The sequence below is a fragment of the Rhizobium sp. BR 250 genome, from assembly GCF_047445855.1.
Lineage (GTDB): Bacteria > Pseudomonadota > Alphaproteobacteria > Rhizobiales > Rhizobiaceae > Agrobacterium > Agrobacterium tumefaciens_I.
In genome coordinates, this window is record NZ_JARWKW010000001.1 from 55,004 (window position 1) to 110,949 (window position 55,946).

The 55,946-nt window shown below is 59.3% G+C and carries 56 protein-coding genes and 1 tRNA gene (1 of these 57 cut by a window edge); 29 read left to right on the forward strand and 28 right to left on the reverse strand.

Features of this window, described 5'->3' with window-relative positions; genetic code table 11:
* The first annotated feature begins 194 nt into the window (after positions 1-194).
* Together QD336_RS00315 and QD336_RS00320 are read left to right on the forward strand one after the other, a co-directional pair.
* Positions 195-932, forward strand: coding sequence for a rhomboid family intramembrane serine protease (locus QD336_RS00315; RefSeq protein ID WP_499168780.1), 738 nt, complete (start codon positions 195-197; stop codon positions 930-932).
* Positions 933-1,088: 156 nt separating this feature from the next.
* Positions 1,089-1,523 (forward strand): CBS domain-containing protein, encoded by a 435-nt coding sequence (locus tag QD336_RS00320; RefSeq protein ID WP_269341098.1) that lies wholly within the window; start codon positions 1,089-1,091, stop codon positions 1,521-1,523.
* 52 nt (positions 1,524-1,575) lie between these two features.
* On the opposite strand, the gene QD336_RS00325 is transcribed toward QD336_RS00320, so the two are convergent.
* The 4 genes from QD336_RS00325 to folE form a co-directional block, all read right to left on the reverse strand.
* Positions 1,576-1,905 (reverse strand): hypothetical protein, encoded by a 330-nt coding sequence (locus QD336_RS00325; protein WP_269341100.1) that lies wholly within the window; start codon positions 1,903-1,905, stop codon positions 1,576-1,578.
* A gap of 69 nt (positions 1,906-1,974) precedes the next feature.
* On the reverse strand, positions 1,975-2,916 hold the full coding sequence (locus QD336_RS00330) for a patatin-like phospholipase family protein (protein ID WP_499168781.1): 942 nt from the start codon (positions 2,914-2,916) through the stop codon (positions 1,975-1,977).
* A gap of 95 nt (positions 2,917-3,011) precedes the next feature.
* The gene (hisI, locus tag QD336_RS00335) at positions 3,012-3,464 is read right to left on the reverse strand and encodes a phosphoribosyl-AMP cyclohydrolase (protein ID WP_065655146.1); all 453 of its coding nucleotides are present in this window, start codon (positions 3,462-3,464) and stop codon (positions 3,012-3,014) included.
* Positions 3,465-3,588: 124 nt separating this feature from the next.
* Positions 3,589-4,215 carry a GTP cyclohydrolase I FolE gene (gene folE / locus QD336_RS00340; RefSeq protein ID WP_003495569.1) on the reverse strand — a complete coding sequence of 209 codons (627 nt, stop codon included), beginning with the start codon at positions 4,213-4,215 and terminating at the stop codon, positions 3,589-3,591.
* A gap of 280 nt (positions 4,216-4,495) precedes the next feature.
* Between folE and QD336_RS00345 the strand changes: the two genes are divergently transcribed.
* The 4 genes from QD336_RS00345 (at position 4,496) to thrS (ending at position 7,956) form a co-directional block, all read left to right on the forward strand.
* Positions 4,496-4,942, forward strand: a complete 447-nt coding sequence (locus tag QD336_RS00345; RefSeq protein WP_269341105.1) for an iron-sulfur cluster assembly scaffold protein — start codon at positions 4,496-4,498, stop codon at positions 4,940-4,942.
* A gap of 3 nt (positions 4,943-4,945) precedes the next feature.
* Positions 4,946-5,305 (forward strand): membrane protein insertion efficiency factor YidD, encoded by a 360-nt coding sequence (gene yidD, locus QD336_RS00350; protein ID WP_499168783.1) that lies wholly within the window; start codon positions 4,946-4,948, stop codon positions 5,303-5,305.
* Positions 5,302-5,826, forward strand: coding sequence for a DUF1697 domain-containing protein (locus QD336_RS00355; protein WP_499168784.1), 525 nt, complete (start codon positions 5,302-5,304; stop codon positions 5,824-5,826). Before yidD ends, QD336_RS00355 begins: the two co-directional genes overlap by 4 nt.
* Positions 5,827-5,952: 126 nt before the next feature.
* Positions 5,953-7,956, forward strand: a complete 2,004-nt coding sequence (thrS, locus tag QD336_RS00360) for a threonine--tRNA ligase (protein ID WP_269341109.1) — start codon at positions 5,953-5,955, stop codon at positions 7,954-7,956.
* A 207-nt stretch (positions 7,957-8,163) separates the two neighbouring features.
* On the opposite strand, the gene QD336_RS00365 is transcribed toward thrS, so the two are convergent.
* Positions 8,164-9,144: an RgsD C-terminal domain-containing protein gene (locus QD336_RS00365; RefSeq protein WP_269341110.1), complete on the reverse strand. Its 981-nt coding sequence runs from the start codon at positions 9,142-9,144 to the stop codon at positions 8,164-8,166.
* Between the two features lie 109 nt (positions 9,145-9,253).
* On the opposite strand from QD336_RS00365, the gene QD336_RS00370 reads away from it, so the two are divergent.
* From QD336_RS00370 to QD336_RS00380, 3 genes are all read left to right on the forward strand, one after another.
* Positions 9,254-9,835 carry a nitroreductase family protein gene (locus QD336_RS00370; RefSeq protein WP_269341111.1) on the forward strand — a complete coding sequence of 194 codons (582 nt, stop codon included), beginning with the start codon at positions 9,254-9,256 and terminating at the stop codon, positions 9,833-9,835.
* Positions 9,835-10,446 (forward strand): flavin reductase family protein, encoded by a 612-nt coding sequence (locus tag QD336_RS00375; RefSeq protein WP_269341113.1) that lies wholly within the window; start codon positions 9,835-9,837, stop codon positions 10,444-10,446. Before QD336_RS00370 ends, QD336_RS00375 begins: the two co-directional genes overlap by 1 nt.
* Before the next feature lie 111 nt (positions 10,447-10,557).
* Positions 10,558-11,712, forward strand: a complete 1,155-nt coding sequence (locus QD336_RS00380; RefSeq protein WP_499168787.1) for a DUF2336 domain-containing protein — start codon at positions 10,558-10,560, stop codon at positions 11,710-11,712.
* A 77-nt stretch (positions 11,713-11,789) separates the two neighbouring features.
* Here QD336_RS00380 and QD336_RS00385 read toward each other — a convergent pair whose 3' ends face one another.
* A complete protein-coding gene (locus QD336_RS00385) occupies positions 11,790-12,224 on the reverse strand; it encodes a hypothetical protein (RefSeq protein WP_499168789.1) in 435 nt (144 codons plus the stop codon).
* Between the two features lie 106 nt (positions 12,225-12,330).
* On the opposite strand from QD336_RS00385, the gene QD336_RS00390 reads away from it, so the two are divergent.
* Positions 12,331-12,786 (forward strand): GNAT family N-acetyltransferase, encoded by a 456-nt coding sequence (locus tag QD336_RS00390; RefSeq protein WP_499168791.1) that lies wholly within the window; start codon positions 12,331-12,333, stop codon positions 12,784-12,786.
* Between the two features lie 249 nt (positions 12,787-13,035).
* Here QD336_RS00390 and QD336_RS00395 read toward each other — a convergent pair whose 3' ends face one another.
* Entirely contained in the window at positions 13,036-14,274 is a 1,239-nt protein-coding gene (locus QD336_RS00395) for an AI-2E family transporter (protein ID WP_269341118.1), read from the reverse strand.
* A gap of 230 nt (positions 14,275-14,504) precedes the next feature.
* Here QD336_RS00395 and QD336_RS00400 point away from each other — a divergent pair, with 230 nt between their 5' ends.
* The gene (locus QD336_RS00400; protein ID WP_269341119.1) at positions 14,505-16,238 is read left to right on the forward strand and encodes an ABC transporter ATP-binding protein; all 1,734 of its coding nucleotides are present in this window, start codon (positions 14,505-14,507) and stop codon (positions 16,236-16,238) included.
* A gap of 21 nt (positions 16,239-16,259) precedes the next feature.
* On the opposite strand, the gene QD336_RS00405 is transcribed toward QD336_RS00400, so the two are convergent.
* Positions 16,260-16,487, reverse strand: a complete 228-nt coding sequence (locus tag QD336_RS00405) for a hypothetical protein (RefSeq protein ID WP_499168793.1) — start codon at positions 16,485-16,487, stop codon at positions 16,260-16,262.
* A 139-nt stretch (positions 16,488-16,626) separates the two neighbouring features.
* The gene (locus QD336_RS00410) at positions 16,627-16,992 is read right to left on the reverse strand and encodes a VOC family protein (protein ID WP_499168794.1); all 366 of its coding nucleotides are present in this window, start codon (positions 16,990-16,992) and stop codon (positions 16,627-16,629) included.
* A gap of 329 nt (positions 16,993-17,321) precedes the next feature.
* On the opposite strand from QD336_RS00410, the gene QD336_RS00415 reads away from it, so the two are divergent.
* On the forward strand, positions 17,322-18,647 hold the full coding sequence (locus QD336_RS00415) for an Nramp family divalent metal transporter (protein WP_499168796.1): 1,326 nt from the start codon (positions 17,322-17,324) through the stop codon (positions 18,645-18,647).
* Between the two features lie 6 nt (positions 18,648-18,653).
* Here the strand turns inward: QD336_RS00415 and QD336_RS00420 are convergent, their stop codons facing one another.
* The 6 genes from QD336_RS00420 to QD336_RS00445 all read right to left on the reverse strand — a co-directional run bounded on the left by QD336_RS00420 (position 18,654) and on the right by QD336_RS00445 (position 26,633).
* Positions 18,654-18,815, reverse strand: a complete 162-nt coding sequence (locus QD336_RS00420) for a helix-turn-helix domain-containing protein (RefSeq protein ID WP_499169244.1) — start codon at positions 18,813-18,815, stop codon at positions 18,654-18,656.
* Positions 18,816-18,997: 182 nt separating this feature from the next.
* The gene (locus tag QD336_RS00425; protein WP_499168797.1) at positions 18,998-19,345 is read right to left on the reverse strand and encodes a hypothetical protein; all 348 of its coding nucleotides are present in this window, start codon (positions 19,343-19,345) and stop codon (positions 18,998-19,000) included.
* 152 nt (positions 19,346-19,497) lie between these two features.
* A complete protein-coding gene (locus QD336_RS00430) occupies positions 19,498-23,316 on the reverse strand; it encodes a vitamin B12-dependent ribonucleotide reductase (RefSeq protein WP_499168798.1) in 3,819 nt (1,272 codons plus the stop codon).
* A 677-nt stretch (positions 23,317-23,993) separates the two neighbouring features.
* Positions 23,994-24,491, reverse strand: a complete 498-nt coding sequence (gene gpt, locus QD336_RS00435; RefSeq protein WP_269341131.1) for a xanthine phosphoribosyltransferase — start codon at positions 24,489-24,491, stop codon at positions 23,994-23,996.
* A gap of 299 nt (positions 24,492-24,790) precedes the next feature.
* On the reverse strand, positions 24,791-25,636 hold the full coding sequence (locus QD336_RS00440) for a universal stress protein (protein WP_499168800.1): 846 nt from the start codon (positions 25,634-25,636) through the stop codon (positions 24,791-24,793).
* Positions 25,637-25,841: 205 nt separating this feature from the next.
* On the reverse strand, positions 25,842-26,633 hold the full coding sequence (locus QD336_RS00445; RefSeq protein WP_269341398.1) for a competence/damage-inducible protein A: 792 nt from the start codon (positions 26,631-26,633) through the stop codon (positions 25,842-25,844).
* A gap of 276 nt (positions 26,634-26,909) precedes the next feature.
* Here QD336_RS00445 and wrbA point away from each other — a divergent pair, with 276 nt between their 5' ends.
* Positions 26,910-27,509 (forward strand): NAD(P)H:quinone oxidoreductase type IV, encoded by a 600-nt coding sequence (gene wrbA, locus QD336_RS00450; RefSeq protein ID WP_269341134.1) that lies wholly within the window; start codon positions 26,910-26,912, stop codon positions 27,507-27,509.
* 507 nt (positions 27,510-28,016) lie between these two features.
* Here the strand turns inward: wrbA and QD336_RS00455 are convergent.
* Both QD336_RS00455 and QD336_RS00460 read right to left on the reverse strand, forming a co-directional pair.
* Positions 28,017-28,262 carry a DUF982 domain-containing protein gene (locus QD336_RS00455; protein WP_269341136.1) on the reverse strand — a complete coding sequence of 82 codons (246 nt, stop codon included), beginning with the start codon at positions 28,260-28,262 and terminating at the stop codon, positions 28,017-28,019.
* A gap of 94 nt (positions 28,263-28,356) precedes the next feature.
* Positions 28,357-28,662 carry a hypothetical protein gene (locus tag QD336_RS00460; protein WP_499168802.1) on the reverse strand — a complete coding sequence of 102 codons (306 nt, stop codon included), beginning with the start codon at positions 28,660-28,662 and terminating at the stop codon, positions 28,357-28,359.
* A 756-nt stretch (positions 28,663-29,418) separates the two neighbouring features.
* Here QD336_RS00460 and QD336_RS00465 point away from each other — a divergent pair.
* The 4 genes from QD336_RS00465 to QD336_RS00480 all read left to right on the forward strand — a co-directional run bounded on the left by QD336_RS00465 (position 29,419) and on the right by QD336_RS00480 (position 31,139).
* On the forward strand, positions 29,419-29,571 hold the full coding sequence (locus QD336_RS00465) for a DUF3309 family protein (RefSeq protein WP_269341139.1): 153 nt from the start codon (positions 29,419-29,421) through the stop codon (positions 29,569-29,571).
* Positions 29,572-29,810: 239 nt separating this feature from the next.
* Positions 29,811-29,884, forward strand: a tRNA-Cys gene (locus QD336_RS00470).
* 285 nt (positions 29,885-30,169) lie between these two features.
* Positions 30,170-30,886: a hypothetical protein gene (locus QD336_RS00475; protein WP_499168803.1), complete on the forward strand. Its 717-nt coding sequence runs from the start codon at positions 30,170-30,172 to the stop codon at positions 30,884-30,886.
* Between the two features lie 46 nt (positions 30,887-30,932).
* Complete coding sequence (locus QD336_RS00480) at positions 30,933-31,139, forward strand: hypothetical protein (protein WP_499168805.1); 207 nt, start codon at positions 30,933-30,935, stop codon at positions 31,137-31,139.
* On the opposite strand, the gene QD336_RS00485 is transcribed toward QD336_RS00480, so the two are convergent.
* The 3 genes from QD336_RS00485 to QD336_RS00495 form a co-directional block, all read right to left on the reverse strand.
* Positions 31,104-31,496: a hypothetical protein gene (locus tag QD336_RS00485; protein WP_499168806.1), complete on the reverse strand. Its 393-nt coding sequence runs from the start codon at positions 31,494-31,496 to the stop codon at positions 31,104-31,106. The genes QD336_RS00480 and QD336_RS00485 overlap by 36 nt on opposite strands.
* Positions 31,497-31,981: 485 nt before the next feature.
* Entirely contained in the window at positions 31,982-33,820 is a 1,839-nt protein-coding gene (locus QD336_RS00490) for a prohead protease/major capsid protein fusion protein (protein ID WP_499168808.1), read from the reverse strand.
* Positions 33,813-34,232, reverse strand: coding sequence for a hypothetical protein (locus QD336_RS00495; protein ID WP_499168810.1), 420 nt, complete (start codon positions 34,230-34,232; stop codon positions 33,813-33,815). The genes QD336_RS00490 and QD336_RS00495 overlap by 8 nt, the downstream gene beginning before the upstream one ends.
* A gap of 105 nt (positions 34,233-34,337) precedes the next feature.
* On the opposite strand from QD336_RS00495, the gene QD336_RS00500 reads away from it, so the two are divergent.
* Positions 34,338-37,112, forward strand: a complete 2,775-nt coding sequence (locus QD336_RS00500; protein ID WP_499168811.1) for a phage tail tape measure protein — start codon at positions 34,338-34,340, stop codon at positions 37,110-37,112.
* On the opposite strand, the gene QD336_RS00505 is transcribed toward QD336_RS00500, so the two are convergent.
* The 6 genes from QD336_RS00505 to QD336_RS00530 form a co-directional block, all read right to left on the reverse strand.
* Entirely contained in the window at positions 37,093-37,449 is a 357-nt protein-coding gene (locus QD336_RS00505) for a hypothetical protein (RefSeq protein ID WP_499168813.1), read from the reverse strand. The two genes, QD336_RS00500 and QD336_RS00505, sit on opposite strands and share 20 nt — an antisense overlap.
* Positions 37,450-37,653: 204 nt before the next feature.
* Positions 37,654-37,917 (reverse strand): hypothetical protein, encoded by a 264-nt coding sequence (locus QD336_RS00510; RefSeq protein WP_499168815.1) that lies wholly within the window; start codon positions 37,915-37,917, stop codon positions 37,654-37,656.
* Positions 37,914-38,234, reverse strand: a complete 321-nt coding sequence (locus QD336_RS00515; protein ID WP_499168816.1) for a DUF6074 family protein — start codon at positions 38,232-38,234, stop codon at positions 37,914-37,916. Before QD336_RS00515 ends, QD336_RS00510 begins: the two co-directional genes overlap by 4 nt.
* Complete coding sequence (locus tag QD336_RS00520) at positions 38,227-39,129, reverse strand: hypothetical protein (protein ID WP_499168818.1); 903 nt, start codon at positions 39,127-39,129, stop codon at positions 38,227-38,229. Before QD336_RS00520 ends, QD336_RS00515 begins: the two co-directional genes overlap by 8 nt.
* A 2-nt stretch (positions 39,130-39,131) precedes the next feature.
* Entirely contained in the window at positions 39,132-39,473 is a 342-nt protein-coding gene (locus QD336_RS00525; protein ID WP_499168820.1) for a hypothetical protein, read from the reverse strand.
* 77 nt (positions 39,474-39,550) lie between these two features.
* Positions 39,551-39,751 carry a DNA-binding protein gene (locus QD336_RS00530; protein ID WP_499168821.1) on the reverse strand — a complete coding sequence of 67 codons (201 nt, stop codon included), beginning with the start codon at positions 39,749-39,751 and terminating at the stop codon, positions 39,551-39,553.
* Between the two features lie 109 nt (positions 39,752-39,860).
* Here QD336_RS00530 and QD336_RS00535 point away from each other — a divergent pair, with 109 nt between their 5' ends.
* The 8 genes from QD336_RS00535 (at position 39,861) to exoR (ending at position 50,126) form a co-directional block, all read left to right on the forward strand.
* A complete protein-coding gene (locus QD336_RS00535) occupies positions 39,861-40,184 on the forward strand; it encodes an Arc family DNA-binding protein (RefSeq protein WP_279657243.1) in 324 nt (107 codons plus the stop codon).
* Positions 40,184-41,356, forward strand: a complete 1,173-nt coding sequence (locus tag QD336_RS00540) for a tyrosine-type recombinase/integrase (protein WP_499168823.1) — start codon at positions 40,184-40,186, stop codon at positions 41,354-41,356. Before QD336_RS00535 ends, QD336_RS00540 begins: the two co-directional genes overlap by 1 nt.
* 193 nt (positions 41,357-41,549) lie before the next feature.
* Positions 41,550-41,747 (forward strand): hypothetical protein, encoded by a 198-nt coding sequence (locus QD336_RS00545; RefSeq protein ID WP_442864862.1) that lies wholly within the window; start codon positions 41,550-41,552, stop codon positions 41,745-41,747.
* Between the two features lie 184 nt (positions 41,748-41,931).
* Positions 41,932-42,603, forward strand: a complete 672-nt coding sequence (locus QD336_RS00550) for a protein-L-isoaspartate O-methyltransferase family protein (protein WP_499168825.1) — start codon at positions 41,932-41,934, stop codon at positions 42,601-42,603.
* 388 nt (positions 42,604-42,991) lie between these two features.
* Complete coding sequence (gene popZ / locus QD336_RS00555; RefSeq protein WP_499168827.1) at positions 42,992-43,963, forward strand: cell division protein PopZ; 972 nt, start codon at positions 42,992-42,994, stop codon at positions 43,961-43,963.
* A 218-nt stretch (positions 43,964-44,181) separates the two neighbouring features.
* Complete coding sequence (locus tag QD336_RS00560; RefSeq protein ID WP_269341165.1) at positions 44,182-47,025, forward strand: valine--tRNA ligase; 2,844 nt, start codon at positions 44,182-44,184, stop codon at positions 47,023-47,025.
* A 453-nt stretch (positions 47,026-47,478) separates the two neighbouring features.
* Positions 47,479-48,768 carry an outer membrane protein transport protein gene (locus QD336_RS00565; RefSeq protein WP_269341166.1) on the forward strand — a complete coding sequence of 430 codons (1,290 nt, stop codon included), beginning with the start codon at positions 47,479-47,481 and terminating at the stop codon, positions 48,766-48,768.
* Between the two features lie 563 nt (positions 48,769-49,331).
* Positions 49,332-50,126 (forward strand): exopolysaccharide production regulator ExoR, encoded by a 795-nt coding sequence (exoR, locus tag QD336_RS00570; RefSeq protein WP_003509731.1) that lies wholly within the window; start codon positions 49,332-49,334, stop codon positions 50,124-50,126.
* A gap of 58 nt (positions 50,127-50,184) precedes the next feature.
* Here the strand turns inward: exoR and xth are convergent, their stop codons facing one another.
* Complete coding sequence (gene xth, locus QD336_RS00575; RefSeq protein WP_499168830.1) at positions 50,185-50,982, reverse strand: exodeoxyribonuclease III; 798 nt, start codon at positions 50,980-50,982, stop codon at positions 50,185-50,187.
* 96 nt (positions 50,983-51,078) lie between these two features.
* Positions 51,079-51,411, reverse strand: a complete 333-nt coding sequence (erpA, locus tag QD336_RS00580) for an iron-sulfur cluster insertion protein ErpA (protein WP_269341169.1) — start codon at positions 51,409-51,411, stop codon at positions 51,079-51,081.
* Between the two features lie 214 nt (positions 51,412-51,625).
* On the opposite strand from erpA, the gene QD336_RS00585 reads away from it, so the two are divergent.
* The 3 genes from QD336_RS00585 to QD336_RS00595 all read left to right on the forward strand — a co-directional run.
* Entirely contained in the window at positions 51,626-52,843 is a 1,218-nt protein-coding gene (locus tag QD336_RS00585) for a deoxyguanosinetriphosphate triphosphohydrolase (protein WP_499168831.1), read from the forward strand.
* 74 nt (positions 52,844-52,917) lie between these two features.
* On the forward strand, positions 52,918-54,675 hold the full coding sequence (gene argS / locus QD336_RS00590; protein ID WP_499168833.1) for an arginine--tRNA ligase: 1,758 nt from the start codon (positions 52,918-52,920) through the stop codon (positions 54,673-54,675).
* A 66-nt stretch (positions 54,676-54,741) separates the two neighbouring features.
* Positions 54,742-55,946: the start of an SPOR domain-containing protein gene (locus QD336_RS00595; protein ID WP_499168835.1), read on the forward strand. 1,831 nt of this gene lie beyond the right edge of the window; only the first 1,205 of its 3,036 coding nucleotides appear in the window; it begins with the start codon at positions 54,742-54,744; the stop codon falls past the right edge of the window.

Genomic DNA, 55,946 nt, shown 5'->3' on the forward strand with positions numbered 1-55,946 from the left:
TACTCCGTCAGCACAATTGACTGGCGCTGCCCCATGATCTTGCGGCGCGCCGACGAGCCGGACCGCCCGCTGGCCCGCCGCTTGAACCGGTTGCGGTTTGGCGTCGCGCAGCAAGGGCGGGACGGCTTTTTTTTCGTCCGGGCTTCCTATATTGCTCGGTGAACGCAAATTTCTACCAAGACAGGGATGGGATCATGTCCTACGGGGACGGCGAGCAGCCGCCGGTTTCGGAAACGCCGGAGCCGAAAGACGACACGAACAATCCCGTCTTCAACCTGCCGACGCTGCTGGTCGGCATATTGGCGGCGCTGGTCGCTGCCTATGTGGTTCCCGCCTATCTTCTGTCCGAGGAGGGCAATGGCTGGTTCATTTTCACCTTCGGCTTCATTCCGCTGCGTTACGCGGTGCCTTTCTCCCAGCAGGGGCTGGAATGGCTCTGGACGCCGATGACCTATTCCTTCCTGCATGGCGGCGTCGAGCATATTCTCTTTAACGGCCTGTGGCTGATGGCCTTCGGCGCGCCGGTTCTGCGTCGGATCGGAACAGTGCGCTTCGTGCTGTTATGGTGCATTTCCGCGGCTGTTTCGGCCTTTGGCCATGCGGCGCTGAACTGGGGGGATGTCACTGTCCTGATCGGGGCCTCCGGTGTCGTCTCGGCGCTGATGGGCGCGGCCTGCCGTTTCGCCTTTCCCGCGCGCGGCGGATACAGCGCCTCCTTCGGCCATTCGATGCCGCGGCAGAGCATTTTCGGGGCGCTTGCCAACCGCACCGTGCTGATCTTCACGTTGATGTGGCTGTTCGGCAATGTGCTGATCGCGGTGGGCGTGCCGCTGTTCGGTGATGTCGGCGGGGAAATCGCCTGGGATGCGCATGTCTTCGGCTTCCTGCTGGGTTTCCTGTTCTTCGGTCTGTTCGATCGTCCGTCACGTTAAGCCGATCACGCTCCTTGTCGGCCGTGGCGCAAATTTGCTTTCGCGCGTCCCATCCGGGATTGCATTCATGCGGACCTCAGCGCACCATATCTCATGATTTGCAACCGCCAGGGGAGACTGCGGCGTGCTGCGGGTCGCTGAAAAGAGGAGGAAGGCATGCCAACATTCGTAAAGGATCTTCTCGACCGCAAGGGCCGGGACGTCGTGACTGTCGGTCCGGAAGTCAGCATCGGCGAGGCGGCGGGAACGCTGCATGCGCATAAGATCGGTTCCGTCGTCGTCACCGATGGCGATGGTGTTGTTCTCGGCATTTTCACGGAACGCGATCTGGTAAAGGCCATCGCAGCCCAGGGCGCCGTTTCCCTCCAGCAATCCGTGTCCGTGGCCATGACCAAGAACGTCATCCGCTGTCATCACAACTCCACCACCGATGAACTGATGGAAATCATGACCGGCGGACGTTTCCGCCACATTCCGGTCGAAGAGAACGGCCGCCTTGCCGGCATCATCTCCATCGGTGACGTGGTGAAGGCGCGGATCGGCGAAATCGAGGCCGAGGCCGAGCATATCAAGGCCTATATTGCCGGGTGATCCTGTGTCCCGGCGTCAGACCGCTGGAAAAGCTTCAGTCTCGGGCCGGGACTCACACATCACCCTTGGTGATAAGTCGCCATGCAAGAAAGTCGGCTATTTTGGCCGATATTTCGACATAGAAGTTTTGCTGCTCATAATCAGAGCAGACGATTTCAACCCGATTAAACTGTGAAATGAATGTGCCGCTGCTGGACCAGTTGCCATCAGCCGTTCCTTTCACAATGGTGATGTCGATCCACGGCTGACCGTCCGCCGCCCCGAAACTGACGGGGTTCGTGCGCCTGAGTTCAGGCTGTCCTTCCAGAAACTCGATCAGTGGATTCGTGTCGTACAGCGTGCTTTCGACGGCTGGGGGCAGGATTGAGATATACCAGTACATGATCTCACCACAGCCCGGTGTTTCGTCGATCCGCCCTTGGGCCTTGAAGGCATCTGTGACGCGGAGCCCTCAGCGCCGGAACGCCTGCTGCATACGCTCGAGTTCCGGAATACGTGCGCGTGTTTCCTGATATCCCCGGTCGATGGCTTCGCTGGCGCGATGGAATTCCGACAGGCCGATATCATTGATGCGCGGATGAAGCATCAGATCGGGTGGATCGCCCGCCAGGCGCGAGCGCGAAATCCTGTCCTGAATGATGTTGAAGGCCTGCACCATGACGCCCGGCAGGCCGGGACGCGGCGGGCTTTCCACAGCCGGCGCAACGCCGCCATGCGACGGCGAGGCGGCGTGCTTGACCACGGCGGAGCGGCCGAACAGGTCGTAATTCAGATTGACGGCGACGACCAGCGCCTGCTCATAGGCGCGGCAGACGGAAACGGGCACGGGGTTAACGAGCGCGCCGTCGATCAGGGTGCGGCCGTTGCATTGCACGGGCTCAAAAATGCCGGGCAGCGCGTAGGAGGAGCGCAGCGCGGTGACGAGATCACCCTGGTGGATCCAGACCTCGTGGCCAGTGCGCAGTTCCGTGGCGACTGCGATGAAGGGGTGGTCGAGATTTTCGACACGCAGGCCTTCCAGATGCTCCTGCATTCGCTTGGTAAGCCGCATGCCGCCGAAGAGGCCGCCGCCGCCGATCGTGAGGTCAAGCAGGCCGGCAATGCGGCGCATCGTCAGCGAACGGGCGAACTCCTCCAGCTCATCGAGCTTGCCGGCGAGATAACAACCGCCCACAAGCGCGCCGATCGAGGTGCCGGCGATCATGCCGATCTTCACGCCCGCCTCATCCAGCGCCCGCAGCACGCCGATATGGGCCCAGCCGCGCGCCGCGCCGCCGCCAAGGGCGAGCGCTATTCTGCGCGTATCGACGATCTGGGTGACGGGTGGCTCATTGCCGGTGGCTTCGGGATTTCCAGCCGCAAGCTGATTGTGACGATTTCCCCATCCCAACATGACCGCACTCCCTGCCAGTTCCTTCGGGCTCCCCCCAAATCCCTGGAGCCCGTTATATTGGTAGCAAATTGGTGCGGCCGATGGAAGGTGGCCGTTTACGTGTCGGAATAGGTGGTGGCCGGATCGAAATGGCGGGTATCGTCGGTGATCTTCGTCACGGCATCGCCGTTGGAGAGCTCGACGGTGCGATAAAAGCACGAGCGGCGGCCGGTGTGGCAGGTCGCATCATGGCCGGCGACGGAGACCTTCAGCCAGACGGCGTCCTGATCGCAATCGGTGCGGAATTCCTTCACCGTTTGCAGGTTGCCGGAGGTTTCGCCCTTCTTCCAGATCTTGTCGCGGGAACGGCTGTAATAATGCGCGATGCCGGTTTCGAGCGTCAGCGACAGGGCTTCCGCATTCATGTGCGCGACCATCAGCAATTCGCCGTCGCGTGCATCGGTAACCACGGCGGTGACGAGGCCGTGAGCATCGAATTTCGGCGAAAAGAGACCTGCGTTTTCGAGCACTTCCTTGTCCGCAGGCGCGGACGGAAACGAAATGGACATGGCTACCCCGGGAGAAAAGCGGAAGGTTTCAGAGCGGCGGAGACAATGCAATCAGTCCGCCACTCCAAAATTTGTCTGGGCAGCGGGTTTCAGGAAACCCGCGCTACACTTTTCGGTCCGATGCTTAGCGGTTCCGCACCATGGTCATGAAGCGCACCTGCTCGGCCGGATCGTTCTTGAACGTGCCGGTGAAGCTGGTGGTCAGCGTCGTGGACCCTTGCTTGTTTACGCCGCGCATGGACATGCACATATGTTCGGCGTCGATCATGACGGCAACGCCACGCGGTTTCAGCGTTTCTTCGATCGATCTTGCGATCTGCGCCGTCATGTTTTCCTGCGTCTGCAGGCGGCGGCCGAAGATTTCGACGACGCGGGCGATCTTCGACAGGCCAAGCACGCGGCCGGCCGGAAGATAGGCGACATGCGCCTTGCCGACGATCGGCACCATATGGTGCTCGCAATGGGAGAAGAACGGGATGTCGCGCACCAGCACCACATCGTCATAACCGCCGACTTCCTCGAAGGTCGTGCCAAGCACGTCCTGAACGTTCAGCTCATAACCGGCAAAAAGCTCGCGATAGGCCTTGGCGACGCGCTTCGGCGTATCCAGAAGTCCTTCGCGGGCCGGATTTTCTCCTGCCCAGCGCAGGAGAACGCGCACGGCTTCTTCCGCTTCGGCCTGGCTTGGGCGAGCTTCGGCCACGTCTGGTTTTGCGCCAGCGCCGGGGAAATTCTTCACGATCGCATCCATTCCGTCTCTCCCGATGCGGGTAAAGGCCGCACCTGAATTCGTTTTTCATCGCGAACTCATGTTCGCAGCTGCTGCTATCTGGTTGTTTTACAGCATTTTGGCAAGACCGATGCTGTTTTTTCGGTATCGGAGCCGTTAATTTGATCACGGCTTGATGTCCAGAAAGCTCGTTAGCATATAATGAGAATGAAGGGCAGGAAAGCTTCACTGCGACAAACGCTGTGTTTGAAAAATCTGACCTGTCCCGTTTTGGGTATTTTTGAGCGCGCCGGACACTTCGATGGACGATATCTACAATAATCGCATTCTGGAATTTGCCGGGAATATTCCACTGACGGGAGTTCTCGAGGATGCCGATGCCAGTGCCGAAAAACACTCGCGGCTGTGCGGCTCGAAACTCAAGGTCTATCTGAAGGTCGAAGACGGCATAGTGACGGCGTTTTCGCACGAAGTCCGTGCATGCGCACTGGGGCAGGCCTCGGCCTCCATCATGGCACATCACATCGTTGGGGCTTCCACCGGCGAAATCCGGCAGGCGCGGGAAGATATGCTCGCCATGCTCAAGCAGGATGGCGAGGGGCCGACGGGCCGTTTTGTGGACATGCGGGTGCTTTTGCCGGTGCGGGATTTCAAGGCGCGCCACGCGTCCACCATGCTGACCTTCGAGGCCGTGGTCGATGCGCTCGACCAGATCGAAGGCCGCCCGGCTCTCAACGTCGCGGGTTAGGCGATGTGCGGCGAACCGGGCTGCCGGCATGAGCAGACGGCGGTGAAAACCGGGCGATCCCGCAACTGGGCTGGCACCTTCGCCAAGACACCGGGACGGCTTTTCGGCGTCGGCTTCATCAGGTTGTATCAGCTCACGCTGTCGGGCTTCGTCGGCAACTCCTGCCGCCACATCCCCACCTGTTCCGAATATGGCTATGAGGCGATTGCCCGCCATGGGCTCTGGGCCGGCGGCTGGATGACGCTGTTTCGTGTGGCGCGCTGCGGTCCGGGCGGCACCAGCGGGCTGGACCCGGTGCCGGAGGTGCTCGATGGCAGCAGGCGCTGGTGGATGCCCTGGCGCTACTGGAGCCGGCATCGATGAATGACTATGTGGCCCTGCTGCACAGCATCGTGCTTGGCCCCGGCAAGCGGCTCGTCATGGCCGATCTCAGGGCCTTGGCGGAAGAGCTGGGGTTCGCGGAATGCAGGACGCTTGTCGCGACCGGAAATCTGGTTTTTCGCACTGAAGCGGCACCTGTTCGCGAGATCGAGGACAGGCTGGAACGGGCTTTCGAACACCGTTTCGGCAAACATGTCGATATTCTGGTTCGTTCAGGCGGCGATTGGCTGAAACTGGCGACGGATAATCCGTTTCCGGAAGGCAATCCTCCGGATGTCTGCATTCGGGTCATGCGGGCGCCGTTGGACAATAGCGTCCTCGAATTGCTGGAGAAATACCGGGGCAGGGAAAAGATCACCCTTGCCGGCGGTGATCTCTGGATCGATTTTTGCGGCAAACCGAGCGAGAGCCGGCTTCTGTCGGTCCTGACCACCAAAAGGCTCGGTATCGGCACGACCCGCAACGCCAATACGGTCAATGGTCTCGCGGAAATGCTTCGCTGAACTGCCCTTCACCTTTGACTGCAATGGCAAAAGCCTTTATCAGCCTGCCTGTCCGCTTGTCGCGGGCAAATCATTATTCCAACACCACCCGCATTCGTTGGCGGGACTGGACAGGAGCACGAGACGATGTCTGAAGCCATTTCCCTTACATTTCCCGATGGATCCGTGCGCAGCTACCCCGCCGGTACGACCGGCCGCGAGGTCGCCGAATCCATTTCCAAATCGCTTGCCAAGAAGGCCGTCGCCATTGCGCTTGACGGCACCGTGCGCGATTTGTCCGAGACCATCACCGATGGCAAAATAGAGATCGTTACGCGTGAAGATGGCCGTGCGCTGGAGCTCATCCGCCACGATGCCGCCCACGTCATGGCTGAAGCCGTGCAGGAACTGTGGCCCGGCACGCAGGTGACGATCGGTCCGGTGATCGAAAACGGCTTTTATTACGACTTCGCCAAGAACGAACCCTTCACGCCGGAAGATCTGCCGAAGATCGAAAAGCGGATGAAGGAAATCATCCTGCGCAACAAGCCGTTCACCCGCGAAGTCTGGTCGCGCGAGAAGGCCAAGGAAGTCTTTGCCGCCAAGGGCGAGAACTACAAGGTCGAACTCGTGGATGCCATTCCGGCAGGCCAGGACCTCAAGATCTATTATCAGGGCGACTGGTTCGATCTTTGCCGTGGTCCGCATATGGCTTCGACGGGCCAGATCGGCACTGCCTTCAAGCTGATGAAGGTGGCCGGCGCCTATTGGCGTGGTGACAGCAACAATGCGATGCTGTCGCGCATCTATGGCACCGCCTGGGCGACGCAGGAAGAGCTGGACAATTATCTGCATGTGCTGGCCGAAGCCGAAAAGCGCGACCACCGCCGTCTCGGCCGCGAAATGGATTTGTTCCATTTCCAGGAAGAAGGTCCGGGCGTCGTGTTCTGGCACGGCAAGGGCTGGCGCATGTTCCAGACGCTGACGGCCTATATGCGCCGCCGGCTCGCCAATACCTATCAGGAAGTCAACGCGCCGCAGGTGCTGGACAAGTCGCTGTGGGAAACCTCCGGTCACTGGGGCTGGTATCAGGAAAACATGTTCGCGGTGAAATCCGCCCATGCCTTTACCCATCCCGATGACGAGGAAGCCGATCAGCGTGTCTTCGCCCTGAAGCCGATGAACTGCCCGGGTCACGTCCAGATCTTCAAGCATGGCTTGAAGTCTTACCGTGAAATGCCTGTCCGTCTTGCGGAATTCGGCACCGTGCATCGCTACGAGGCCTCCGGCGCACTGCACGGTCTGATGCGCGTTCGCGGCTTCACGCAGGATGATGCGCATGTCTTCTGCACGGAAGAGCAGATGGCGGCGGAATGCCTGCGCATCAACGACCTGATCCTCTCGGTCTACGAGGATTTCGGCTTCAGCGAAGTCGTCGTCAAGCTCTCCACGCGCCCGGAAAAGCGCGTCGGTTCCGACGATCTCTGGGACCGCGCCGAAAGCGTGATGCTGGAGGTTCTGAAGACCATCGAGGAACAGTCCGAAGGCCGCATCAAGACCGGTATTCTGCCGGGTGAGGGTGCCTTCTACGGGCCGAAGTTCGAATATACGCTGAAGGACGCCATCGGCCGCGAATGGCAATGCGGCACGACGCAGGTGGACTTCAATCTGCCGGAACGTTTTGGCGCCTTCTATATCGATCATAATTCTGAAAAGACGCAGCCGGTGATGATCCATCGCGCCATCTGCGGCTCCATGGAGCGCTTCCTCGGCATTCTGATCGAGAACTTCGCTGGTCACATGCCGCTCTGGTTCGCACCGCTTCAGGTCGTGGTTGCCACCATTACTTCGGATGCGGACGATTATGGCCGTGAGGTTGCCGAAGCGCTGCGCGAGGCGGGCATGGCGGTCGAGACCGACTTCCGCAACGAGAAGATCAACTACAAGGTCCGCGAACATTCGGTGACCAAGGTTCCGGTCATCATCGTCTGCGGCCGCAAGGAAGCGGAAGAGCGCACCGTCAACATCCGCCGTCTCGGTTCGCAGAACCAGACGTCGATGTCGCTCGAGGAAGCGATCACAAGCCTCGTGGACGAGGCGACGCCGCCGGATGTCAAGCGCAAGCTTGCGGCGAAGAAGCAGGTTGCCTGATAACAGGTACGGCCCCTTCGGGGGCCGTTTTTGTTTGCGGGGTGAGGGACGCTTAAAGCTCTCTGAAGTCATCCTCGGGCTTGACCCGAGGATCCACAGTCTCGCGGCGTGAATGGATCCTCGGGTCAAGCCCGGGGATGACGTGGAGGGTGGTGGGTCGTTCCGCACAATCTCGCCTCCGACGAGACGATGAATGTGCAATGTCGGCTACTCAAAATCCCCGGTCATGTCTTCCGGCGCCTGGTCCTTCATCAGCACTTCCACATCCGAATCCCGGCCTGACGTGACCTTGAAATTGCGCTGAAAGACCTTGTCTTTGTTGCGGGCGATGGCGGTATATTCGCCTTCGGCCAGCACCATGGTCGAAAAGGCGCTGACGCTTTCATTGACCACGTCGCCGCCGCCGTTCAGCACCGACCAGGCCGTATCGGCAATGGCTTCGCCGCCCTCTTCGGAAACGAGCTTGAGGGTGATCTGCGCGGCCTGATGCTGCAGCGTCGCTTCAGTCAGCTTGCCGGCTTCCACCTGGATATCGGCGCGCACCACCGCGTTGACGTTGCCGTACTCCGAAACCACGTGATAGGTGCCGGCATTCAGCCGCACGATGGTGTTGGGCTTGATATCGGCCATCACCAGACCGCGTTCGCCATCCGGACGGGCATCGGAGGAATAGACGGAGAATTTCAGCTGGTTGCCGGAAATCTGCTTGTCGGAGCCAGCAACCGCATTCAGCACGAAACCGCCGGCATCGAGGATAAGCACCTGTTTCTGGACACTACCGGAGGCAGGCACGTTGAGCTTCTTGGTGACGCCCGCGCGGCCGAAGGCGACGTTGACGAAATATTCGCCCGGCACCAGATGGAATTCGGCCGAGCCGCCTTCCGAGCTTGCCAGCATCGGCAGCTTACCGTCAGCACCGGGAATGGGGCTGAAGACGCGCCAGGACAGGCCTTCCTTCACAGCTTCGCCTTCGCTGGTCAGCTTCGCTTCCATTGCAATGTCGCGTGCGGTGCTGGTCGGGGCATTGGGAGCGGAAGGGGCGGTGAAAGCGTTGAGTTTGGGCATTTTCGGCGTGCCGCCGAGTTGCTTGAAGTCCTTGAAAGCGTCCTGCGCAAAAGCAGCTTGTGATAAAACGCCCATCGCGGCGCATGCAATGACCAGACGTGCCGCGATTTTGATTGCCGACATTTTCGATACCGATTGACTTCTTGATTTTCCCGCCTCACTTCAAAACCAATGCCATGGCTATTTCAAGGCCCTAGTTTCGCGATGACAGCAGAATGGAAGATTTTTGATCATGACCAGCGATATCAAGCTCCTCGATTATCTCAAGGTTCGCCGCTCCATACCGGCACTGCAACTCAGCGAACCCGGACCTTCGAAAGGTGAAATTGAGGAAATCCTGCGCCTTGCCGTGCGCGTGCCCGACCATGGCAAGCTCGCCCCCTGGCGTTTCGTCGTCTATCGCGGTGAGGAGCGGGTGCGTCTCGGCGAGACGGCGCTCAGAATCGCGCTCGAAAAAAATCCCGATCTCGATCTGCAGCAGCAGGAAGCGGAGCGTACGCGCTTCACCCGCGCGCCCGTCGTCATTGCCGTCATCAGCACCGCAAAACCGCATTTCAAGATTCCCGAATGGGAACAGGTCATGTCCGCCGGTGCGGTGTGCCTCAACGTCATCTTCGCGGCCAATGCCAGTGGTTTTGCTGCGAACTGGCTGACGGAATGGCTTGCTTTCGACCCGGCCTTTCTCGCGGAGATCGGCGTCAGCGCGGAAGAGAAGGTCGCGGGCTACATCCACATCGGCTCGACGACATTTCCGCCGGTGGAGCGGCCGCGGCCGGAGCTTGCCGATGTCGTCACCTGGGTCGGGGACATCTGATGTTCTACACCACGGATACCAACCAGCACGGCCTGCCGCATGATCCGTTCAAGGCGATCGTCGCGCCGCGGCCGATCGGCTGGATCGGTTCGAAGGGCAGGGAGGGTGTCTTGAACCTCTCGCCCTATTCCTTCTTCAACGCGATTTCGGACCGGCCGAAGCTCGTCATGTTTTCCTCGAGCGGCCGCAAGGACAGCCTGCGCAATGTCGAGGAGACCGGCGTCTTCACCGCCAATCTCGTCAGCCGCCATCTGGTCGACCGGATGAACGCTTCTTCCGCGCCGGTTGCCTATGATGTTGATGAATTCGCCCTTGCCGGCCTCACCGCTGTCGACGGGCGGGTTGTGGATGCGCCTTTTGTGGGCGAGGCACTGGCGGTTCTGGAGTGCCGCGCGACGCAGATCCAGCAGCTCACGGACATTGACGGCAAGCCGACCGAATCGTGGATGGTCATCGGGCAGGTCATGGCGATCCATATCGATGAGACGATCATTCGTGATGGTCGCATCGACATGGGGCTTGCGCGTCCGGTGGCGCGCATGGGCTATATGGATTACTGCGATGGCGGCAGCGATGTATTCCAGCTGCAACGCCCCTCTACTGCGCCGTAAATATAGCCCTTCTTCGGCAAGGGTTAAATTTTATGGTGAACCAAACGTAAACCATTTGCGCCTAGAGTTTTATACATGGTGGCGGCGATGATGCCGTCATCCATTGTATGAATGTGTTTCGAGGCTCAGGTGATCGTACAGGCATTTCTTCGCTGGTCTGAAAAGGCTGGATCGAGCGAGCGGGCAAAAGCCGCCAATGCGCTCGGCCGTGCCTATCTGCAGTCCGACATGGCGCGGGAAAACCGCGATGCCGCCTATATGGCGATGACCTATCTGCTCGATGACCCTTCACCACGTGTGCGGCTGGCGCTTGCCGAGGCGCTGGCGGATGCCGACGACGCGCCGCGCGCCATTCTCGTTTCGCTTGCCGAAGACCAGCCGGAAATCGCCTGCACGGTTATTGCCCGTTCGCCGGTGCTGACTGAAGCTGATCTTGTCGATCTTGCCGGGCGTGGCGAGAGCCTGACGCGTGCCCTTATCGCCGCAAGGCCGGGCCTGCCGCGCGGTGTCTGCGCCGCGCTCGCCGAAGTCGGCGACCTGCCGGAAACCCTCATCCTGCTCGAAAACGACGATGCCTTCATCACGCCGTTTTCGCTCCGGCGCATTGCCGAGCGCCATGGCTGCGACGCCGATGCCCGTGATCTCCTGCTGCGCCGAGAGGCGCTGCCCGCCGATGCGCGCCATCTCTTGATGGGTCGTATCAGCGAAGCGTTGGCGGGTTCCGCGCTGGTTCATGCGATGATCACGCGCAACCGCGCCGACAGTCTTTTCCGCGAGGCGGAGGATTCCGCCACCATCCTCATCGCTGCCGGTGTTTCGTCACCGGAACTGCCGGCGCTGGTGGAGCATCTGCGCCAGCGGCTGGAACTGACGCCGGCGCTGCTCATCCACGCCGTCTGTTCGGGGCGGCTGGAGTTTTTCACGGCGGCGATGGTCAATCTCTCCGGTCTCGATGACCGCAAGGTGCGCGCCATTCTGGCCACCGGGCGGCCGCATGCTCTGAAGGCCCTGTTCCAGTCGATCGGTCTTCTGGGGGATGTGGTCGACGTCTTCATCGAGGCGACGCTGATGTGGCGGCGTGCCGCCCGCTCGCAGCTTTCGGAAGCCGCGGCCTCCGTCTCGGCCGAATTGCTGGCGCATTTCCGTGACGTCAACGGCTCGGAAACACTATTCGAACTGCTGCATGCGGTGCGCAAGCTGGCCATTGCGGAAGAGCGGCAGAAGGCGCGGTATTATGCGGAAGCGCTTTCGATCGAGGCGGCGTAATATCCGTGATGTTTCCGGGCCGGAGCATCCCCCACCTTCATTCCTGTGACAAGCGCAGGAACGAAGGTTCGCTGCAATCACTTATCGAACCGCTTGGCAATCCACGAATAGCTGTTCTCGACCATCCTCACCGGCGTTCCCAGGAAATGCTTTATGCCCTCGGTGGAAGGAAGGATGCGGCTGACGCGGCCGATCGCCTGTTTGGTGAGGCTTTCCTCTTCCTTTGGCGTAACTTCTGCCGTTGCCTGCTGCGCATCGGCGGGTGCCGCAGCAGGGGGCTGCGTGCCGGCCGTCTGCGGGGTCTGGTCGCCCGGGGTCTGCTCGCCCGGTGTCTGGCACACGGCCACCACGACCGGATAGGACGCGTTGGCGAAGCGCTCCAGCTCCTTTTCCGACACGGCGTCGCACAGTTCGATGCTTGTCCAGCGCTGCTGCGAAGTGGCGAGGTAGTGGCAATCGGTGGCGCTGTCGTCGCAACCAAGGAAGGTCATGAGAACGAGGGCTGTTTTCATGGTGTGTGTTGCCTCTGTCGGGAATAATGCTCTAGAAACTCATCTATCCGGATTGCAGTGATATTACGACGAAATACGCATTTTTTGAAAGAAAGCAGGCATCGCATTGGCCACCGAAATCAAGCTTGAAACGCCCCGCCAGGACGCGGTTCTGCGCCTTATCGATCTTTCCAACGCCTATATGGCCTCGCTTTACCCGGCCGAGAGCAATCATCTGGTCGATATCGGCCAGTTGGAGAAGGACAATGTCTCGTTTTTTGTGGTCCGGCACGATGGCCGCGTGGTCGGATGTGGCGCGCTGGTGGAAGCGGGGGACGGCACGGCGGAGGTGAAGCGCATGTTCGTTGATCCCGAAGCGCGGGGGTTGCGGATCGGCAAGCTGATCATGGATACGCTTGTTGCACGCGGCGTCGAACTTGGTCTTTCCGCCATCCGGCTAGAAACCGGCATCAGCCAGCCGGAGGCGATCGGCCTTTACCGCAAGGCGGGATTTGTGGAGATCGAGGCCTTTGCGCCCTATAAGCCTGATCCGCTCAGCCTTTTCATGGAGAAGGCGCTTTAAGGGCCAAGGCACGGCTTGATCGCATGATCCGGTGACGGCGAGGTTTGTGGTGTAGCCGCATCCGCTCAACGTCACCCCGGACTAGTTCCGGGGTCCAGTGCGATCAGGTCTTTGATCGCGGAAGACTCTTAATACGGCGCAGACACGCCGTGGCTGGATGCCGGATCAGGTCCGGCATGACGGAAGAGTGGATTGAGATTGGCGTGTATCCGGTGTTGCAGGCAACGCCCTTCACACCGGTTTCACCAATCAAAACGCCGCTTTCCGATACGCCGTTGTTTCGTCGCTGCCGTCCTGACGCGAAACGGCCTCTGCGGTCGGATCGTTCTGCGTGGGCGGCGGAGGTGGAGCCTCGGCGCTGACGGCAGCGGAAATTTCCACTTCACGCACCCATTCGCGCCAGATCGCGACGAGCAGCGCCATCAGCACCGGGCCGATGAAGAGGCCGAGGAAACCCATGGTCTTGACGCCGCCGACGAGGCCGAAAAAGGTGGGCAGGAAAGGCAGCTTGATCGGTCCGCCGACGAGCTTCGGGCGGATGGTCTTGTCGACGATGAAAAGTTCGACCGAACCCCAGACGAAGAGCGCGAGCCCATGGGCGGGCGAGCCGCTGGCGACCAGATAGATCGACACCAGCGTGAAGGAGAGCGGCGCGCCGCCCGGAATGAGCGCCATGACGCCGGTGAGCACGCCGAGCGTGACGGGCGAGGGCACGCCGGCGATCCAGTAGGCGATGCCGAGGATGATGCCTTCGCCGATGGCGATCAGCGTCATGCCGGTCACGGTGGAGCTGATGGTGGCGGGCACGACGCGGGAAATGCGTTCCCAGCGTGTCGGTAGGATGCGCTCACCCACCAGATCGACCTGGCGGGTGAAGGCGGCGCCGTTGCGATAAACGAAGAACAGCGCGATCAGCATGAAGAGCAGGGTCAGCACCAGGTGGAAGGCGCCGTTGCCGGCGGCGAGGATCGCCCGGTAGATATTGCCGATATTGGCGCCGCTGACGAGCTGGATGAGTTCGCCGATGGCACCCGGCGTGCCGATATATTTCACCCATTGGTCGCCAAGCCAGGGGCCGACGGCGGGAAGCGCGGCGATCCAGTCCGGCACGGGCGCGCCTGTTTTGTTGACATGCACCGCCCAGCCGAACCATTCGCGGATTTCGGTTGCCGTATAGGAGGCGGCGATGAAGATCGGCACCACGAGGAAGGCAATGATGAGGATGATGGCGATGGTGGCACCGAGCGTGGTGTTGCCGCCCACCTGCCGCAAAAGCCGCGTATAGACCGGCCAGCTGGCGAAGCCGATAACGAGGGCGGCGAGAACCGGAACCAGGAAGCCGTTGAAGAAATAGATGCCCGCAAGAACGACCAGAAGGAGCAGCCAGCGCGCAGCCGAAATGGGCGGAATCAGGGCGATCCGCGTCGGGCTGGCGGGACCAAGCCATCTCGGTTCGCCACTGGGCTTACGGCTGTCAATGTTACTCACGGCAGGCTCTTTCTCGCATTCTCCCCTCAAGGGGTGCATTCACTCTGTCACACCGATACATATAAGTGCAATATAACCCGATCACATTACCGTTGTGTGTTTATTGCCTAGGCTATTGAACGATTTTGGTAAAAATAGAACATCGGCCTTGGCGCGCGCATTGAAATATGACAATTAAACTCCGTTTTATTGCGGCGTCAGATTGCCGCGCCCGATCCCCAGGTCACGCCATGCTCCGCCGTTTCTTCGCCTATTACCGTCCCTATCGCGGTCTGTTCATTCTCGATTTTTCCTGCGCGGTTCTGTCGGGTGTGCTCGAACTCGGTTTTCCGATGGCGGTGAAGGCCTTTGTGGACGTGCTGCTGCCGGGCGGCGAATGGGCGATCATCCTTGCCGCTTCGGTGGGGCTGCTGCTCATCTATGTGCTGAATACGGGGCTGATGGCGACGGTCACCTATTGGGGACATATGCTCGGTATCAATATCGAGACCGATATGCGGCGTCTCGCCTTCGATCATCTGCAGAAGCTTTCCTTCCGTTATTTCGACAACCAGAAGACCGGCCATCTGGTCGGGCGGCTGACCAAGGATCTGGAAGAGATCGGCGAGGTGGCCCATCACGGCCCCGAGGATCTGTTCATCGCCATCATGACCTTCATCGGCGCCTTCCTGCTGATGATGTCGGTCAATGTGCCGCTGGCGCTCATCACCGCCGCCGTCGTGCCGGTCACCGCCTGGGTGACCAGCCGTTACGGCGGCCGCATGACGCAGAATTTCCGCGCGCTTTATGGCCGGGTGGGGGATTTCAACGCCCGTATCGAGGAAAATGTCGGTGGCATGCGGGTGGTGCAGGCCTTCGCCAATGAGGACCACGAGCGCGCGCTGTTCGAAAAGGACAACCAGAAATACCGCCGCACGAAGCTCGACGCCTACAAGATCATGGCGGCCAGCACCTCGCTCAGCTACATGAGCATGCGCCTGACGCAGATGATCGTGATGATCTGCGGCGCCTGGTTCGTTCTCACCGGCAGCCTCACGGAAGGCGGTTTCGTCGGCTTCCTGCTGCTGGTCGGCGTGTTCTTCCGTCCCGTGGAAAAGATCAATTCGGTCATCGAGACCTATCCGAAGGGCATTGCCGGTTTCCGCCGTTTCACCGAGCTTCTGGATACCGCGCCGGATATCGTCGATGTGCCGGATGCCGTGGAAGCGCCGCTGCTTCGCGGCGATATCGAATATCGCCATGTCGGTTTCGGTTATGCCGAGGGCAAACGGGTTCTCGACAATATCGACCTGAAGATCGGCGCTGGCGAGACCGTGGCCTTTGTTGGTCCCTCGGGGGCCGGCAAGACGACGCTCTGCTCGCTTCTGCCGCGGTTTTACGATGTCACCAGCGGTGCAATCACCATCGACGGCATCGATATCAGGAAAATGAAGCTCGCCTCGCTGCGCAACCAGATCGGCATCGTGCAGCAGGATGTCTTCCTGTTCGGCGGCACGATCCGCGAGAATATCGAATATGGCCGGCTCGGTGCCTCGGATGACGAGATCATGGATGCCGCCCGGCGCGCCCGGCTCGACAGCGTCATCGAGGCCATGCCGCTCGGGCTCGATACGGTGATCGGCGAGCGCGGCGTCAAATTGTCCGGCGGCCAGAAGCAGCGTCTTGCCATTGCCCGCATGTTCCTCAAGAACCCGCCGATCCTCATTCTCGACGAGGCAACCTCGGCGCTCGACACGGAAACCGAGCGCGCCATCCAGCAATCGCTGACCGAGCTTGCCAGGGGCCGCACCACGCTCGTCATTGCCCACCGGCTGGCGACGATCCGCGATGCCTCGCGCATCGTGGTGGTGGACCAGACCGGCATTGCCGAAACGGGCGGACATGCCGAGCTGCTGGCCGCCAAGGGCCATTACAGCCGCCTGCATGAGGCGCAGTTCAGCGCGCATCTGCCGGGTCTCAGCTGAGCGGCGTGTGCCGCCAGCAAATTACCCGCCGTTTTCCACCGCCTGTTCCTCCACGATGCCGGGATTGGGCTCCGGCTTGCCGGGATGGCTGATGACGAGATAACCCATGGCGACGGCGGCGGCGACGATGACCAGCAGCACCATGCCGCTGATGGTCATCAGCCAGTCGCGCGGCCTTCGACGCGCCATGATATATTTTGGCCATCGGTTCGGATGGTTCGCCAGGCTGAATTTATGGCCATGTCGCATGAACTTCCCCGATTATCGTTGCTCGATGAAAGATAAACGCGGGCATGCGTGCGGCCGTTCCGCACCGGTGGGGCAGGGGCGATGACAAGGCCGTGAGGCCTCTGCCGCGCCCCGACCGGTCGCAGGGGAAGGCGTCTGATCAGGCGGATTGAACCGCGATGCGGTTTCCCTCGCTGTCGGAAATTTCAGCGACGAAGATATTTTCATTGACGGGGGTCTTTGGAAACAGAAGCGCGCTGCCATGGGCAAGGGCCTTGGCGAGGACATCGTCGATATCCCGGACGCTGAGATAGATGATCGCGCCGTCCTGTGTGGGAACGTAGGTCTCGCCTTGGGCGAGTGCGCCGCTGGCCCCATCCTTTCCCTCCTCGAAGGGGAAATAGGCCATCCTATTGTCGTGGATCGTGACGATCTCTCCGAATGTCACATCGAAAACCGCGCTGTAGAACCGTATCGCTCTTTCAAGATCGATCACCGGAATTTCGACATGGGCAATGAGATTCATGCGGCAAATCCTCCTGGGCTGCTTGCCGAAAGCGTATCGGCCGCCCTCGTGCCGGTTGCGGCAGGGTGTCGAGGGCGAGGCCAATAGGCCATGCGGCGGCGCGAAAGTCAGCCGCCATTATGGGGCATCCACGGTTTTGAACGGGCTCATCTTTCAGCGCCTCCATGGCGTCATGCGCCATATTCCCGCTTGCCGATGGGTAAAGGCGCAATCTGCGCACGACCTGCATCACCGACATGCCCCGTAAAACTTCACTTGCCAGCGGATATTGCTTATGCGAATGATTTGCAATTGCACCAATTCGATTTCCTGTTTTGAAAGTCTGGAATATGGACAAGCCTGTCTTTGGATGGCGGCGGAACGGCGATGACCTCTCGCTGTCTGACGTTCACAGTTCGATCCGCATCAAACCGGATGCCAGCACGTTTCGCCGGGCAATGGCCTTTTTTGGCCCCGGCTATCTCGTTGCGGTCGGTTACATGGATCCTGGCAACTGGGCGACGTCGCTCGCCGGCGGTTCCAAGTTCGGTTACACGCTGCTCACCGTCGCGCTGGTTTCGAACATCATGGCGATTGTGCTGCAGTCACTCTGCGCCCGTCTTGCGATCGCATCCGGCCGCGATCTCGCCCAGGCCTGTCGTGATGCCTATCCGAAACCCGTGGCGATGGTGCTGTGGCTGCTCGCGGAAATCGCCATCATCGCCACCGATATCGCCGAGGTGATCGGCACGGCCATCGGCCTCAACCTCATCTTCGGCATTCCGCTGGAACTCGGCGTTCTCATCACCGCGCTTGATGTGTTCCTGATCCTTTATCTGCAGAAGCTCGGTTTCCGCTGGGTGGAGGCGCTGGTCATCACGCTGCTTGGCGTTATTGCCGTATGTTTCGCCATTCAGGTGGCGCTGGCCGATCCCGACTGGGGGCAGGTGATCCTCGGTTTTGCGCCGACGACCGAAATCGTCACCAATCCCGACATGCTCTATCTGGCGCTTGGCATTCTCGGCGCCACCGTCATGCCGCATAATCTCTACCTGCACTCGGGTATCGTGCAGACCCGTGAAATCGGCCATAGCCTTGCCGAAAAACGCGAGGCGCTGAAATTCGCGACCCTCGATTCCACCATCGCGCTGATGTTTGCGCTCCTCATCAACGCCTCGATCCTCATTCTTGCGGCAGCGACCTTCAACAAGTCGGGGCAGACCAATGTCGCCGAACTCGGTGAGGCGCATAATCTGCTGGCACCTCTGCTCGGTCTTGCCATTGCGCCGACGCTGTTCGGCGTGGCGCTCCTGTGCTGCGGCATCAACTCCACCGTCACGGCGACGCTCGCCGGCCAGATCGTGATGGAGGGTTTCCTCAAGATGCGGCTCGCCCCCTGGCTGCGCCGCCTCATCACCCGCGCCATCGCCATCGTTCCCGCCGCCGGCGTGACCATCTTTTATGGCGACAGCGGCACGGCGGAACTGCTGATCCTGACGCAGGTGGTGCTCAGCCTGCAACTCTCCTTCGCCGTTTTCCCGCTCGTGATGTTCACCGCCGACCGGACGAAGATGGGCGAGCTGCGCTCCCCGCTCTGGCTATCGGCCTTTGCCTGGCTGATCGCGGTGGTGATTGCGGCGCTGAATGTGAAGTTGCTGGTGGATTTTATGGGGTGAGGCGGGTCAGGCCGCGCCTTTTCGGAGCGCGGCTGCCGTTCCTTCCGGGTCGACGGCGATGACTTTCAGATAGGCGCGGGCCGGTTGATCCGGCTCGCTTCGGCCCTGTTCCCAATTGCGCAGGGTTCCGAGTGGAATATGATAGCGCGCAGAAAACTCTTCCTGCATCAGCTTCAACGCCCGGCGGATGATTTTGATGCGGAGCGTTTTCTTGGCAGCAGCGAACTGTTCGGCGGAAAGCGGCGGATTGTGGGATCGGCCAGCGCATTGGCTTCCGCTTCTTCGTCGGTCATGGCGTGAAGGTGGGCCTATCTGGTTCGGTCGATTTTACCCGATTATTGGCTTTGAACTCAATTTTCATCGCTCTCATCCTTAACTCTAAAGCCTGTGAGATGAAACGTGACGTCGGAAAAAGACGGATTCTCGCCAAGTAAGCTCCCTTTCCCAAGGCTTTCTCCGGACATCTGTGTCAGTAAAGCACTGGCTACGTAAAATCCGAACCAGACCGGAAAGAAAAAATACATGAAGAACGGGGTTAATATGTAGAATAAACCGCTCACGTGGTCTGTTAAATACGCTATTACGGTGGCCGGAGCGGCAGTGTATAAAAATAGTTTTATTGTATGAAAAATAAGTCTTAAGATGTTTTTTTGCTTGTATAAAATATATGCCTCACGGGCCTGTGCAGTTTTTGTCATTTTAAACCAGTTCAATTTTACGAACACCTATTAGTGATCGAGAGAAGTTAAAATACTGGTTTACTCATTTTAGGTTTCGAACTGGCCAATTTTTTGTTGGCCAGTCCTTAATTATTTCTTCGTGTCAATCTGACAAAGACATCTTAGATATCTTAAGAGCAACCGCTCGTCGCACCGCAAGTGTCGCACTTCTCACAAGTGCCATTCCGCACCATCGTGAAGTTCTGGCATTCCGAGCACATGTTGCCCGTATAGCCTTGAGCGATCGAGCGCATGCGGCGTTCGTTTTCCACCTTCTTGGCTTCCGTCTTGGCCGAAGCAGCGTCTGCGGCGGCCTTGTCGGAGAAGAGGGCGGTTGCCGTCTGCTGGGCTTCCTGGGCGACCTCGTCGATCACTTCCTCGGCGATTTCTTCGGCCAGTTCCTTGGCGCGCTCTTCATAGTCCCGCTTGAAGGAGACGATTTCGGAGGTTGCGATGGAGACCGTCGGTTCCAGCTTGCGGGCGGCGGAGCCGGCAAAGGAGGTGACGTTGGCCGAGGCGCGGGCGGGGGCTGCCGTTGCCGAGCCCTTGGGCTCGGAAGACGAACGTTCGCCGCCATTGCTGGAAACCAGCGTCGGCTTGTAACCGCGGGTCCAGCCGGTGGAAACGAGGTTGGTCTTGCCTTCCTGGATACCCTTGCCGAGTGCCGTGTTGGAGAAGTCGGACGTATCGACATGGGCCAGATCGTGGCGGCCGAGATAGGAGACGGCGAGTTCGCGGAACACGTAGTCGAGGATCGACGTGGCGTTCTTGATCGCGTCGTTGCCCTGCACCATGCCGGCCGGTTCGAACTTGGTGAAGGTGAAGGCCTCCACATATTCTTCCAGCGGCACGCCATATTGCAGGCCGAGCGAAATGGCGATGGCGAAGTTGTTCATCATCGCTCGGAAGGCGGCACCTTCCTTGTGCATGTCGATGAAGATTTCGCCGATGCGGCCATCACCGAATTCACCGGTGCGCAGATAGACCTTGTGACCGCCGACGGTTGCCTTCTGGGTGTAACCCTGACGGCGGTTCGGCAGCTTTTCACGCTCGCGCGAGACACGCTCGATGACGCGTTCGACGATCTTTTCGGTGATCGTCACGGCCTGCTGTGCAGCCGGCTGCTGGATCAGCTCTTCGATCAGGTCTTCGTCGTCCTCGTCTTCCACCAGCGAGGCGTTGAGCGGCTGGGAAAGCTTGGAGCCATCGCGGTAAAGGGCGTTGGCCTTCAGCGCCAGCTTCCAGGAGAGCATGTAGGCGCTGCCGCAATCCTCAACCGTCGCATCGTTCGGCATGTTGATCGTCTTGGAGATCGCACCGGAGATGAAAGGCTGGGCCGCCGCCATCATGCGGATGTGGGATTCAACCGAGAGGTAACGCTTGCCGATCTTGCCGCAGGGGTTGGCGCAATCGAAGACCGGCAGATGCTCGTTCTTGAGGAACGGTGCGCCTTCCAGCGTCATCGCACCGCAGACGTGCACGTTTGCCGCTTCGATGTCCTTCTTGCCGAAGCCGAGGTGCTCCAGCAGGTTGAAGCTCATGTCGGAGAGCTGCTCGTCGGAGACCTTCAGCGTTTCCTTGAGGAAGTCGGCGCCGAGCGTCCACTGGTTGAAGACGAACTTGATGTCGAAGGCGCTCTTCAGCGCGCCGTTGACGGCCTCGATCTTCTCATCGGTGAAGCCCTTGGCCTTCAGCGTCGAAGGGTTGATGCCGGGCGCCTGGTTGAGGTTGCCATGGCCGACGGCATAGGCCTCGATCTCGGCGATCTGGCTTTCGGAATAACCGAGCGAACGCAGCGCATCCGGAACCGCGCGGTTGATGATCTTGAAGTAACCGCCGCCGGCGAGCTTCTTGAACTTCACCAGTGCGAAATCGGGCTCGATGCCGGTCGTGTCGCAATCCATCACGAGGCCGATCGTGCCTGTCGGCGCGATAACGGTCGTCTGGGCGTTGCGGTAGCCGTGCTGTTCACCGAGCGTCAGCGCCTTGTCCCAGGCGGCGACGGCATGGGCAATCAGGTCCTGATCCGGGCAATCGCCATGGATCAGCGCGACCGGGTTGACCGACAGGCCTTCATAACCTTCCGACTGGCCAAGGGCGGCGCGGCGGTGGTTGCGGATGACGCGCAGCATGTTTTCGCGGTTCGGCGCAAAGCCCGGGAAAGGGCCAAGCTCGCCGGCCATTTCGGCCGAGGTGGCGTAAGACACACCGGTCATGATGGCGGTGAGCGCACCGGCAATGGCGCGGCCTTCGGCGCTGTCATAGGGAATGCCCGAAGACATCAACAGGCCGCCGATATTGGCGTAACCGAGGCCGAGCGTGCGGTATTCATAGGAGAGTTCGGCGATCTGGCGCGACGGGAACTGCGCCATCATGACCGAGACTTCGAGCACGACGGTCCACAGGCGAACGGCATGTTCGTAATCGGCGATATCGATGCGCTTCGTCTTGGCGTCCTTGAACTGAAGCAGGTTCAGCGAGGCAAGGTTGCAGGCCGTGTCGTCGAGGAACATGTATTCCGAGCACGGGTTCGAGGCGCGGATCGGGCCGGCGGCCGGCGAGGTGTGCCAGTCGTTCATGGTGGTGTTGAAGTGCAGGCCGGGATCGGCCGATGCCCAGGCAGCGTGGGAAATCTTTTCCCAGAGGTCACGGGCCTTCAGCGTCTTCATCACCTTGCCGTCCTTGCGGGCGGTGAGGTTCCAGTCGCCGTCATTCTCGACAGCGCGCAGGAAGTCGTCCTTCAAGGATACGGAGTTGTTGGAGTTCTGGCCGGATACCGTGAGGTAGGCTTCCGAATCCCAATCCGTGTCGTAGGTCTTGAACTGGATGTCCTTGTAACCCTGTTCGGCGAACTGGATGACGCGCTTGACGTAGTTTTCCGGCACCATGTCCTTCTTGGCGGCGCGAATTTCGCGCTTCAGGGCAGGGTTCTTGGCCGGGTCGAAACAATCGCCATTGTCAGCCTCGCAATTGACGCAGGCCTTCATGATGGCCTTCAGGTGCTTGGCGACGATCTTGGAGCCGGTGACGAGAGCGGCAACCTTCTGCTCCTCGTTCACCTTCCAGTCGATATATGCTTCGATATCCGGATGATCGGCATCAACGACGACCATCTTTGCCGCACGGCGGGTGGTGCCGCCGGACTTGATGGCGCCGGCTGCGCGGTCACCGATCTTGAGGAAGCTCATCAGGCCGGAGGAACGGCCGCCGCCGGAGAGCTTTTCGCCTTCGCCACGCAGATAGGAGAAGTTGGAACCGGTGCCGGAACCATATTTGAACAGGCGCGCTTCACGCACCCACAGGTCCATGATGCCGCCTTCGTTGACGAGGTCGTCCTCGACGGACTGGATGAAGCAGGCATGCGGCTGCGGATGTTCGTAAGCGGACTTGGACTTGGTCAGCTTGCCGGTGAAAGGGTCGACATAGAAGTGGCCCTGGCCGGGACCATCAATGCCATAGGCCCAGTGCAGGCCGGTGTTGAACCATTGCGGGCTGTTCGGCGCAACACGCTGGGTGGCGAGCATATAGGCAAGCTCGTCGCGGAAGGCGAGGGCATCTTCTTCCGTGGAGAAATATTTGCCCTTCCAGCCCCAATAGGCCCAGGTGCCGGCCAGACGGTCGAAGACCTGGCGCGCATCGGTCTCGGAGCCGAAACGTTCGGCTTCCGGCACGTCCTTCAGCGCCTTTTCATCGGGAACGGAGCGCCACAGGAAGGAAGGAACGTCGTTTTCCTCAACCTTCTTCAGGAACTTCGGCACGCCGGCCTTGCGGAAATATTTCTGCGCCAGAACGTCGGTGGCAACCTGGCTGAACTGCGCGGGAACGTCGATATCCGCCAGACGGAACACGATCGATCCATCCGGGTTCTTGATTTCACTGACGGCCTTGCGGAAATCGATTTCCGCGTAAGGCGATTGGCCGGGCTTCGTGAAGCGGCGTTCAATGCGCATGGTTTCCTGTCCTCGTCCATTGGGCGCCCGGTGAAGGGCGCAAAAATCCGGTCCAGCCGTGCGATGCCTTCGCGCAGCCGGTTGTTGCCGATCTGTAAGGGATGTTCATCCTTGGATGTGATCCCTGTATCTCGTGGCTTATTCGGCTGCAAGCATAGTTTGGAATACTAAATATAGTATCAACAGCTTCCTGCCGCCAGTCCCCGCATCATGTTTTTGGCGGTTTCCGCAAGGCACGCAAAACCCTCCGGCGAACCGCCCCCTCATGGTCGGGACGCCGTTCTGGACCTGCGCGCTGAAGATGGAGAAGAACCGGCCTCGTTACTTTCCGGTCCGTTGCCGCCGCAACATAAGTGTCACTTTCCTCCCGTGACACAGATTCGTCAAGCCATAGATTGAAACCCATTTTTAACCACAAGATATTGTGTGGAGTGCCTGTGGAAAACGGGGATAGGAAAAGCGCTTAGAAAAATCAGTGACTTGGCGGAAAAATTTGAAGCTTGCGCGAGGCTGGTTTCCGCAACGGAAAGTCAAAACCCAGCATTTCCGGGGTGAGGCATAATGGCGACACTGCGGTTTTTCCGTGTTTTCCGCGGCCGTCAAAAAAGACGTTTCTCCACAAAAAACCGCCCTCGATGGGGCGGCTTTTCAAAGTTGATTTCAGCGGTGACAGGCAATCAGCCGCGCGATCCCTTGGCGATTGGCTCCTGATAGGTGAAGCCCATATCCCAGGGGAAATAGATCCAGGTGTCCTGGCTCACTTCGGTGACAAAGGTGTCGATGGTCGGCACGCCCTTCGGCTTGGCGTAAACACAGGCGAAATGCGCCTTGGGCAGCATTTCGCGTACTTCGAGCGCCGTCTTGCCGGTATCGGTGAGGTCGTCGACCACAAGCACGCCTTCGCCGGCATCTGCCGTCAGTTCCGGGGCAACGCCCTTCAGGAGAACCGTTTCGCCCTGATTGACATAGTCATGGCGCGTGGCGATGCAGACCGTGTCGATCATGCGGATGTTGAGTTCACGGGAAATGATCGCCGCCGGAACGAGACCGCCACGGGTGATGCAGACGATTGCCCGGAACTCTTTGTCGAGACCGGCAAGACGCCAGGCAAGCGCACGGGCGTCGCGGTGGAACTGGTCCCAGGAAACGGGAAAGGCTTTATCGGGAAGGGACATGTCGTCTACCATCTGGTCAAAATTGTCGATGGCTTTGGCTAATAGCCGCAAGACCGGCAAAAAGGCAAGCTTTGCGCGCAAAGGCAGGGCAAGAGATCACCGCTTGTTTCTTCTCCCCGCCGGGGAGAAGGTGGCCCGAAGGGTCGGATGAAGGGGCTAGCTCACAGTGTTTCTCTACCCTTGCCCCCTCATCCCGCTGCCGCGGACTTCTCCCCGGCGGGGAGAAGAAACAAGGGGCAACCGCTCGCTTCATGTGGGATGCCGCGGGGCTTGCGGCACTATTCGCGCCGCATCCATTTTTAACGCGAAAGCAGCGTCATCGCCGTCATGGAATCGAGCAGGGTGCGCGTCACGCCGCCGAACAGCAGTTCCCACCAGCGGGAATGGCCATAAGCGCCCATGACCAGAAGGTCGATGCTGTTATCGGACAGGCGGTTTTCGATAGCCGCCTGTGGCGAAATGCCGGCGATCTTTTCCTGCGAGGTGACCGTGACATTCACGCCGTGGCGGGCAAGCGTCGCGGCCAGTTCCGCACCGGCAAAGCCCGAAGACTGGGTTTCGCTGTCGGCCTGATCGACCGAGAAGATCTCGACGCTGTCGGCGGCCTTCAGGAAGGGCAGGGCATCGAAGGTAGCACGGGTTGCCTCGCGGGAGCCGTTCCAGGCAATCAGGACGCGCTTGATCGGTTTGGCGATGGTGAGCACATGCGGCACGAGGAGAACGGGGCGGCCGCTTTCATAAAGGAAACCGTCAATGTCCGAGCGGCTGTCGGACAATGCCGAAGAACTGCTCTGGCGGGCAACGACGAGATCGGCGCAGCGGGCGCTGTCGATGGCGGATGCGGAGGCATACCCCACCGATGTGACGAAGCTGCGCCATTCATGCGAGATGCCGTTGGCAGACAGCGTGCGCTCGAAGATGCTGCCGACATCGGTGGTTTCCCTGTGCGCCACATCCTGCAGCGCCTGCACGGTGGCGGGATCGGGAATTTCCATCGGCGCGACGAGCGGAACTGCGGCCAGCGTTTCCATATGCAGGCCGATCACATGCGAGGAAAACTGATCGGCAAGGCTTACCACGAATTCGCCGAGCTTCTGCGTGTTCGAAACATTGTCGACCACTGCCAGTATCGTTTTGTAACCCATTTCTCTCTCCTCGGTGACATGTCGTTTTCAGATCGTTCGGGCTTTTCTTCGAATCACCAGAACGATCCAAGTCTCTGTTTTACGCATTGTCCGGACGGAAAAGCTGTTCCGCTTTTCCTGGAAATGCTCAGGGGGAGAGTGGCCGCCTTTACAGGCCGCCACCTTGATTTTGGTCAAAGCGCCTTCGTCTCAAACCTTTTCTGTCTCAGGCGGTTGCATCGCCCTTGCTCGCCGTCAGTCTTTTTTCCTGGCCGATGGTTTCGATCATGGCCGCAACCGCCTCGGTTGCCGCCTTCAGCACGCCGGCATCGCGGGCGCGCACGACGATCTCCGTCGAAAAACGCTGCCCGTCATATTTGGGATAGGAGCCGATGCTGGTTTCCGGATGGGCCTTCTGGATGGCCGTCAGCGGCGTGCCGATATCGCCCTCGCCATAGGGCGAGCGCACCGCCTGCGACATGACCTTCGCGCCGGTGCGCAGGGTCGGCATGACATTGTCGAGCATGGCCTGAAACACCTGTGGCACGCCGGCCATGACATAAACGTTGCCGATGACGAAGCCGGGGGCGACGGAGACGGGATTGGCGATATGCGCCGCACCCCTCGGCATGCGGGCCATGCGCTTGCGCGCCTCGGTGAATTCCATTTCCCGGACGCGGTACATGTCGCCGAGCAGTCGCAGCGCTTCGGCATCGTGTTCGCAGGGCAGGCCGAACGCCGCAGAGACCGCATCCGCGGTGATATCGTCATGGGTCGGGCCGATGCCGCCGGAGGTGAAGACATAATCATAACGGCCGCGCAGCGCATTCAGCGCCTCGACGATCGATTCCTCCTCATCGGCGACGATACGCACTTCCTTGAGATCGATTCCCGACATGGTGAGAACATCGGCGAGATGCCCGATATTCTTGTCCTTGGTGCGGCCCGACAGCAGTTCGTCGCCGATGGCGAGCATGGCGGCGGTCACGACGGATTGGGCGGAGGAGGGATTTGACATGGTTGCACTCGTCATCTGTTTCACCCGACGTTAACGCCGCGCACCCCGAATGCAAAGCGGTTTTGAAGAAAGGCAAGTCGGGGATCGGTTGACGATGGCGCCCTGCGTTCACTCATCGTGAACAGTGCGTATGCCAATCCCCGGCTGGTGGGGCGCCGATCCGTCGGCTAGGTTTTTGTCACACAGTTTTACGGGTCAACGCCAATGATCATCGAGTTTTTGAAGAAACTTATAACCGGTACGCCGGAAACAGCTCCAACAAGGGAAACGAAGAGAATGACGAAAGTTTTGGTACTCTATTATTCTTCTTACGGTCACATCGAGACGATGGCCTATGCCGTTGCCGAAGGTGTAAAATCGACGGGCGCGGACGTCGTCGTCAAGCGCGTTCCCGAACTGGTGCCGGAAGAGGTCGCCAGATCCTCGCACTTCAAGCTCGATCAGGCAGCGCCGATCGCAACCGTGGACGAGCTGGCCGATTACGACGCCATCATCGTCGGCGCCGGCACGCGTTTCGGCACGGTCGCCTCGCAGATGCGTAATTTCTGGGACCAGACCGGCGGTCTGTGGTTCAGCGGCAAGCTGGTTGGCAAGGTCGGCTCGGCCTTCACCTCCTCCGCCACGCAGCATGGCGGTCAGGAATCGACCATTCTCGGTTTCCTGCCCACCTTCCTGCACCATGGCATGGCGGTTGCCGGCCTGCCTTATGCCTTCCAGGGCCAGATGGGTGTCGATGAAATCAAGGGCGGTTCGCCCTATGGCGCCTCCACCATCACCGATGGCGACGGCTCGCGCCAGCCTTCGGCGATCGAGCTGGAAGCCGCTCGCTTCCAGGGCGCCCATGTGGCGAAGCTCGCCGCCAAGCTTTCCGCCTGATTTGACGGCTTGCTGAAAAAGAAATGCGGCCCGAAAGGCCGCATTTTCTTATGCCGGGATTTCACGTTGCCGGTAACGTCGGGCAGGGAGTTTGAAGCGGGGTCAGATCGGCAGGTTGACCATGAAAAGGCAGCTTGCAACCACGAAGCCAAGCATCGAGATTTCGAGAAAACCGTTCAATCCGTCACGCATTCCAACCCTCCTTGTGATGAGCGAAAAGAGAACGGACGAAGCTTCCCGCAGTTCCATAACAGAAGAATGAAATTTAGGAATTTTTAACACGCCGCTGTCGGGCGGCGCGAGGCAAGGGGCAGGGCGCGTCAGCCGGTGACGACGAAGGCCACCACGAGATGGCCGAGAAGGCCGATCGCCAGGCAGGAGAGGAGAAAAATGAACAGGGCTTTTTTCATGTTTCCTGAAGCTTCCATCTGTTGCGATCCATCGAACCCGTTATCTTGAAAACGCGGCGCCGCAGGGCGCATTTATAAGCCTGAAGCCTACCTGCCGTCAGGCCTTGATATCGAGGCCGGCCTCGATTGCGGCGGCGATGAAGGCCCTGCGTGCATCCTCCGGCTTTTTCCTGCCGGCATCGACGGCGGCACAGATGAGCAGCGCCTTGTCCAGCGCTTCGCCATCTTCGATCGGCCAGTCCTCGATCAGCGCCCAGGAGGCGGCCTGCGTGGTGTCGATGCTCGTATAATCGCCCGGCGTTTCGAAGGCGATCAGGACGGGTTTTTGCCAGCGCGTGTTCATCGCTCTTCCATATTGATTATCGCGCCCGGCTCTAAACGAAGCGGGCGGGATGCGCAATCCCGGTCGAGGACCGTTTCCGCCCGTTCCGCTGCGGTCAGTCGTCGCGCCCGAACAGCCACTCGCGAATGATGCGCCGGTCGATGAGTTCCAGCGAACGGTCCGGCGCGATGCGATAGGTTTCCACCGCCCGCGTGCTGCCGTCGATGCGGAATTCATGGGTGAAGGTGCTGCCGATCGGCGATTTCGTCAGCTTGGTGCGCGGCTGGCCCCTATAGATGATGCTGCCAGGGATCGGTTCGACATAGGGCGCTGGTCCGGCGTAACCGGCCGGTCCGGCTGTGGTGCATCCCGCAAGCGCCAGTGCGAGCGCCATAGTGGCCGATGATACGAGCGTTTTCATCCTGTCCTCCGAAGTGCGTCTGCGAAAACGATATGGAGGCGCAGCGGTTCCCGGTGGGCAAGAGGATCGGGGATAATTCGTCCCGGCTATTTGCTCTTCGGATTCTGAATGTCGCGCGCGACCCAGCGGAAGAAAGCGTAGACGAGGAAGGCGAAGATGAAAAGCGGGATGAGGTTCGCAAAACCGGACATGTGATTCTCGTTTCTCCCTCCCGGCCTGGGGTCTAGCCGGAGAAAAAGAGGCAAGGCAAGAGCCATGCGATGGGACGCCGGTCACATGTCCGTGTGCCGGTACCGGAATGGAGGGCAGAGAGGCTGCGGGGGGGAGACCTGGCGCACTGCCAGTGATGCCAGGTCTCTCTGTCTCCCGTCAGTTTCAGGGAACGGGCGACTTTCAAGAGTATGTCGAACGGCGGGCGGGATACATAGACCGAGAAATTACCTCGAATAAATCGTTGCCATCCTCGCCCCGTGGAAAGGCCGGAACGTCGCCCGCATCCGGGCGCGGAAGAGGTCCGGTCGGCCGATATCATTATCCGACGAATTGTTTTTCGATGGGTTGGCGGCAACGCCCGTTTTCCTCAGCCCGGGGGGAAGGGGCGGTAAGCTGCCCCATTCGCGAATAATGGTTTAACCCGTTGAAAGGTTTCAAGGCTTGTGCGGCGATGGATGCCAGAGGAGGGAACCTTTTGCACGCTTTATCATTCAAACAGACAGGGACCCATGCCAATAATGGGCCAATAAAGGAGGGCTACACATGCTCGGCACCATCCTCGTCATCCTGCTCATTCTTTTCCTGATCGGCGCACTGCCAAGCTGGGGTTACCATAGCTACGGTTATGGCCCCTCGGGCGGTCTCGGACTGGTTCTGGTCATCGTCCTGATCCTGGTCCTGCTTGGGCGAATTTGATTGACCGCCCACGGGAATACAGCAATGCCCGCGTCGCTGCCAATGCGCCGAATGCGGGCGTAGTTTCTTCTGAAATATGAGGAAGATATAAAAAACCACGCAATCTTAAGCGCTTAGTGAGAGGCTAATCCGTTGCGCCGATCCTGCTTGAAAAAACATCGCATTCGGAACGAACCCTCTTGCGCCCAAAATGGATTCGTTCTAAATGCCCGCCATCGCTTGAATTGAAGAGCGTGTGAGGCCTCGTGGCGGAGTGGTGACGCAGAGGACTGCAAATCCTTGTACCCCGGTTCAATTCCGGGCGAGGCCTCCAAAAATTGCCACACAAAATCATATACTTGGCGCTAATTGACGCATTCATTGGTTTTGGTTTGGCACCATTAACTTCACCGCGTATCACCTTGATTCTCCACGAGTCACCGGACGTGGCCGCGATTCCGTGCGACATGGACTGCAACATAAAAACTGTCGCCGTTCTGGAGTTGCGCAAGTCGGATTGTGAAAAGATTCTGCTAAAAGGCCGTGCTCGATCTGGAAACCTTGAGAGGCGATTGAGTCGATTTCATTCAATGGGTAGGCTCGCCGTAGGGGTGAGTCTATGAAAAAAATCAATCGAATCTATTGGCCAAGTGTCACAGTTTTAGTGTTGACGGCTGTAGTGTTAATCGCACGATATTGGCACACGCTCAATTTTTCTGTCGTGCGACCCTATCTGTGCGAAGAGAGCAGATGCACGACCCAGGACTGGTTATCAGCTACCTCGGGGCTACTGGGCGGTGCGGCAGCTGCCGTCGGCGCGTATCTTGTATTTGGCCAACTCCGGGAGCAGCGACGACAAACAGCCTTCGCTCTGGGAGAAAGTCATCCAACTTTAGAGATTTCTGTTACCGCTGACCTGGGTCGACGTGCTCAGTTCGAATTGGTCAACTGGAACCGACGCAGAGTCACAGTTGAAAATATCTCTATAAGCAAAATTGGAGAGGAGGTGCCCCTTCCGTGGGCTTACATCTTTCAACACTCTGAAGCACAAGGTCAAACAGTAGTGCGGCTGACGACAACCTATAAAATGTCGCAATACGTAACGGTGGGGGGATGGCTTGATAGACAGAAGGCGCCACACTCGCTTAAATTCAGCGTTGCCTTCAGCCCAGTCAATGAAGACTACACCGACCACATCTACTCGCTGCAAGGTATAATCCCGAGGCCGGTCATTACAGTCCACTATATGATCGATCATCAGCGGCACACTCTGCATCAAGACCTTAACATCATGAATTTGCTTCCGCATAGGCGTTTTCAGTTTGTGTTAGTATAGCGGTATGATGAGGGGGATGGGACGACCGGCAAAACCCGATGAACCCGTGACAGCCGAACGCATAGATCGGGCGCTGGATAAGCTGGCCGAGATCATCGTTTTTCTCGGCGACGACGGCGTTAATGTGCTGCCCATCTATGAACGCCTGGAGAAAGAGCTCGCGGCATTGAAGTCGAGCGTTTCCCGAATGGACGAGATCCGCGCTCGCGCCGCTCGGTCAAAGCTTCGTCAGCACAAAGACCGCTCGAGATAACCCATCCGGTCGCACACTGGAAATCCGGAATTTGCGAGCATCGTCCATCGTGATGAGATCACCCTGCTTGGCGCTAGCCGCGGCCGGATAGCGTTTCACGTCGACGCTGAACTGGAAGTCGGCACCGCTGACGAGCGCCCGGAGGTCATTCCCCGTTCTGTCCCGTTTCCCCTGCTCGATTTCAGCATATGCCGGCGCCTGGTCGAATATGCCGCGAACATGGATCTCCCGGCGCGCGGGGTCCGGTTGCGGGCGACCGTTGGGGGTGGTCAGCATTCCGTCGATAACTGCTGCCACAGCGAACATGCGATCGACCTGGCTGGAGGTCATGCGGTCAAGTCGGTCGAAAAGTGCCATGGGATTTGCTCCGTTGTTAAATTGGTGCCCGGAGGATTCCGGCCCTCCGGGCGAGCCTCCACCCACGGGAACACGTGGGTTGGCTTATGGGGTGACTACGAGGCGATCACCTGCGCCATGCCCGGGGCGCTTAGCCGCAAGGCCTCCCGGGCAATTCGATATCAAGCTGGAACCCACTTCAGCTTGTCGCCCGTCTTCACGTAGCAGCTGACGAACTCTCGCATTGGGACGAATATTTCGGGCGTGCCGGCCGCGCTGGGATCGGGTCCGATCAATGCATATCCATCGGCGGAGCCGCAAAGATGAAACAATGCGTCTCCGTTATGACCGTCGCCTGGGGCCGCCTTGGTGGTGGTGCCACCACTCGCCAGCCTCTCAGACCATACCGGCCGACCCAGAATTGCAACCGGTTCTCGCTGGCTCGCTTCGGAGCCAGCGTATGCACATACGACGTGAAGACCTGAGAAAGCCATTTTGAGTCCTCATCAAATGCCGGCGTTGCGGTACCAGCCGCGCCAACCAAGGAAACCGGCGCCGAAATCGAGACGGCACTTGTATTCGACCCCATCAATGTCGAAGCCGATGCGCTCGCTCATCTGCGGTCCAGGCTCGCCCGTCAGGTAGCTGTATTCCAGTGCCTCGACGGAAGAGGGATCAACGGCAAGATACCAAGCCTTCGGATCGGTGAACCGATCTTCAACGACCAGCTCGAGGCGGCCGGCGTTCGGGTTCACATCCTCAGTTCTGGCGGCTGCGATCTGGGCCAGAATCTTTTCTGCTTCCATCTCGAGGTCAGGAGGAACAACCAGATACTTCGCACGGAGCCCCGCCGGCTTGCCCTTCTCGTCCACCTGCTTGCGGATCGCAGTCCGGCCGGCGCTCAGTGCTTCCACGGTAAGGACGGAGGCCGCCAGGATATTGCCGTGGTTAGCATGGAAGAGCGTGAATCCATCTGCCATCTTCGGATTACCGGTGACCAACGCCGCAAGCACATCAGCTTCAAGGTTGGAAGCGGCTCGTCCGAATTTTTTGGCCGGCTCCGTCAATGCGCCTAGCGAGTCGTTGATCAGGAGCTGGCGGGTGAAGCCGATGATGCGACCGTAGGTCTGGAGCTTGTAGGCCTCTTCGCTCTCGTAGATCGTGCCGCGGGAAAACTCTCCATGCTCATTGACGAGCTTCAGCTCAGGCCAGTCGGAAACCCGCACGGAGCGCTTGGGGCGGAAGTCATCAATCGTGGATGGGTGTGCCACCGTCTTGATGCCTGAGGGCTCGCCACGATACGCATTCTGCAGAACCGTTTGGCCGGCCTGCGCGAGGATAATCGCAAAGTCAGAAGTGGTGTGGAAAGCACGCTCAGCGATTTCCCCTTTCGACATGCCGCGCACATTCACGCCGTCGCCGGTGAGAACCTCACGAGCCAATTCCAACAGCGTGAGGTTCATAAACTGGCGGCTGGAGTCCTGGGGCTTGTGAGAGGAATCGACCCGTGTCATGAGTGCGTCAGCCATGGCCCGACGGCGCTGGTTAATGGTGTCCTGTGCATCAAGGCCCCGGGTTTCGGAGGGCGAGAATGTCGGAGAGCGAGCCTGATCGGCCACCATCTTGTCGAGCACCGCGTTCCGGAACTGCTCCACAGACATGCCTTCGTCGATCGCGCGCTCCAAGAATGCGTCGTCGACCTGTGCCATCTTCGCCAGACCGCGCAGTTCCTTGACGCGCGTGCGCTCGTGAATGACGTTTGTCGGTGCTTGCCGCTGCTGCTGCTCGTTCTCGTTGGTCTGCTGGGGCATTTGTGTGGTCCTTTCGATTTCGTGGGCGCGCGTCGTCGCTGCCGGATCTGCCGGGATGCTGACGATGGACAGCTCAAGCGGTGTCCAGCGGGTCGCGCGGATTGTGGGAAGACCGCCGGACGGGGCGTCTGTTTTCTTGAATTCGTCGATGCGGTAGCCGACACTGGCGCCGAACACGTGGCCGTCCTCCAGATCTCGGAACAGTTCAGCTCCCTTCTCATTGCGGGAGATTTTGGCGGTGACGATCGCTGTCCCGTTTTCAAATCGAAGACTGCCCGGCACCACCGAGCCTAAGCGGGCGGACATGCCATTGTAGACATCGTGTTGGTCAACGAGGGGAAGCGCATTCAACCGGGTGGTGTCGATGGCTGCCCTGTTGACGGAGAGGATTTCGACGTAAGGGCCTTCCTCCCACGACCGTCGTTTCACCTCGTTCTCTGTGGCGAGCACGATGTCCACAGTGCGCGCCTGGGGATTGAACGAAGAAACTTTCCGGTCTTCGCGTGTCTGCACGTCTTCAATGATATCAGGCATGTGCCGCCTCCTTCGCTGCCTTCAACGACGCCAGGCGTTCCGATGCCTGCGATGCGATGTGGTGAAGCGCGATGACCCGAGACATGGGACGAACGGACAGAAGCGAGTCGAGGTGGGCCGGTGACACGGCTGGCATCGGAAAGCTTTGACTTCCATTCTTGATCATCACAGCCCAGCAGCGGTTTTTGCTGTGCTCAGCGACATAACGAAATTCGCTCCCTAGATCGTTGACCAGTTCCAGTGCGACCGATCGGGAAAGCCCATGCCGCTGCAATTCCACGGTGGCGAACACCTTGACGCAATCGAGCTCGGTGATCTCTTGGCTGTCCCGGTAGAGGCCACGCAGAAGCCGCGATATGGTCATTTCGGAAGTGGCCAGCTCGCGAGCGAGGTCAGCCTGGCGGATTGTCATTTAAGTCTCCCTTGAGAACGCAACGGGAACATATCAGCAAACAATGTTTCATGATAGAAATTTATCGAAATCTGAAAATCTTCACAGAATTTGATAGGTTGGACCATGACCACACGCACAGCTACCCTCCGCCTCCAGATGCTCGACTTGGTAAGCGGGCCCTCGAAAAACGCTGCTAATTCTCTGAAGGGCGTCGACGGCGCTCTCTCCCGGCTCGGCAAGGGCGCTACACCTCAAGTCTCGCGCCTTGGCAAGCAGCTGGATTATCTCCAGAAGAAGGCCGGCACGATCCAGGACTTCACCGCACAGCGGCGAGGTTTTAAGGAACTCAGCACCCAGATGGCAGCTGCTCGCTCAAATGTAGCGCGCCTCGAGCAAGCACTGAAGAATGCGACCAAGCCGACCGCGAAGATGAAGTCGGAGCTGGAGTCTGCAAAAGTTCAACTGAAGGCCGCCAGCCAGGCGTTCCGCGACCAGGGCGTGGCCGTACGGGGTGCTGAGAGAGCGCTCCAGTCTTATGGCATCGCCGGCCGCAAAAACATCTCAGGCGCGCAGCAGGGCATCCGAAGCGAGATTGCCAAAACGATACGTGAAATGCGCCGCCTCGATGCAGAGGCACGGAGGCCGAAGCCTCCACGACAGCCGCCAGCGCGCCAGCCACCGGGGCGGCGGCCGCCTGGCGCTGGCTCTCCGGCATACGAGGCGATGGTCGCTGCCGGCGGCGCATACGGGGCTGCTGTGACAAGGAACGCGGCTGAAAAGTCATTCTTCATGGCCGTTGACTATGATCGCGAGCGTCAGCGCCAGCGCGCGATTCTGAGCCTAAACTCAGAAGCCCAGGACGCACTGGGGCGCCAGGCAGAGCGGATCGGTGGAGATACTCGATTCAACAATCCCGACGTCGTCAAGGCCCAAACTCTTATAGGCCAGCAAAGCATTCGCGACTACAAAACGATCATGTCTCTGACCGACGCGGTCACCGATTATGCGCTGGCTATGGGCGTCACGCTCGAAGAGGCGGCCCAGACAGTCACCGGCTCTGCGCTTTCAAACCGAGTTAACCTCAAAGAACCCGCCGTTATCCGCAGTTATGTTGACCGGTTGGTCTGGATGGCAAAGCACAGCGGCATGGAAGACGAGGACGTCCGCCAGTTCATGAAATATGGTGGCGCTTCAACAGTTGGTGCCGGACTGTCGCAAGATACGCAAGCTGCTCTTGCCATGACCCTTCGCCTTGCTGGCGTGCGTGGTGACGAGGCGGGTGTCTTCGCCCGCTCGGCTTCAGCAAAGCTCGTGGCACCTACCAGAAAGGGCCGCAACGCCCTTGCAGCACTGGGTCTCAACTTCAGCGATTTCACCAATAGCGAGGAGATGAACCCGGATGGTCTAGGTATCGTCATGAAGGAGAATTTCGGCGTTCGCTTGCCGAAGGAGATACGAGACCAAATCGCGGAAGAAATCGACAACGGGGAATTCACCGATCCCGATACGGGCGAAACCAAATCCATCATTTCCGATCGAGGCGAATTTACCGCTAGAATGATGGAGCTGATGGACAGCGTCATCGGCGACATGACGGCGCGCGAAAAAAAAGCGGTTGCCGATGCGCTCGGCAGCTATCAGCAGAATAGTATCAACTCTGTCCGAGCAGAAGATCTCCTAACCGCCATCGCCTCGCGCAACCCGACCATCGCGCAACTGAATTCGATCTTCACCGACAAGCAGGGCGGTCGCGCCAACATGATCTTCCAGCAGTGGGACAAGTTTCTCAAAGCGCAGTCTGAGATGCGAAACACCCCAGCTGGAATTGCAAATAAAATCGGCGTCGAGGCAAACCAGGGCTTGTACGGTGACTGGACGAAGCTAACCGGCACCGTCGAAACAGTCATGACGCGCGTCGGCCAGGATTTCGAAGGCGTGACGCGGCCGGTCATCAACACCTTGAATTCTGTCGGTGACGGTTTCCTCCAGCTCGACCAGTCCACCCGACAGGCGGTGGCGGGTATGGCTGGGCTGGCTGGCGCACTGGCGGGGTTTGCAGCGCTGAGAGCCGGAGGCAGCCTGGTCGGCCGCATGTTCGGTGGTGGGGCCGCTACTGGCACTGCTGCGCGTCTTGCCGGCAGCAGTGGGTTGATGGCCCTTGGCGGCGGCGCTGCCCGCCTCCTTGGCCCTCTCGGGGCTGCTTACACAGGGTACGAGCTCGGCAAAGCGGCGCGGGGCGTCGGTGAGATTGCCGGCGGCAAGCACTGGATGCCGAAGGATCAGGATGACGCCGCAGATTTGCGCGCGCAGGCGGATGAGAAGCGACGGAAAATCGCTGAGATCCGCGCCAACTCCAGAATACCGGAGATGGCAAACACCTTGATCCAACCCCTCCAGCAGGACCTCGACATGCTCGAGAACCGGATCAGGGCGTTCGACCAGTTGCAGGTGAAGCCACAGATCGACTCGAGCAGCATCGACGCCGCTCAGGCGAAGGCAAATATGCTGCGGGACACGCTCGCGCGCTGGGGCACGGTAGCTGCCAGCCCGGCCACCACGCCGTCGGCCGGACCGACACCTCCAGTTTCGGGAGCGAGGCGGAGAGGCGGACCTGTCGAAGCTGGGAAAACCTACCGAGTGGGCGAAGACGGCGAGGAGAGATTCACACCCGGTGCCGACGGCTTCATCACGCCGAACCATGCGCTCGGCGGTGGGGGTGGGATAGTGCTTCACGCCCCGATAAGCCTCACGTTCCACGGGTCCTCTGCGGCAGACGTCAAGCGCGTAGCCAAAGAAGCCGCTCAGTCCATTGTCGGCAAACTCATGACGGGGCTCGATACGCAGTTGAATCGCCAGCAGCAGACGTCGTTTTCAAACATCATGTATGGAGAAGATTGACTTCCGAGGTGGGGCCCAGCACGCCCCACCTTTTCAGCAACTCGTCGCCGTATTCCGATCGCAGGCGATTTGTCGTCTCCAGAAACATCTCCGGGTGTCGACGGAACACCTCAAGATGGTTCTGGTACCGCTGCCAGATCTCGGCGTGAGCCTGGTCCTCCGTCCAGCCCAGCTGAAGCCCGATACGTGTGAGGCGGCCGGTAAGCCCATAATGGCGGAATCCGCTGTCCGGAATTTCGGTTGCCAGCACGAGGAAGCGGCATAATCGGTCAATCCTCATCCGCTCACTGTCATATCGCGGCCCTGGAGCCTCCATGCGGGCACGGATATCATTCATTTGCATGATCCTTTTTAAGCTCCGTCATCTCCTTGGGATTGCTCAGCTCGGGGGAGAAAATATCGGAAGCGGAAGTGTGAAATAAAAACCACAAAAACTGCTCAAATGGTGCGCTGCCGCCGACCCGCGGGCTGTCGCCTCCCACCCCGAAGAACCTAAGCGTGGGGGGTGGGATGGGGCAGCCGGCGGGCTTGGGAGGTTGCATTATTGCAGTGTCTTCCCCTTGGGCGTCTCTTCCGCCTCCGGCGCAGTGTGGATCACCTTCCACCCTTGCTGCATGGCGAGCTCCGTTGCAGCGTCTATCGCTGCCTGACGGTTCGGTGCGGTGCCAGCAATGTTCATGTCTGGCCCGATGATGAAAATCCCCCACCCCCGATGCTGGGAGGCGGTCTCGAACATCTCAACACCGTCGGTGAAAGTCTGCGACATAACCACGATCGGCCGGACGCTGATTGTTGTTTCGGTCATTTCGTGAAACCTCGCATGGCACCCTCTTCGTGAAGAAGGAGATGGCGCCGATAGGGATGAATCTTTGCGGAAAAGCCTGATGCTTCAGCCTCGCGGTGCCTCGCAATCTGCGCCCAGACATCCGCGACGAAGCTTTCGACCTGATCGTCAACCTGCTCAGGTGTCAGCCCCCGAGATTGGAGCAACACCGCAAGACGCCGGGTTTCGGTGGTGAAGAACCGCTCCCCTTTGGCTCCCTCGTGATGGTCGATATAGCCGGCGACGATACGCACGCGGCGCGCCCACGCATCGATCGGCAATTCCAGCACCTCACCCATGTCGTGCTCTCCTGTAGTTTGCGCCATGAGGCTCCGCCTCTTGGAACTCCGTTGGGGACTGGTCCCCAAACCCCATTTGCCCTTCACGCTGCGCGTTCGGGTTTTTCTGCGATGATGGGGGAGGAGATTTCATCTCATCGTTTAAGGACGAGGAAATAGCTCGGCATTCGCTTGAGACAGATGTGTCGCTAGTAGTGCTCTTCTTATATACTCGCGACATGTCTGTCTCACGCCGCTGACGACGATACCATCCAGCCCGGGAAATGCCTTCCTGCTCCCATGGCTTCGCCGCGGAAATCGACACTGCCGCCAGTTCCGATCGGGACCGCATCAACGGGTTTTTCATTCGGCGCTTCGCAGCAACCCGCCGGCGGTCGAGTTGTCGTTTTCGTTCCTTCGCCCGGGCGGTGCGCTCCTCTTTCGGGACGTCATGCGCACCGATAGTTTTGAGCTCCAAGCGAGTCCGTTCCTCCAGACTGACCATCATGAGGCAAGCCACATGGTCAGCCTTCAGCATTCGGTTCTTGCCCTGTTTGCCTGACGCCAACTTCTTGGCCGCGGCTTCCAGTTCGGTAAGAAGCTCCTCATTCTGGAGCCATGGCGCCCAGCGCCGCGACCAACCGCGCACCGCGCTACCTGCTCCTGAAAGCGCGAACGCACGCAGATAGGCGAGGCAGAGTTCCTCGTCGTCAGATCCTGACGGATCTGGGATGTAGGAGCCGTGGCGGGCGCGGATAATTTTCTCGATCTCGGCCACTCGGACGAGATTGACGGCAGGAGTATCGCTTTCCGGCAGCCAGGGGCGTGTCATTTCGGCAATAATGCATTTGCCGACCCGGGCCTCTCCTGTGGCCCGGGCTTGTTGTCGAAGGCGGTGCGCAGTCGTTATGCTCATTTTCACTGGCCGCCTGTCTGAAACTGCTCAAGGAATTCCGGAAGTGTCATGCGATGAGCGGCAGCAAGCGAGGTGAGGGCAAAAACGCGTTCCTCAATTTCGTCGCGAGTTGCTGGTTCTCGTCGCGCCAGTTCGCCGGCCGCCGCCTCGAGGCGCTCGCCCAGCCGGTCATATTCGGCATCGAGAAGCTCGGAGACTGGCGCACTCAAAGCGCAACGAGGCATGGACGATATACCGTCCAGTGCATCCATTAGCCGCCGCGTTGCGGTCGTGACCGTGACGAGTTCCCCTACCGTCAGATTTTGCATGGTGTCGCTAATCGTGCTATTTGTACGCATGTTCATATCGTTTCCTTGTGTCGGATTGAGTGGACCATGGCTCGGAACCGTTGGCGCGGTTGCCGGGCCTTTTGTTTTTTGGCTCATGCTACGTCGCCCATAAAAAACTCGAGAAGCTTCGGCTTGCTAGCAACCCAGCGACCTTTGATTTTCCTCGCCGGTATCAAGCCGCGTTCTAAAAGTTGAAAAGTCACTCTCGGAGTACGCCCAATAACCCGTGCGATTTCTTCTCCTCCCCACACCAGTTCGATGGTGTCATTCTTGCTTTCGCCATCATTGTGCATGTCAGTTCCTTCGCAAATCGGTGAATAGAGGTGATGGCTGGTAGCCACTGGTTAACCATGGCTAATAGCCATCATTGCGTCAAGAATAAAAATATGGCTGATAGCCATCATGACAAAAAAGCCGATATCTCAACCTCAGGATAAATTCATTGTTCGCCTTCCCGATGGGCTGAGGGAGCGAATCCGTGCGAGCGCTGAAAACCAAAATCGAAGCATGAACGCAGATATCGTGGCCCGTCTCGAATTGAGCTTCGAAGGTCAGGATCTCTCTGGAAAGGTCGCCTATCTTGAGGGAATGAATGACGCGCTGGGCAGAACTGTGAGGGCGTTCATTGACCATCTCACCCAAACACCTGAAGGGCGCGAGGCAGTGCTCAAAGCGATACTGACTGACGAATTCTCCGCAGCAATTCCACCTGATGAGGGGCTGTAATGTCTGTACGGAAACGTGAATGGACAACCCCGAAGGGTGAGGCAAAGAGCGCCTGGGTGGTCGATTATTTCGACACCGCCGGTAAGCGGCGCCTGAAGACCTTCAAGCTTAAGAAGGACGCGGACCGGTTCGCCGCAACCGCCTCGGTTGAAGTCAGGGAAGGCGTCCACGTCGCTGACAGCGCAAGCGTGACTGTCGAGAAGGCTGGTGCTCTCTGGATCGCCTCGGGCGAAAGCGCTGGTCTTGAGCGTTCATCTATGGACCAGCGCAAGAGCCACCTGAAACACCACATAAACCCGCTTATCGGCCAGACGCTGTTATCGCGACTCAACGTTCCGTCCGTCAGGGACTTCGAAGACACGATGCGCCAGAACGGGCGGTCGCCGGCGATGGTGAAGAAGGTTCTGACCTCTCTAGGCTCGATCCTGTCTGATGCGAATGAGCGTGGCCTTGCTACGCGCAATCCGGTGCGGGACATTCGCTCTAGCAGAAAGGGGCGCGACAGGCGGCAGGAGAAGCGCCAGAAGGGCAAACTCGTCGTTGGCATGGACATTCCAACCAGAAGCGAAATTAAGGCGCTGGTGGCCGCTCTGGACGGTAACTGGAGGCCGTTGCTCGTGACAGCTATCTTTACGGGCATGAGGTCGTCGGAAATCCGTGGCCTTCGCTGGCGGGACGTGAATTTCAAAAAGGCAGAGATCCACGTCAATCAGCGCGCCGACCAGTTCAAGGAAATCGGCCCGACGAAGTCAGAGGCCGGCGTCAGAACGATCCCGGTTCCTCCCGTCGTCATCGCGGCTTTGAAGGAACATAAGCTCCGCCAGCCGCCCGGCTTCGAACTCGTCTTCGCCAATCCAGACGGCGAACCCCGGTCACATGCGAACATCGTCAACAAGGGCCTCAAGCCGGCGATGATTCGAGCTGGCGTGACCGTGGGCGAGGGGGATGCCATCGAGGCGAAATACACCGGCCTCCACGCGCTGCGCCACTTCTACGCCTCTTGGCTCATCAACCGGAAGGAAGACGGCGGCTTAGGCCTGCCGGTCAAAATGGTGCAGGAACGCATGGGCCATTCCTCGATCGTGATGACGATGGACACCTATGGCCACCTGTTCCCGCGGCTGGATGATGGGACAGAACTAGCACAAGCCGCGAACATTTTGCTCGATTGACTGCAACATGGTTGCGACAAACAGGGAAATTGCGGAGAGAATTCAAGGGCGGGTGAAAGCCTGCAAATCCTTGTACCCCGGTTCAATTCCGGGCGAGGCCTCCAAATTTCTCTCACCATCGGCATCATATTTATCTACGCTCCGCAGATGATGCGGGCGCGTGCCGTTTTCGGCCAGAATGCAGGAGGAGAGCGTGGATCAGGATCAGCGAGACAATGCGGGCAACGACAGGAAGCGAAGGCTCTGGCCATGGCTGCTCGTCGGTGTCGTTACTGTTCTGGCGATCTATGCCTATACGACGACGGTCGAGATGATCGAGGACATGGCGCGGCTCTGGAGCGATCTCGTTCAGCTTTTCTGGTGGATCATGCCGGATATTCCCGCCTCCTGACGGCGTATTTCCTGCCGATCGCGAGAAATTTGCATCACCCGCCAGTGCTTTTTGGGATCGCAGCCAATGAGCGCGCTTGAAAGCGCAGCTTCTGGCAATTATGAGATTGTTTTAACGGTCGGCTGCATCTTCCGACTTTGGGCTGGTTTCCAGCCCCTATCCTTGAAATTGAGGCGATAAGGACATGATGGATTTCGAAACCGCACGCGCCAATATGGTCGACAGCCAGTTGCGCACGACCGACGTGACGTCGCATTCGGTGCTGAAGGCGTTTTTGAGCGTGCCGCGCGAGGCTTTCGTGCCGGCGGGCGTGCGGCAGATTGCCTATGTGGACGAGGATCTGCAGATCTGTCCGGCCCGCGACGGCCGCCCGGCCCGTTACGTCATGAAGGCCTCGCCGCTGGCGAAGCTTTTGCAGCTTGTGGCAGTGTCTAAGGAAGATGTGGTGCTGGAAGTCGGCGGTGGTTCCGGTTATGCGGCCGCCATTCTTTCGGAGCTTGCCGGTTCGGTCGTTTCGCTTGAAAGCGACGAGGCGCTGGCAGCGGAAGCGACCGGGACGCTGGCATCGCTCGGATATGACAATGTCGCCGTCGTGACCGGCGATCTCGGTAAGGGTTATGCGGGCGAGGCACCCTACGACCTTATTTTCATCAACGGCTCGGTGGAAGAAGTGCCTGCGGCGCTGACCGATCAGCTGCGCGAAGGCGGTCGTCTGGTCGTCGTCGTCGGCTATGGCAATGCCGCAAAGGCAACCGTCTATCGCCGCGACGGCAACAGCACGTCGGCTGCCACCTTCTTCAATGCTTCGGTCAAGCCTTTGCCGGGTTTCGCCAAGGCCGCCGAATTCGTTTTCTGATCGGCAGACGATCATCCGTTTTCAGAGAGCCGGGGTGGATTTTCCGCCCCGGCTTTTTTGTGCCTGACTTATCAGGAGAGTACCGGTTTCCGGGCAGCGCGCACAAAGCTGTGCATCATCATGAAACTTGTCGAATCAGTGATTTAGTTCCGGGTTATGCTGCCCTAGACTAAGGGTGATTCGGGGTGTGCGTATTTCTGCCCCGTATGAGCCTGCAACAGGGATGGCGAAATGCTCAAGCGCTTTGGCCGAACCTGTTTCAGGGCATCGGCCCGGCACCGGCTTCGGTTGTCGCGGAAACGATGTGCGAATTGAACAGGTAAGAGTGCTCCGGCCGATATCCGAGGGATGCGGCAAGGGTGCTCAAGAGTGGAAACCGGGGATTGATATGGCTCAGCCAAGTGTCGCGCGTGAACCGTCCATGGAAGAAATTCTGGCGTCTATTCGCCGGATCATCGAAAGCAACGAAACCGGGCCGGCAGGCGCGTTTTCCGGGCAGTTGCCGCCGGTTTATGACGATGAAGACGGAGCCGCAAGCGAGGCCGCCTTCGTGGCGGAGCCCGTGAGCCCGCCGGCGCGTGTTCCCCCCGCTGCAAATCAGGCTTTTGGCGCCCGTCCGGCGCAGGATTTTTCACCTGCCTCCGAAAAGCCCGCCGCCGAGCGGCAGGAGAGCCAGGGTGAAAAGACCATGTCGCTTGCCGATGTCGCCGCCCGCGTGCGCGCCGCCGCCGACCGCAACGCCGCCATGGGGCCGCAGGCATTTGCCGCACAGGCCCAGCGTGGCGCGTCCGAGGCCACACCCGCTTCCTCGAATGTATCGCAGCCTGTGGCCGCACCGTCCGCTGAACGGGCGGCACCGCAGCGTCCGACGGATGTTCGCCCGCTCATGGCCGCCGTTGCCAGCGCCAGCGAGCAGCCGGTGCCTTTCGCATCGGAAGACCGTGCTGCTGCGGCCGCCATTGAAAGCGCGCCTCTGGCGGAAAACCGCTTCGATCAGCTGACGCTGCGCGGCGCCATCGAAATGCCGCTGGCCACGGAGCGCTTCGACGTTACGGTGCGGGAGCCTGCCGTGGAGATGCCGGCATTCGATCTGGCCGAGCTGGAAACGAAAGACAGGGCGGATGTCGAGGACGGCCTGTCGCTCAATCTCCTTTCCGCCGCCGCCGGCGCGCAGATCGCCCGTTCCTTCAGCGAGCTGGCGGAGGTTTTCGACGGCGTCGAGCGGCGTTCGATCGAGGATCTGGCTGCCGATATGCTGCGCCCGATGCTGCAGGACTGGCTGGAAGACAATCTTCCGACGCTGGTCGAGCGCCTCGTGCGCGAGGAAATCGAGCGCGTCGCGCGCGGCTCACGCCGTTAAGGCCGGCCCGGGCACGGGCTGTGTTCGCTGATGATGCGACGAAACAGGAGCCGCTCCGGCACAGGAGCGGCTTTTTTGTTGAAGATGAAGGTGTTATGGGGGCATAGTCACCCGTGGGTCCACTCAATGGTTGGCTCGCGGGCGGGTTTCTGTTGACTCTCTCCCGTCCATCCTTATTTAAAAAATCCACACAAGAACTCTAAAATTCAGGTCAGGAAATGCTCGAAAAGACCTACGATTCCGCATCCGTCGAACCGAAGATCGCCAAAGCCTGGGACGAGGCTAACGCTTTTCGTGCCGGCGCCAACGCCAAGCCGGGCGCGGAAACCTTCACCATCGTCATCCCGCCGCCGAATGTGACCGGCTCCCTGCATATGGGCCATGCGCTCAACAACACGTTGCAGGATATTCTGGTCCGCTTCGAGCGCATGCGCGGCAAGGACGTGTTGTGGCAGCCGGGCATGGACCATGCCGGCATCGCCACGCAGATGGTCGTCGAGCGCAAGCTGATGGAACAGCAGCTGCCGGGCCGCCGCGAGATGGGCCGCGAGGCTTTCGTGGAGAAGGTCTGGGAATGGAAGGCTGAATCCGGCGGCCTGATCTTCAACCAGCTGAAACGCCTCGGCGCCTCCTGCGACTGGTCGCGCGAGCGCTTCACCATGGATGAAGGTCTCTCCGAGGCGGTTCTCGAAGTCTTCGTCACGCTCTACAAGCAGAACCTGATCTATAAGGCCAAGCGCCTCGTCAACTGGGACCCCAAGCTGCAGACTGCGATTTCCGACATGGAAGTCGAACAGATCGAGGTGAAGGGCAACCTCTGGCACTTCCGTTATCCGCTGGAAAAGGGCGTCACCTATCAGTATCCGGTCGCTTTCGACGAGGAGGGCAAGCCCACCGAGTTTGAAACGCGCGATTATATCGTCGTTGCCACGACGCGACCCGAAACCATGCTTGGCGATACCGGCGTTGCGGTGAACCCGAAGGATGACCGCTACAAGGGCATCATCGGCAAGCATGTCATCCTGCCGATCGTTGGCCGCAAGATCCCGATCGTTGCCGATGATTATGCCGATCCGACGGCTGGAACCGGTGCGGTCAAGATCACGCCGGCGCATGACTTCAACGATTTCGAAGTCGGCAAGCGCTGCGGCCTGCGCGCCATCAATGTCATGAATATCGATGGCACGATCACCATCAAGGAGAACGAGGATTTCCTCGAAGGCCTCAACCATCCCGCCGCGCTGCATGGCGCATGGGATCGTCTCGAAGGGCAGGACCGCTTTACCGCCCGCAAGATCATCGTCGAAATCTTCGAGGAAGCCGGCCTGCTCGACAAGATCGAGCCGCACAAGCATGTGGTGCCGCATGGCGACCGCGGCGGCGTGCCGATCGAGCCGCGTCTAACCGACCAATGGTGGGTGGACAACAAGACGCTGGCCCAGCCGGCAATTGCCTCCGTTCGTGAAGGCCGCACCAATTTCGTACCGAAGAACTGGGAAAACACCTATTTCCAGTGGATGGAAAACATCCAGCCCTGGTGTATCTCGCGGCAATTGTGGTGGGGGCACCAGATTCCGGCATGGTACGGCCCGGACGGTCAGGTCTTCGTTGAAAAGACCGAGGAAGAGGCGCTGCAGGCTGCCATCCAGCATTACATCGCCCATGAAGGCCCGTGGAAGGCCTGGGTGGAAGAGAAGCTCGAAAACTTCGCGCCCGGCGAAATCCTGACGCGCGACGAAGACGTGCTCGACACCTGGTTCTCGTCGGCGCTCTGGCCGTTCTCGACGCTCGGCTGGCCCGAGCAGACGCCGGAACTGGCGCGTTATTATCCGACCAATGTGCTGGTCACCGGTTTCGACATCATCCCGTTCTGGGTGGTGCGGATGATGCAGATGGGCCTGCATTTCATGAAGGACGATGCCGGCAATCCGGTCGAGCCGTTCAGCACGGTCTACATCCACGCGCTGGTTCGCGACAAGAACGGCCAGAAGATGTCGAAGTCCAAGGGCAACGTCATCGACCCGCTGGAACTGATCGACGAATATGGCGCGGATGCGCTGCGTTTCACGCTGGCCATCATGGCGGCGCAGGGCCGCGACGTGAAGCTCGATCCGGCACGTATCGCCGGTTACCGCAACTTCGGCACGAAGCTCTGGAATGCGACACGTTTTGCCGAAATGAACGGCGTGAAGCGCGATCCGCATTTCCTGGCTGAAACCGCGTCGCTCACCATCAACCGCTGGATTCTGACCGAGCTTGCCAATACGGCGCGCGACGTGACGGCGGCGCTTGAGAACTTCCGCTTCAACGATGCTTCCGGCATTCTCTATCGTTTCGTGTGGAACCAGTTCTGCGACTGGTATCTGGAGCTGCTGAAGCCAGTCTTCAGCGGCGAAGACGAAAAGGCGAAAACGGAATCGCAGGCCTGCGCGGCTTATGTTCTGGAGGAGATCTACAAGCTCCTGCATCCCTTCATGCCCTTCATGACGGAGGAGCTGTGGGCTCATACGGCCGGTGAGGGAGAAGAGCGGGATAACCTGCTTTGCCTCACCGACTGGCCGGAGCCGGAATTCCGTGACGATGCCGCGGCGGCTGAAATCAACTGGCTGATCGATCTCGTCTCCGGCATCCGCTCTGCGCGCGCCGAGATGAACGTGCCGCCGGGCGCCACCGCCTCGCTGGTTGTCGTCGGCGCCAACACTTCCACCGAAGCGCGGCTTGACCGCCATGCCGCCGCCATCCGGCGTCTGGCGCGTGCGGATGAAATCCGCGCCGCCGATGTTGCGCCGAAGGGTTCCGCGCAGATCATCGTCGGTGAGGCCACCGTCTGCCTGCCACTCGGCAAGCTCATCGATCTGGCGGCCGAGGAAGCCCGTCTCGAAAAGGCGATCGGCAAGGTGGATGCGGAAATGGAACGTATCGACAAGAAGCTGTCGAACGAAAAATTCGTGGCCAATGCCGATCCGGAAGTCGTCGCCGCCGAGCGCGAGCGCAAGGCGGAGCTGGAAGTTCAGCTCGCAAGCCTGAGAACGGCGCTCACACGGGTCAGCGAAGCGGGGTAATACCGCTTAAGGCTTTGCAGAACAAAACGCCCCGTTTGCAACGGGGCGTTTTTCTTTGGCGTAACAATTCGTCTCGATTGATTGCTGCACTGCAATGGCGAATCATGCGCGCTGAAAGAGCGATTATTTCACGCCATATCCGGCCAAAATCGCTGAAAACAGCCGAAAAAACCAACAAAAACGGCCTGATAAGCGCGTTTCCTCGGGAAACTCGTGAGTGTGGTTATTTGGCGACAATTCCTGTCCCCAGTGGGAATTTGTTTCATTTTGTGTCTGATTGCTTCAATCGGATTAGAAAAATAACCTAAAATGATTATACAAGGGGATCGACATGGAATTCTTACGTAAAAAATGGAGAAGTGTCGCAGAACTGTGCCAGAGTGCGGCAGATTGTCATTTGCCGCGAAGCGCTTCACTCTTTTGACGATCACATTGCCTTGATTGGGGAGAGAGATGGCAAAAACTGCAATTTTTCGCGGCGCGGTATGTTTCGCAGTCAGCATCGCGGCGGTAACGCCCTCACTGGCGGGTGGCCTCGAGCGCGGCGGTTATAATATCGACCTGCTGTTCGATCCGTCCGATTATGTTCTCGACAGTTCCGCCACTTTCGTCGCACCGCAGCGCAAGGTGGAGAATGCGCGGGACAATCCGCTGAAAAGCGGTCCTTTGCCTGCGTCCTGGTCGAACAGCGCAGATGACTCCGAAAATTTCTGGTCGACCCGTATCGGTGCCAAGGCGGCAATCGGTGATTTGGGCGACTGCATGTTCGATTACTCCGAACCGTGGGGCGCACATTTGAAGCCCGGGATCTGGCAGGGATCGAGCTACAACATCGAAACCAAGGTCAAGTCGCATAACTACGCTACGACCTGCCGCGTCAAGTTCGATCTCGGCAAGGGCGATTTTTCGATCATCGGCGGCGGTTTCTATCAGGAACTCAGCGGTTACAAATACCGTCAGGTCCTCGGACCGGGCGTGCTTGGTCTTAATCCCGCATGGTCCAGCTTCAGCGGCGTCGGCAAGCTGGAGATGGAAGGCGATGGCTGGGGCTGGCGCGCCGGCATGGCCTATGAAATCCCTGAAATCGCGTTCCGCGCCAGCCTTGTTTATAACAGCGCTGTCGATCACGATCTGACCGGCTTCGCCGATGTCAGAGCGATCCCGCAGACACCGCCGTCCATATCTCCGACGCTTGCAAAATACGGCGGCAAGCTCGTGCCGATCTATGGCTCCGTTTCCATGCCAGACAGCATCGAACTCAAGGTGCAATCCGGCATAGCGCCAGACTGGCTTGCTTTCGGTTCGGTGAAGTGGACCGACTGGAGCCAGATTCAGGTCATTCCTTTCTGCGCGGTCGGCACGTCTCCCTGCGTTCCAAGTGGCGCAGACACGCTGAATACGCTTGACCTGTTCTATCGCGACGGCTGGACGATTTCCGGCGGCGTTGGTCACAAGTTCAACGAACAGTGGAGCGGCGCGGTCAGCCTGACCTGGGATCGTGGCACGTCCACGGTTATCGGTACGCAGACCGACACCTGGACCCTTGGCACACAGGTGGTCTATTCGCCCAACAAGAACATCGAGTTCAAGATTGCAGGCGCACTTGGTCTGCTGACCTCGGGTAAGTCTTCGATCAACGGCGGACCCTGCGGCGCGGGCTTCACCTGCGGCAACGAGGCAGGCTACGACTTCGGCAATGACCTCGTGGCGGCGATCTCTACCGGCGTGAAGGTCAAGTTCTGATCCAATCCTTTCGTTGATGCTAAAATAAAGGTCCGGTTTACCAACCGGGCCTTTTTTCATGCGCGACTATGATTCTTGCTCGATAAAATTTTCTAGCCCGAAAGTTTTGTGACGATTTGGCAACACTTTTCTGCAAGCGTGGGGTCGCGTTGGAATGTGAGCATATCTGTCCATTTCCCGCCACAAACAGGGTGCTTGGCTTATGTTTAGGGACGCGGGAATGGAAGAACATGCAGGCGTTTGATGTGGTGGTGCGCAATGCCTAAAAGTGAAAACGGATTTGGATTCAGGGTTTAAGCAAGTAATACGGGAATTTCGCCCGGCTTTCTTGTTTGGCGCTGACCGGCGGGCGGTGAGATGCCGTTATATTGCCGGAAATTATGCCTATATCTGTTTAACTGGAAAATTAGGGCAATTGCCACGAAAGACCACCGGTGGTGCGCTGGAAAGTGCTGCCGGAAAGACGCAGTGTGTTCGAAAAATCGCGACCCGGCGGGGTTCGGCTTTGCAGTATTCCGCAAGTATTGGCTATATGCCGGGAAGAGTGAGAGAAGTTCGCTGAAATGCTGAAATGTGAAGCCAACGTTTTAAAGCCGCTCCTTATGGGCATGTTGCTTGCGTCGCTCGCAATGCCTGCTGCGGCTTTTGACATCAATGCGGGCGTGACCAAGGAATCCGGCCCCTTCGACCTGTTCAAGTTCGGCTTCAAGGCCTACAAGAACGGCAACAAGGGTGAAGCCGTCGAGGCCTATCGCTACGCAGCCGAAAAAGGCCATACCGGCTCGCGCTGGGCGCTTGCCAATATGTATGCCTATGGCGATGGCGTCGCCAAGAACGACTTCGAAGCTTTCAAGATCTACAGCGAGATTGCCAATCAGGGCGTGGAGCCCGGTTCGGAAGATACCGGCTTTTTCGTCAATGCACTTCTTTCCCTTGCCGATTATTACCGTCACGGCATTCCCGGCAGCCCGGTGAAAATGGACCTTTCGCAGGCCCGTCAGCTTTATTTCCAGGTGGCTTCCACCTTCGGCGTGGCTGAAGCGCAGTTCCGTCTGGCGGAGATGATCCTGGCCGGCGAGGGCGGTCGCGCCGATGTGCAACAGGCCAAGAAGTGGTTGAACCAGGCCCGTAAGCACGGCCATGCCGGCGCCATGTCGATTTTCGGCAATCTGATCTTCCAGGAAGGCCAGACGACGCAGGGGCTGGCCTTCATGACCGCGGCGCTTGACAAATGCACGGCGGCCGACTGTACCTGGATCCAGAACCTGCAGGAGCAGGCCTTTTCGCTGGCCGGCGAAAATGATCGCCGCGCGGCCATCGCCATGGCGCAGAACATGCAGTTCAACGATCCTGATTGAGAATGGGCCGGATTGAGAATGCCGATCGGGACGGTTTCATCCGCCCGATGGAAGCGGGTCAGCCAACCGGGCTGAAATCGAAATAACCGCAGACCGGCACATGGTCGGACGGTTTTTCCCAGGCCCGCACATGTTTTTCGATCTCGACTGATTGCAGCTTGTCAGCCGCTTCCGCTGACAGCATCAGATGATCGATGCGGATGCCGTTGTTTTTCGGCCATGCCCCGGCCTGATAGTCCCAGAAGGAATAAAGTCCTGCCGCATCGGTCGTCGCACGCGCGGCATCGGTGAAGCCGAGATTCTCCAGTTTGCGGAAGGCCGCGCGGGTCTTCGGCAGGAACAGGGCGTCACCTTCCCATACGCGGGGGTCGTGGCAATCGAAGGGCTCGGGAATGACATTGTAGTCACCCGCCAGAATCAGCGGCTCTTCGAGCGCAAGGCGGTCTTCGGCAAAGCGCCGCAGCCTTTCCATCCAGGCAAGCTTGTAGGGATATTTCACCGGATCGTCGGGCGGATTGCCGTTTGGCAGGTAAAGCGAGCAGACACGGATCGCGCCGCCTTCGACGGAAAACACGCCTTCGATGAAACGCGCCTGTTCATCGGCATCATCGCCCGGCAGACCGCGATTGACCTCGTCCGGCTTGACCTTCGAGAGCAGGGCGACGCCGTTGAAGCCTTTCTGGCCATGGGTCTCGACGTGATAACCCAGCGCCTCAAGCTCCAGCCGGGGAAAGCCCTCGTCGACCGACTTGATCTCCTGAAGGCAGACGATGTCGGGCGACGAATCCTTCAGCCACTGGCAGAGGTTTTCGATACGCGCCTTAACGCCGTTGATGTTCCAGGTGACAATCTTCATCGGAATTTCCCTTTTGTGGGGGTACTTTTACCCGATGCAAAACCGATTGCCACCGTTTTTGGAAAACGGCCCTGTGGATGTGGTGGAAAGATGATGTCAGATCGAGAAGCTCGTGCCGCAGCCGCAGCTTGCCACGGCATTCGGGTTCTTGATCTGGAAGGACTGGCCGAGCAGATTGTCGACGAAGTCGATTTCGGAGCCGGCCATATAAACGACGGACAGGCTGTCGATCAGCACCTTGGCATCGCCGCGCGCGATCACGATATCGTCATCGGTGGGGTCTTCGGCCAGATCGAACTTGTAGGAGAAGCCCGAGCAGCCGCCTCCTTCCACGGAGACGCGCAGCGCCTGTTTGCCGGCATCGGCGGCGACGATCTGCGCGATTCGCTTCGCCGCTGCTTCCGAAAGGGTAATGTCGCTGTTTTCCATGTCGTTTCTCCTGCCGGGGTCAAGAACCGGAGAGCAATAATCTCGTTGTCATCATTATAAACCGGTCAAATTAACGGTCTATAGCCTGTTGAAGGCGGTCAACGTGGCGATGATGCTTTGCGCTGACCTCTGCGATAGGTATGAAGGGTGAATGAAAAGGTCAATGGCCGAGACCAAAAGGAAGCCCCGGCCGGCGAAGACAACAGGTGGATGCATGATCATAGACCAGCGCGCATTGGGTTTTGGAAGTGGCGAGAGGGCGGTGTTCGCTTCGGATCCATGGACCACGCGCGGGCGTCTTTTTCCCGAGGCCGGAAGCCTGACGCGCTCGGAATTCCAGCGTGATCGTGACCGCATCGTCCACACCACGGCCTTTCGCCGCCTGAAGCACAAGACGCAGGTGTTCATCAGCCCGGACGGAGACCACTATCGCACGCGGCTTACCCACACCATCGAGGTGGCGCAGATCGCCCGCGCGCTCGCCCGTGCCCTGAAGCTCGACGAGGATCTGGCCGAAGGCGTGGCGCTGGTGCATGATTTCGGCCACACGCCCTTCGGCCATACGGGCGAAGATGCGCTGGATGCCGTGTTGCTGCCCTATGGCGGCTTCGATCACAATGCGCAGTCGCTGCGCATCGTCACCAAGCTGGAGCGCCGTTATGCCGAATATGACGGCATCAACCTGACCTGGGAAACGCTGGAAGGTCTCGTCAAGCACAATGGCCCGCTGGTGAATGCCAGGGGCGAGGGCATCAAGGGGCCGGTTCCGCTGCCCATTCTCGAATATTGCGAGCTGCAGGATCTGGAAATCGGCAGCTATGCGAGCCTGGAGGCGCAGGTGGCGGCGATTGCCGACGACATCGCCTATAATACCCACGATATAGATGACGGTCTGCGCGCCGGTTATCTCACATTCGAGATGCTGGAGGAGGTGCCTTTCCTTGGCGGCCTGATGGCCGAGGTACGGGGCAAATATCCCGTGCTCGACAAGGAGCGTTTCGCCAACGAAATCATGCGCCGGCAGATCACCCATATGGTGGAAGATGTGATCGGCGTGGCGCAGCAAAACCTCGCCCGGCTGAAACCGAAGAGTGCGGCGGATATTCGTGCCGCCGATTTCACCGTCGCGACGTTTTCGCCGGAGATGGCCGAAACCGACCGGCAGATCAAGAAGCTGCTGTTCGGCCACATCTATCGGCATCCGGAAATCATGCGCATCCGCGCCGGCGCCACACAGATCGTCACCGATCTTTTCCACCGTTATATGGAAACGCCGGCGGAAATGCAGAGCCACTACTGGGTGGACAGCATTTCCGGCATGAGCGTGGCCGCCAAGGCCCGCCATGTGGGCGACTATCTGGCCGGCATGACCGACAGTTATGCACTGCGTGCCCACCAGCGCCTGTTTGACCACACCCCCGATTTGCGATAGGGCAGCGGGCGATCGCGAAGCCGACCCGGTTAAAAGGCCGGACTAAACAGAAGCCCTTCGCGCAGGTTGGAACGATGAACATTTTTGCCGATTTCGATACCAGGATCAAAAACGCGCTCGAGACCCTCGATCTCGTGAAAGAGAACCGCGAAAAGGTCGATTTCAGTCGAATTACCGTCGAATCCCCGCGCGATCTGAGCCATGGTGATGTCGCAACCAACGCTGCCATGGTGCTGGCGAAGCCGCTCGGCACCAATCCGCGCGCGCTTGCCGAACTCATCGTGCCTGCCCTTCAGGCGGATGGCGATGTCGACAGCGTCAATGTTGCCGGTCCCGGCTTCATCAATCTCAAGGTCTCCGTCGGTTACTGGCAGCGTCTTCTGGCCGATATGATCAGCCAGGGTATCGATTTCGGCCGCTCCACCATTGGCACCGGCCAGAAGATCAACGTCGAATATGTCTCCGCCAACCCGACCGGCCCGATGCATGTCGGCCATTGCCGTGGTGCCGTGGTAGGCGACACGCTGGCGAACCTGCTCGCTTTTGCGGGTTACGGCGTTACCAAGGAATATTACATCAACGATGCCGGCTCGCAGATCGATGTGCTGGCCCGTTCGGTGTTCCTGCGTTACCGCGAGGCGCTGGGTGAGGATATCGGCACCATTCCGTCCGGCCTTTATCCCGGTGACTATCTCGTTCCCGTCGGCCAGGCGCTGGCGGATGAATATGGCATCAAGCTACGCGCCATGCCGGAAGAAAAATGGCTGCCGATCGTGAAAGACAAGGCGATCGACGCGATGATGGTGATGATCCGCGAGGATCTGGCGCTGCTTAACGTCCGGCACGACGTGTTCTTCTCGGAGCGCACGCTGCATGAGGGCAATGGCGGACCGATCCTCTCGGCCATCAACGATCTCACCTTTAAGGGCCATGTCTACAAGGGCACCCTGCCGCCGCCGAAGGGCGAATTGCCGGAAGATTGGGAAGACCGCGAGCAGACGCTGTTCCGTTCCACGGAAGTGGGCGACGACATGGACCGTGCGCTGATGAAATCGGACGGTTCTTACACCTATTTCGCCGCCGACGTTGCCTATTTCAAGAACAAGTTCGACCGTGGTTTCTCCGAGATGATCTATGTGCTCGGCGCCGACCATGGTGGTTATGTGAAGCGTCTGGAAGCCGTCGCGCGCGCCGTCTCGGAAGGCAAGTCGAAGCTGACCGTGCTGCTCTGCCAGCTCGTCAAGCTGTTCCGCGATGGCGAGCCGGTGAAGATGTCGAAGCGCTCCGGTGACTTCGTAACGCTGCGCGATGTTGTCGACGAAGTGGGTCGCGATCCCGTGCGATTCATGATGCTTTATCGGAAGAATTCCGAGCCGCTGGACTTCGATTTCGCGAAAGTGACCGAACAATCGAAGGATAATCCGGTTTTTTACGTGCAATATGCGCATGCCCGCTCGATGTCGATCTTCCGGCAGGCGCAGGAGGCGTTTCCGGGCCTTTCTCCGTCGGCTGAGGAAATGGCGGCGTCCGTTGCTTTGATCAGTGATATCAATGAGTTGCAGCTGGTTGCGAAGCTCGCCGAATATCCGCGCCTGATCGAATCCGCAGCCCTTTCGCACGAGCCGCACCGGCTTGCTTTTTACCTCTATGATCTCGCCAGTTCCTTCCATGGACACTGGAACAAGGGTAAAGACCAACCGGAATTACGTTTTATTAACGATAAAAACCGAGAATTGAGCATTGCCAGACTTGGGCTGGTGAATGCTGTCGCGAATGTTCTGAGGTCCGGCCTTACGCTTTTAGGAGCGGACGCACCTGCCGAAATGCGATAACATATCACCATTATTTGCTCACAATACGCTGGCAAGAGCTGCAATGCGTAGATGGTGGAACACGTAATGGTCGAAAAAAATGTCGCGTATAACCGGGACGCCCGGTCCGAAGGCTTCGCTGACAACGATCCTCTGGCAGAACTGGCGCGTATCGTCGGCTTCGAAGATCGTCCTTCGCATGCGGGTTCCGAGGCTCAGCCGCCGGTGACCCGCCGCGAACCCGAATTTAATCTCGAAGATGAGCTTCTGAGGGAATTCGAGGTTTACGACGCGCCGCACGCCGATCCCGTCGTTCTTGATCCGGCGAACGATGTTCGTGCGGGCATCCATCCCAGCGATTTCATGCAGCGCGTCGAATCGGTTTTCGCCCGCCGCGAGCCGGAGCTCGCGCCGGTGGCCGAGCCCGCGCCACAGCCCGAGGTGAGGCACGAGCCGCTCCCCGAGGTCGATCAGGCCTATATCCACAATTACGTTGAAACCTCTGCGCAGCAGGATATTCGCGCGGATTTCCGCGACGACGCCGGTGCTGTGGCGGAAGTCTTCGATGTGCATTCGCGCCAGCCGCGCGCGGCCGAGCCGGTTGTCTACCAGCAGGTGGCATGGGAAGAGCCGCAGGCCGCAGAGCCTGTCCAGCCTGAATGGCACGCCATGCCGGAGCTTCCGGCGGATGTTTCCAGCAATGTGTCTTCCGATGCTCACGCCTATGCGCCGGAGCCGCAGGCTTTCGATCTCGCCGATGAGGTGGAGATTGCCGTTGCGGAAGAGGCGCCTGCGCCGGTTTCCGTTCGTCCGCCTTCGCATGGCGGCCGTTCTTCGCTGGAATTTTCCAGCCTGAGGCTGCCGCTTGCCAATTTCGGTGCGCGCCGCGATGTTTCGGCTGTCGATCCGCGCCGGGTCGAGCCGCGATCCGAACAGCTGCCCGCCGCAGCCCGCATCGAGCCGCAGGCCGAACCCGCTCCCGCGCCGGCCGTCGTTCAGGCGGAAGAGACCATGCCGTCCTTTGCGCCTGCCGCCGCGACCTTCACGCCCGCAGCAGAGCCTCTGGCGCCGGTGGTTGCCGAGAAGCCGGCAGCGAAACAACTCTCGCCGATGGACGAGCTGATCTACGACGTTGCGAAATATTCCATTCCTGGTCGTGGCGAAGAGCCCGTTGTACAGGCCGTGCCCGCCGTTCAGGCTGCGCCCGCCTTCCAGGCCGCCGCTAAGGTAGAGCCGCCAGTGGTTGCTGCCGCAACGCCTGTGAAGGCCGCGCCGGTCGTTGCTGCGTCGTC

Coding starts and splice junctions, on each gene's coding strand:
- QD336_RS00315 (WP_499168780.1), top strand. CDS start 195: ATGTCCTACGGGGACGGCGAGCAGCCGCCGGTTTCGGAAACGCCGGAG.
- QD336_RS00320 (WP_269341098.1), top strand. CDS start 1,089: ATGCCAACATTCGTAAAGGATCTTCTCGACCGCAAGGGCCGGGACGTC.
- QD336_RS00325 (WP_269341100.1), bottom strand. CDS start 1,905: ATGTACTGGTATATCTCAATCCTGCCCCCAGCCGTCGAAAGCACGCTG.
- QD336_RS00330 (WP_499168781.1), bottom strand. CDS start 2,916: ATGTTGGGATGGGGAAATCGTCACAATCAGCTTGCGGCTGGAAATCCC.
- hisI (WP_065655146.1), bottom strand. CDS start 3,464: ATGTCCATTTCGTTTCCGTCCGCGCCTGCGGACAAGGAAGTGCTCGAA.
- folE (WP_003495569.1), bottom strand. CDS start 4,215: ATGGATGCGATCGTGAAGAATTTCCCCGGCGCTGGCGCAAAACCAGAC.
- QD336_RS00345 (WP_269341105.1), top strand. CDS start 4,496: ATGGACGATATCTACAATAATCGCATTCTGGAATTTGCCGGGAATATT.
- yidD (WP_499168783.1), top strand. CDS start 4,946: ATGTGCGGCGAACCGGGCTGCCGGCATGAGCAGACGGCGGTGAAAACC.
- QD336_RS00355 (WP_499168784.1), top strand. CDS start 5,302: ATGAATGACTATGTGGCCCTGCTGCACAGCATCGTGCTTGGCCCCGGC.
- thrS (WP_269341109.1), top strand. CDS start 5,953: ATGTCTGAAGCCATTTCCCTTACATTTCCCGATGGATCCGTGCGCAGC.
- QD336_RS00365 (WP_269341110.1), bottom strand. CDS start 9,144: ATGTCGGCAATCAAAATCGCGGCACGTCTGGTCATTGCATGCGCCGCG.
- QD336_RS00370 (WP_269341111.1), top strand. CDS start 9,254: ATGACCAGCGATATCAAGCTCCTCGATTATCTCAAGGTTCGCCGCTCC.
- QD336_RS00375 (WP_269341113.1), top strand. CDS start 9,835: ATGTTCTACACCACGGATACCAACCAGCACGGCCTGCCGCATGATCCG.
- QD336_RS00380 (WP_499168787.1), top strand. CDS start 10,558: ATGTGTTTCGAGGCTCAGGTGATCGTACAGGCATTTCTTCGCTGGTCT.
- QD336_RS00385 (WP_499168789.1), bottom strand. CDS start 12,224: ATGAAAACAGCCCTCGTTCTCATGACCTTCCTTGGTTGCGACGACAGC.
- QD336_RS00400 (WP_269341119.1), top strand. CDS start 14,505: ATGCTCCGCCGTTTCTTCGCCTATTACCGTCCCTATCGCGGTCTGTTC.
- QD336_RS00405 (WP_499168793.1), bottom strand. CDS start 16,487: ATGCGACATGGCCATAAATTCAGCCTGGCGAACCATCCGAACCGATGG.
- QD336_RS00410 (WP_499168794.1), bottom strand. CDS start 16,992: ATGAATCTCATTGCCCATGTCGAAATTCCGGTGATCGATCTTGAAAGA.
- QD336_RS00415 (WP_499168796.1), top strand. CDS start 17,322: ATGGACAAGCCTGTCTTTGGATGGCGGCGGAACGGCGATGACCTCTCG.
- QD336_RS00420 (WP_499169244.1), bottom strand. CDS start 18,815: ATGCAGGAAGAGTTTTCTGCGCGCTATCATATTCCACTCGGAACCCTG.
- QD336_RS00425 (WP_499168797.1), bottom strand. CDS start 19,345: ATGACAAAAACTGCACAGGCCCGTGAGGCATATATTTTATACAAGCAA.
- QD336_RS00430 (WP_499168798.1), bottom strand. CDS start 23,316: ATGCGCATTGAACGCCGCTTCACGAAGCCCGGCCAATCGCCTTACGCG.
- gpt (WP_269341131.1), bottom strand. CDS start 24,491: ATGTCCCTTCCCGATAAAGCCTTTCCCGTTTCCTGGGACCAGTTCCAC.
- QD336_RS00440 (WP_499168800.1), bottom strand. CDS start 25,636: ATGGGTTACAAAACGATACTGGCAGTGGTCGACAATGTTTCGAACACG.
- QD336_RS00445 (WP_269341398.1), bottom strand. CDS start 26,633: ATGTCAAATCCCTCCTCCGCCCAATCCGTCGTGACCGCCGCCATGCTC.
- wrbA (WP_269341134.1), top strand. CDS start 26,910: ATGACGAAAGTTTTGGTACTCTATTATTCTTCTTACGGTCACATCGAG.
- QD336_RS00455 (WP_269341136.1), bottom strand. CDS start 28,262: ATGAACACGCGCTGGCAAAAACCCGTCCTGATCGCCTTCGAAACGCCG.
- QD336_RS00460 (WP_499168802.1), bottom strand. CDS start 28,662: ATGAAAACGCTCGTATCATCGGCCACTATGGCGCTCGCACTGGCGCTT.
- QD336_RS00465 (WP_269341139.1), top strand. CDS start 29,419: ATGCTCGGCACCATCCTCGTCATCCTGCTCATTCTTTTCCTGATCGGC.
- QD336_RS00475 (WP_499168803.1), top strand. CDS start 30,170: ATGAAAAAAATCAATCGAATCTATTGGCCAAGTGTCACAGTTTTAGTG.
- QD336_RS00485 (WP_499168806.1), bottom strand. CDS start 31,496: ATGGCACTTTTCGACCGACTTGACCGCATGACCTCCAGCCAGGTCGAT.
- QD336_RS00490 (WP_499168808.1), bottom strand. CDS start 33,820: ATGCCTGATATCATTGAAGACGTGCAGACACGCGAAGACCGGAAAGTT.
- QD336_RS00495 (WP_499168810.1), bottom strand. CDS start 34,232: ATGACAATCCGCCAGGCTGACCTCGCTCGCGAGCTGGCCACTTCCGAA.
- QD336_RS00500 (WP_499168811.1), top strand. CDS start 34,338: ATGACCACACGCACAGCTACCCTCCGCCTCCAGATGCTCGACTTGGTA.
- QD336_RS00505 (WP_499168813.1), bottom strand. CDS start 37,449: ATGAATGATATCCGTGCCCGCATGGAGGCTCCAGGGCCGCGATATGAC.
- QD336_RS00510 (WP_499168815.1), bottom strand. CDS start 37,917: ATGACCGAAACAACAATCAGCGTCCGGCCGATCGTGGTTATGTCGCAG.
- QD336_RS00515 (WP_499168816.1), bottom strand. CDS start 38,234: ATGGGTGAGGTGCTGGAATTGCCGATCGATGCGTGGGCGCGCCGCGTG.
- QD336_RS00520 (WP_499168818.1), bottom strand. CDS start 39,129: ATGAGCATAACGACTGCGCACCGCCTTCGACAACAAGCCCGGGCCACA.
- QD336_RS00525 (WP_499168820.1), bottom strand. CDS start 39,473: ATGAACATGCGTACAAATAGCACGATTAGCGACACCATGCAAAATCTG.
- QD336_RS00530 (WP_499168821.1), bottom strand. CDS start 39,751: ATGCACAATGATGGCGAAAGCAAGAATGACACCATCGAACTGGTGTGG.
- QD336_RS00535 (WP_279657243.1), top strand. CDS start 39,861: ATGACAAAAAAGCCGATATCTCAACCTCAGGATAAATTCATTGTTCGC.
- QD336_RS00540 (WP_499168823.1), top strand. CDS start 40,184: ATGTCTGTACGGAAACGTGAATGGACAACCCCGAAGGGTGAGGCAAAG.
- QD336_RS00550 (WP_499168825.1), top strand. CDS start 41,932: ATGATGGATTTCGAAACCGCACGCGCCAATATGGTCGACAGCCAGTTG.
- popZ (WP_499168827.1), top strand. CDS start 42,992: ATGGCTCAGCCAAGTGTCGCGCGTGAACCGTCCATGGAAGAAATTCTG.
- QD336_RS00560 (WP_269341165.1), top strand. CDS start 44,182: ATGCTCGAAAAGACCTACGATTCCGCATCCGTCGAACCGAAGATCGCC.
- QD336_RS00565 (WP_269341166.1), top strand. CDS start 47,479: ATGGCAAAAACTGCAATTTTTCGCGGCGCGGTATGTTTCGCAGTCAGC.
- exoR (WP_003509731.1), top strand. CDS start 49,332: ATGCTGAAATGTGAAGCCAACGTTTTAAAGCCGCTCCTTATGGGCATG.
- xth (WP_499168830.1), bottom strand. CDS start 50,982: ATGAAGATTGTCACCTGGAACATCAACGGCGTTAAGGCGCGTATCGAA.
- erpA (WP_269341169.1), bottom strand. CDS start 51,411: ATGGAAAACAGCGACATTACCCTTTCGGAAGCAGCGGCGAAGCGAATC.
- QD336_RS00585 (WP_499168831.1), top strand. CDS start 51,626: ATGATCATAGACCAGCGCGCATTGGGTTTTGGAAGTGGCGAGAGGGCG.
- argS (WP_499168833.1), top strand. CDS start 52,918: ATGAACATTTTTGCCGATTTCGATACCAGGATCAAAAACGCGCTCGAG.